Source organism: Ruegeria sp. HKCCD7255 (genome assembly GCF_013031565.1).
GTDB lineage: Bacteria > Pseudomonadota > Alphaproteobacteria > Rhodobacterales > Rhodobacteraceae > Ruegeria.
Genome location: NZ_WQAG01000003.1, coordinates 55108 through 112778, shown reverse-complemented (window position 1 = coordinate 112778; position 57671 = coordinate 55108). Strand labels below are relative to the sequence as shown.

The 57671-nt window shown below is 59.5% G+C and carries 50 protein-coding genes and 1 tRNA gene (1 of these 51 running past the window's edge); 27 read left to right on the top strand and 24 right to left on the bottom strand.

From position 1 onward, the window contains the following. On the bottom strand, positions 1 to 988 hold the 5' portion of the coding sequence (locus tag GOX45_RS07215) for a bifunctional 2-C-methyl-D-erythritol 4-phosphate cytidylyltransferase/2-C-methyl-D-erythritol 2,4-cyclodiphosphate synthase (protein WP_171099441.1). It extends 143 nt beyond the left edge of the window; only the first 988 of its 1131 coding nucleotides appear in the window; the start codon lies at positions 986 to 988; its stop codon lies off the left edge, out of view. Between the two features lie 181 nt (positions 989 to 1169). On the opposite strand from GOX45_RS07215, the gene dusB reads away from it, so the two are divergent. The 7 genes from dusB to GOX45_RS07180 all read left to right on the top strand — a co-directional run bounded on the left by dusB (position 1170) and on the right by GOX45_RS07180 (position 10141). Beyond that, a complete protein-coding gene (gene dusB, locus GOX45_RS07210; protein WP_171099439.1) occupies positions 1170 to 2153 on the top strand; it encodes a tRNA dihydrouridine synthase DusB in 984 nt (327 codons plus the stop codon). Further along, entirely contained in the window at positions 2150 to 3229 is a 1080-nt protein-coding gene (locus GOX45_RS07205; protein WP_171099438.1) for a nitrogen regulation protein NR(II), read from the top strand. The genes dusB and GOX45_RS07205 overlap by 4 nt, the downstream gene beginning before the upstream one ends. After that, on the top strand, positions 3229 to 4596 hold the full coding sequence (locus tag GOX45_RS07200; protein ID WP_171099436.1) for a response regulator: 1368 nt from the start codon (positions 3229 to 3231) through the stop codon (positions 4594 to 4596). Before GOX45_RS07205 ends, GOX45_RS07200 begins: the two co-directional genes overlap by 1 nt. A gap of 192 nt (positions 4597 to 4788) precedes the next feature. Continuing rightward, positions 4789 to 6984, top strand: a complete 2196-nt coding sequence (locus GOX45_RS07195) for a PAS domain-containing sensor histidine kinase (RefSeq protein WP_254445953.1) — start codon at positions 4789 to 4791, stop codon at positions 6982 to 6984. Further along, complete coding sequence (locus GOX45_RS07190; RefSeq protein WP_171099434.1) at positions 6981 to 8390, top strand: sigma-54 dependent transcriptional regulator; 1410 nt, start codon at positions 6981 to 6983, stop codon at positions 8388 to 8390. The genes GOX45_RS07195 and GOX45_RS07190 overlap by 4 nt, the downstream gene beginning before the upstream one ends. Continuing rightward, complete coding sequence (locus GOX45_RS07185) at positions 8368 to 8937, top strand: helix-turn-helix domain-containing protein (protein ID WP_171099433.1); 570 nt, start codon at positions 8368 to 8370, stop codon at positions 8935 to 8937. The genes GOX45_RS07190 and GOX45_RS07185 overlap by 23 nt, the downstream gene beginning before the upstream one ends. A gap of 43 nt (positions 8938 to 8980) precedes the next feature. Continuing rightward, the gene (locus GOX45_RS07180; protein ID WP_171099432.1) at positions 8981 to 10141 is read left to right on the top strand and encodes an MFS transporter; all 1161 of its coding nucleotides are present in this window, start codon (positions 8981 to 8983) and stop codon (positions 10139 to 10141) included. On the opposite strand, the gene GOX45_RS07175 is transcribed toward GOX45_RS07180, so the two are convergent. After that, the gene (locus GOX45_RS07175) at positions 10119 to 10598 is read right to left on the bottom strand and encodes a hypothetical protein (protein WP_171099431.1); all 480 of its coding nucleotides are present in this window, start codon (positions 10596 to 10598) and stop codon (positions 10119 to 10121) included. The genes GOX45_RS07180 and GOX45_RS07175 overlap by 23 nt on opposite strands. Before the next feature lie 96 nt (positions 10599 to 10694). Here GOX45_RS07175 and trkA point away from each other — a divergent pair, with 96 nt between their 5' ends. The 5 genes from trkA (at position 10695) to GOX45_RS07150 (ending at position 15546) form a co-directional block, all read left to right on the top strand. After that, the gene (gene trkA / locus GOX45_RS07170; protein WP_171099430.1) at positions 10695 to 12071 is read left to right on the top strand and encodes a Trk system potassium transporter TrkA; all 1377 of its coding nucleotides are present in this window, start codon (positions 10695 to 10697) and stop codon (positions 12069 to 12071) included. Then, on the top strand, positions 12071 to 13609 hold the full coding sequence (locus GOX45_RS07165; protein WP_171099429.1) for a potassium transporter TrkG: 1539 nt from the start codon (positions 12071 to 12073) through the stop codon (positions 13607 to 13609). The genes trkA and GOX45_RS07165 overlap by 1 nt, the downstream gene beginning before the upstream one ends. A gap of 131 nt (positions 13610 to 13740) precedes the next feature. After that, positions 13741 to 13980: an RNA chaperone Hfq gene (gene hfq / locus GOX45_RS07160; protein ID WP_010440340.1), complete on the top strand. Its 240-nt coding sequence runs from the start codon at positions 13741 to 13743 to the stop codon at positions 13978 to 13980. Further along, positions 13980 to 15251 (top strand): GTPase HflX, encoded by a 1272-nt coding sequence (gene hflX, locus GOX45_RS07155; RefSeq protein ID WP_171099428.1) that lies wholly within the window; start codon positions 13980 to 13982, stop codon positions 15249 to 15251. Before hfq ends, hflX begins: the two co-directional genes overlap by 1 nt. A gap of 10 nt (positions 15252 to 15261) precedes the next feature. Next, a complete protein-coding gene (locus GOX45_RS07150) occupies positions 15262 to 15546 on the top strand; it encodes a putative quinol monooxygenase (protein WP_171099426.1) in 285 nt (94 codons plus the stop codon). Between the two features lie 2 nt (positions 15547 to 15548). On the opposite strand, the gene GOX45_RS07145 is transcribed toward GOX45_RS07150, so the two are convergent. From GOX45_RS07145 to hemB, 4 genes are all read right to left on the bottom strand, one after another. Then, a complete protein-coding gene (locus GOX45_RS07145; protein WP_171099425.1) occupies positions 15549 to 15944 on the bottom strand; it encodes an ester cyclase in 396 nt (131 codons plus the stop codon). Positions 15945 to 16054: 110 nt separating this feature from the next. After that, positions 16055 to 18520: a penicillin acylase family protein gene (locus tag GOX45_RS07140; protein ID WP_171099423.1), complete on the bottom strand. Its 2466-nt coding sequence runs from the start codon at positions 18518 to 18520 to the stop codon at positions 16055 to 16057. A 149-nt stretch (positions 18521 to 18669) separates the two neighbouring features. Continuing rightward, a complete protein-coding gene (locus GOX45_RS07135; protein ID WP_171099421.1) occupies positions 18670 to 19242 on the bottom strand; it encodes a YSC84-related protein in 573 nt (190 codons plus the stop codon). A gap of 143 nt (positions 19243 to 19385) precedes the next feature. Continuing rightward, positions 19386 to 20384, bottom strand: a complete 999-nt coding sequence (gene hemB / locus GOX45_RS07130) for a porphobilinogen synthase (RefSeq protein ID WP_171099418.1) — start codon at positions 20382 to 20384, stop codon at positions 19386 to 19388. A 119-nt stretch (positions 20385 to 20503) separates the two neighbouring features. Between hemB and GOX45_RS07125 the strand changes: the two genes are divergently transcribed. Together GOX45_RS07125 and mfd are read left to right on the top strand one after the other, a co-directional pair. Then, the gene (locus tag GOX45_RS07125; RefSeq protein WP_171099416.1) at positions 20504 to 21028 is read left to right on the top strand and encodes a component of SufBCD complex; all 525 of its coding nucleotides are present in this window, start codon (positions 20504 to 20506) and stop codon (positions 21026 to 21028) included. Between the two features lie 24 nt (positions 21029 to 21052). Next, the gene (mfd, locus tag GOX45_RS07120) at positions 21053 to 24508 is read left to right on the top strand and encodes a transcription-repair coupling factor (protein ID WP_171099414.1); all 3456 of its coding nucleotides are present in this window, start codon (positions 21053 to 21055) and stop codon (positions 24506 to 24508) included. Here the strand turns inward: mfd and GOX45_RS07115 are convergent. The 5 genes from GOX45_RS07115 to GOX45_RS07095 form a co-directional block, all read right to left on the bottom strand. After that, complete coding sequence (locus tag GOX45_RS07115) at positions 24505 to 25149, bottom strand: SH3 domain-containing protein (RefSeq protein ID WP_171099412.1); 645 nt, start codon at positions 25147 to 25149, stop codon at positions 24505 to 24507. The genes mfd and GOX45_RS07115 overlap by 4 nt on opposite strands. Then, positions 25146 to 26810, bottom strand: a complete 1665-nt coding sequence (locus GOX45_RS07110; RefSeq protein WP_171099410.1) for a hypothetical protein — start codon at positions 26808 to 26810, stop codon at positions 25146 to 25148. The genes GOX45_RS07115 and GOX45_RS07110 overlap by 4 nt, the downstream gene beginning before the upstream one ends. A 51-nt stretch (positions 26811 to 26861) precedes the next feature. Further along, the gene (locus GOX45_RS07105) at positions 26862 to 28070 is read right to left on the bottom strand and encodes a multidrug effflux MFS transporter (protein ID WP_171099409.1); all 1209 of its coding nucleotides are present in this window, start codon (positions 28068 to 28070) and stop codon (positions 26862 to 26864) included. A gap of 74 nt (positions 28071 to 28144) precedes the next feature. Then, a complete protein-coding gene (locus GOX45_RS07100) occupies positions 28145 to 28804 on the bottom strand; it encodes a DsbA family oxidoreductase (RefSeq protein WP_171099408.1) in 660 nt (219 codons plus the stop codon). Further along, on the bottom strand, positions 28801 to 30318 hold the full coding sequence (locus GOX45_RS07095) for a class I adenylate-forming enzyme family protein (RefSeq protein WP_171099407.1): 1518 nt from the start codon (positions 30316 to 30318) through the stop codon (positions 28801 to 28803). The genes GOX45_RS07100 and GOX45_RS07095 overlap by 4 nt, the downstream gene beginning before the upstream one ends. 65 nt (positions 30319 to 30383) lie before the next feature. On the opposite strand from GOX45_RS07095, the gene GOX45_RS07090 reads away from it, so the two are divergent. Then, entirely contained in the window at positions 30384 to 31007 is a 624-nt protein-coding gene (locus GOX45_RS07090; RefSeq protein WP_171099406.1) for a helix-turn-helix domain-containing protein, read from the top strand. Here GOX45_RS07090 and GOX45_RS07085 read toward each other — a convergent pair. From GOX45_RS07085 to GOX45_RS07070, 4 genes are all read right to left on the bottom strand, one after another. After that, positions 30999 to 31229, bottom strand: a complete 231-nt coding sequence (locus GOX45_RS07085; RefSeq protein ID WP_174838429.1) for a hypothetical protein — start codon at positions 31227 to 31229, stop codon at positions 30999 to 31001. The two genes, GOX45_RS07090 and GOX45_RS07085, sit on opposite strands and share 9 nt — an antisense overlap. 179 nt (positions 31230 to 31408) lie before the next feature. Continuing rightward, complete coding sequence (locus GOX45_RS07080; protein WP_171099405.1) at positions 31409 to 32080, bottom strand: MIP/aquaporin family protein; 672 nt, start codon at positions 32078 to 32080, stop codon at positions 31409 to 31411. Then, on the bottom strand, positions 32077 to 32409 hold the full coding sequence (locus GOX45_RS22300) for a helix-turn-helix domain-containing protein (protein ID WP_171099404.1): 333 nt from the start codon (positions 32407 to 32409) through the stop codon (positions 32077 to 32079). Before GOX45_RS22300 ends, GOX45_RS07080 begins: the two co-directional genes overlap by 4 nt. A 32-nt stretch (positions 32410 to 32441) precedes the next feature. Next, on the bottom strand, positions 32442 to 34256 hold the full coding sequence (locus tag GOX45_RS07070) for an extracellular solute-binding protein (protein ID WP_171099403.1): 1815 nt from the start codon (positions 34254 to 34256) through the stop codon (positions 32442 to 32444). Between the two features lie 289 nt (positions 34257 to 34545). On the opposite strand from GOX45_RS07070, the gene GOX45_RS07065 reads away from it, so the two are divergent. Together GOX45_RS07065 and GOX45_RS07060 are read left to right on the top strand one after the other, a co-directional pair. Beyond that, positions 34546 to 35319 (top strand): 3-hydroxybutyrate dehydrogenase, encoded by a 774-nt coding sequence (locus GOX45_RS07065; RefSeq protein ID WP_171099402.1) that lies wholly within the window; start codon positions 34546 to 34548, stop codon positions 35317 to 35319. 89 nt (positions 35320 to 35408) lie between these two features. Further along, positions 35409 to 36434: a patatin-like phospholipase family protein gene (locus GOX45_RS07060; protein WP_171099401.1), complete on the top strand. Its 1026-nt coding sequence runs from the start codon at positions 35409 to 35411 to the stop codon at positions 36432 to 36434. Here the strand turns inward: GOX45_RS07060 and GOX45_RS07055 are convergent, their stop codons facing one another. From GOX45_RS07055 to GOX45_RS07040, 4 genes are all read right to left on the bottom strand, one after another. Further along, positions 36435 to 37112 (bottom strand): DUF502 domain-containing protein, encoded by a 678-nt coding sequence (locus GOX45_RS07055; protein ID WP_171099400.1) that lies wholly within the window; start codon positions 37110 to 37112, stop codon positions 36435 to 36437. A gap of 65 nt (positions 37113 to 37177) precedes the next feature. Then, complete coding sequence (locus GOX45_RS07050) at positions 37178 to 38089, bottom strand: pseudouridine-5'-phosphate glycosidase (protein ID WP_171099399.1); 912 nt, start codon at positions 38087 to 38089, stop codon at positions 37178 to 37180. After that, complete coding sequence (locus GOX45_RS07045) at positions 38086 to 38979, bottom strand: PfkB family carbohydrate kinase (protein WP_171099398.1); 894 nt, start codon at positions 38977 to 38979, stop codon at positions 38086 to 38088. The genes GOX45_RS07050 and GOX45_RS07045 overlap by 4 nt, the downstream gene beginning before the upstream one ends. Before the next feature lie 54 nt (positions 38980 to 39033). Then, positions 39034 to 39654, bottom strand: a complete 621-nt coding sequence (locus GOX45_RS07040) for a thiamine phosphate synthase (RefSeq protein ID WP_171099397.1) — start codon at positions 39652 to 39654, stop codon at positions 39034 to 39036. A 164-nt stretch (positions 39655 to 39818) separates the two neighbouring features. Here GOX45_RS07040 and GOX45_RS07035 point away from each other — a divergent pair, with 164 nt between their 5' ends. The 4 genes from GOX45_RS07035 to yghX all read left to right on the top strand — a co-directional run bounded on the left by GOX45_RS07035 (position 39819) and on the right by yghX (position 44207). Then, positions 39819 to 40562: an RNA methyltransferase gene (locus GOX45_RS07035; RefSeq protein WP_171099395.1), complete on the top strand. Its 744-nt coding sequence runs from the start codon at positions 39819 to 39821 to the stop codon at positions 40560 to 40562. Positions 40563 to 40621: 59 nt separating this feature from the next. Then, entirely contained in the window at positions 40622 to 41767 is a 1146-nt protein-coding gene (gene ctaA / locus GOX45_RS07030; RefSeq protein ID WP_171099394.1) for a heme A synthase, read from the top strand. Between the two features lie 4 nt (positions 41768 to 41771). After that, positions 41772 to 43247, top strand: a complete 1476-nt coding sequence (locus tag GOX45_RS07025) for a carboxypeptidase M32 (RefSeq protein ID WP_171099393.1) — start codon at positions 41772 to 41774, stop codon at positions 43245 to 43247. A gap of 63 nt (positions 43248 to 43310) precedes the next feature. After that, complete coding sequence (gene yghX / locus GOX45_RS07020) at positions 43311 to 44207, top strand: YghX family hydrolase (RefSeq protein ID WP_171099392.1); 897 nt, start codon at positions 43311 to 43313, stop codon at positions 44205 to 44207. A gap of 30 nt (positions 44208 to 44237) precedes the next feature. Here yghX and GOX45_RS07015 read toward each other — a convergent pair whose 3' ends face one another. Both GOX45_RS07015 and gyrA read right to left on the bottom strand, forming a co-directional pair. Then, positions 44238 to 45002, bottom strand: coding sequence for a caspase family protein (locus tag GOX45_RS07015; protein WP_171099391.1), 765 nt, complete (start codon positions 45000 to 45002; stop codon positions 44238 to 44240). 219 nt (positions 45003 to 45221) lie between these two features. Next, the gene (gene gyrA / locus GOX45_RS07010; protein ID WP_171099390.1) at positions 45222 to 47945 is read right to left on the bottom strand and encodes a DNA gyrase subunit A; all 2724 of its coding nucleotides are present in this window, start codon (positions 47943 to 47945) and stop codon (positions 45222 to 45224) included. Between the two features lie 193 nt (positions 47946 to 48138). On the opposite strand from gyrA, the gene GOX45_RS07005 reads away from it, so the two are divergent. Next, on the top strand, positions 48139 to 48408 hold the full coding sequence (locus GOX45_RS07005) for an usg protein (RefSeq protein WP_171099389.1): 270 nt from the start codon (positions 48139 to 48141) through the stop codon (positions 48406 to 48408). Here the strand turns inward: GOX45_RS07005 and GOX45_RS07000 are convergent. Further along, positions 48405 to 49958 (bottom strand): caspase family protein, encoded by a 1554-nt coding sequence (locus tag GOX45_RS07000; RefSeq protein ID WP_171099388.1) that lies wholly within the window; start codon positions 49956 to 49958, stop codon positions 48405 to 48407. The genes GOX45_RS07005 and GOX45_RS07000 overlap by 4 nt on opposite strands. Positions 49959 to 50146: 188 nt before the next feature. Between GOX45_RS07000 and GOX45_RS06995 the strand changes: the two genes are divergently transcribed. Beyond that, positions 50147 to 50845, top strand: a complete 699-nt coding sequence (locus GOX45_RS06995) for a hypothetical protein (protein ID WP_171099387.1) — start codon at positions 50147 to 50149, stop codon at positions 50843 to 50845. Here GOX45_RS06995 and GOX45_RS06990 read toward each other — a convergent pair whose 3' ends face one another. Beyond that, complete coding sequence (locus GOX45_RS06990) at positions 50846 to 51799, bottom strand: radical SAM protein (RefSeq protein ID WP_171099386.1); 954 nt, start codon at positions 51797 to 51799, stop codon at positions 50846 to 50848. 186 nt (positions 51800 to 51985) lie between these two features. Between GOX45_RS06990 and zwf the strand changes: the two genes are divergently transcribed. The 4 genes from zwf to GOX45_RS06970 all read left to right on the top strand — a co-directional run bounded on the left by zwf (position 51986) and on the right by GOX45_RS06970 (position 57470). Further along, positions 51986 to 53440: a glucose-6-phosphate dehydrogenase gene (gene zwf / locus GOX45_RS06985; RefSeq protein ID WP_171099385.1), complete on the top strand. Its 1455-nt coding sequence runs from the start codon at positions 51986 to 51988 to the stop codon at positions 53438 to 53440. Next, the gene (gene pgl / locus GOX45_RS06980; RefSeq protein ID WP_171099384.1) at positions 53437 to 54108 is read left to right on the top strand and encodes a 6-phosphogluconolactonase; all 672 of its coding nucleotides are present in this window, start codon (positions 53437 to 53439) and stop codon (positions 54106 to 54108) included. Before zwf ends, pgl begins: the two co-directional genes overlap by 4 nt. Before the next feature lie 5 nt (positions 54109 to 54113). Beyond that, entirely contained in the window at positions 54114 to 55727 is a 1614-nt protein-coding gene (pgi, locus tag GOX45_RS06975; protein WP_171099383.1) for a glucose-6-phosphate isomerase, read from the top strand. Between the two features lie 120 nt (positions 55728 to 55847). Continuing rightward, positions 55848 to 57470 (top strand): long-chain-fatty-acid--CoA ligase, encoded by a 1623-nt coding sequence (locus GOX45_RS06970; RefSeq protein ID WP_171099382.1) that lies wholly within the window; start codon positions 55848 to 55850, stop codon positions 57468 to 57470. Between the two features lie 12 nt (positions 57471 to 57482). Here GOX45_RS06970 and GOX45_RS06965 read toward each other — a convergent pair. Then, positions 57483 to 57557: transfer RNA gene (locus GOX45_RS06965), tRNA-Asn, on the bottom strand. Positions 57558 to 57671: the final 114 nt, after the last annotated feature.

The following is a 57671-nucleotide window of genomic DNA, read 5'->3' as shown; positions in this document are numbered from 1 at the left end:
TCAGGGCATGGGGACCGATTTTTGGAAACTCACACACCAAGGTGCAATCGACGTTCGAGATGGCATAGCCCATGTCACTGGCCAGCGCGACGGCGTGGCGCAGAAAGATCTCGCTGGCCGCGCCTTTCCATTGCGGGTCAGAGGGCGGAAAATGCTGGCCGATATCGCCCTGCGCCAATGCGCCATAGATCGCATCGGTGACCGCGTGCATCCCGACATCCGCATCCGAATGCCCCTGCAATCCGCGACTGTGGGGTATTTTGATACCACACAGGATCACGTGATCTCCGTCGCCAAAGCGGTGCACGTCATATCCGTTGCCCAGCCTTACATCCATTTCCGTTCCCAATATCCGTTCCGCCCGGGCAAAATCCTCGGGTCGGGTGATTTTCAGATTATCCGCATCGCCCGGCACGATATGCACATCCAGCCCTGCGGCGCGGGCGACTTCGACATCATCTGCGGCCCCGCCGGAATGTGCCGCATGGGCGGCGACAATGGCGTCATAGTGAAACCCTTGCGGGGTCTGCGCGGCAAACAGGCTGCTGCGATCCTGCACCCCTTTGACGGTGTCCTCTGATCCCACCCACAACGCGTCAGTTACTGCTAGGCCCGGCGCTGCGGCTTGGTGGGTGTTCAGGGCCTCGATCACGTCCTTTATGATGCGCGCAGACACGCATGGGCGCGCTACATCGTGGATCAGCACCTTTTCCACACCCAGACCTGTCAAAGCCTGCAATCCATTGCGGACCGAGCCCGCGCGATCCGCGCCCCCAGGCGCCAGGATCAGGTCGCTTTTGCGGAACTCGTCCCAGGGCGCCCGGTCGTCTTCTGACAGGACCAAAACAACGTGATCAACCGCCCCGCGTAACCGGTCCAGCGTCCAGTCCGCGACGCGTCGCCCGGCCAGGCTGCGCCACTGCTTTGGAACACCGCCACCGGCGCGTATTCCGCGTCCTGCGGCGACGATGATGGCGGCTGTGGTCATGGTCAAATTGGCTCCTGTCTTGGGGTTTGTTTAGGGGGCGGTGAATGCAGTGGCAATCACCTCTGATCGAGTGATTAAAAATTAGGCAGGTGATGATTTTGCAGGCTTATTGCCTTGCGATTCATTGTTCACCCCCTCAAGACCCGGTATCAAAGCGGTAATTGCCTAAGGATTAAGCACATTGACACTTCGCCTCGCTGACAAAGACGTGTCACCACCTGTTTTGCTGGCCCCCATGGCCGGAATCACCGATCGCCCGTTCCGCGACCTGGTGATGCGCTTTGGCGCCGGGTTGGTGGTGAGCGAAATGGTCGCCAGTCAAGAGATGGTGCAGGCCAAGCCCGGTGTCCGGGAGCGGGCCGAACTGTCGGCGGATGTGGAAAACACCGCTGTGCAACTGGCCGGGCGCGAGGCGCATTGGATGGCCGAAGCTGCGCGACAAGTGGCCGATCGCGGCGCGCGGGTAATCGATATCAATATGGGCTGCCCCGCCAAGAAGGTGACCAATGGCTATTCAGGTTCAGCCTTGTTGAAGACCCCAGATCACGCGCTGACGCTGATTGAGGCTGTGGTTGCCGCCGTGGACGTGCCTGTGACGTTGAAAACCCGGCTGGGTTGGGATGACGCATTGCTGAACGCGCCCGTGGTCGCGCGCCGGGCGCAGGATGCCGGGGTTCAGATGGTCACGATCCATGGGCGCACGCGCTGTCAGTTTTACAAGGGCCATGCCGACTGGCGGGCTATTCGGGAAGTGTCTGAGGCCGTTTCGATCCCTGTCATTGCCAATGGTGATATCGTGGACAGCGCCGCCGCGCGCGGCGCGTTAGACCAATCCGGTGCAGATGGCGTGATGATCGGGCGCGGTGCGCAGGGCAAGCCCTGGCTGTTGGCGCAGGTGTGCCACGATCTTTTTGGACAGACCGCACCCGAGGTTCCCGAAGGTGACGATCTGATTGACATGGTGCGTGCGCATTATCAGGCGATGTTGAGCTTCTATGGCCGCGATCTGGGCCTGCGCGTCGCCCGCAAACATCTGGGATGGTACATGGATGAGGCCGGAACACCACCGCAGCTGCGTCGTGCGGTTCTGACGTCGCGAGATCCCGAAGAAGTCATGCGCCTGCTTGCAGATGCTTTAACTCCGGTTGAGCAGGTGGCGGCATGAACTCGGACAAAAGCATATGGGCCTCGCTGCCCGTTCCGGCCTTTATCATTGACCCCGAAGACCGGATTGCTGACGTGAATTCTTCGGGCGAAGGTTTCTTGAACGCATCGCGCAAGGCCGTAATCGGCACGCCCGTCTGGGACATGATCGCCGTTGACGCGCCCTTGGAAGAGGCGTTCCTGCGAGCCCGCGCTCAAAGCACGCCGCTCTTTGTCAATGATGTTGATGTCGGGTCCGGCAACCGGGCACCGCTACAATGCGCGCTTCAGATCGCGCCGCTGGTCGGGCATGAGGGCTCGATGATCATGACCATCTCGCCACGCGAGCTGGCCGGGCGCATGACACGAGGCAATACGGTGAAATCGGCCGCGCAATCGGCCATTGGCATGGCCGAGATGCTGGCGCATGAAATCAAGAACCCGCTGGCCGGGATCACCGGCGCGGCGCAACTGCTGAGCATGAATATACCGGCGGAAGATCTTGAACTTACTGATCTTATCGTGGCTGAAACCCGCAGGATCGTTAAGCTGTTGGAGCAGGTCGAGCAGTTCGGGAACCTGTCCGTGCCTGATTTCAAGCCAGTCAATATTCACGACGTGCTGGACCGTGCGCGTCGGTCGGCTTTGCTGGGTTTTGGTGCCCACATGACCATTATCGAGGATTATGATCCCTCCTTGCCTCTGGCCTATGGTGACCCGGATCAGTTCCTGCAAGTGGTTCTGAACCTTCTCAAGAACGCCTCGGAAGCTGCTGACCCCAAGGGCGGAACCATTCGCCTGCGCACCTATTTCGAACACTCGTTCCGCCTGCGCCGCAGTGACGGGTCGGGCCATTCGCTGCCCTTACAGATCGAGATTATCGATGATGGCCCTGGCCTGCCCGAGAAAATTCGCAGCGATATTTTTGACCCGTTCGTGTCGGGCAAGGAAAACGGCACCGGGCTTGGTCTGGCGCTGGTTAGCAAAATCGTCTCGGACCATGACGGCTGGATATCGGCTGACTCGGTCCCCGGACGCACCGTATTTCGCCTGTCCCTGCGGCGGGCGCCCAAAGAAAGCAAAAAGGAGAGCAGCTGATGGATGGCACTATTCTGGTTGCCGACGACGACCGAACCATTCGTACGGTTCTGACACAGGCTCTGACCCGCGCCGGGTGCAAGGTGCACGCGACCTCGTCGCTGACAACGCTGATGCGCTGGGTGGCCGAAGGCAAGGGGGACGTCGTGATCTCGGATGTGGTCATGCCTGATGGCAACGGGCTTGAGATGCTGCCCAAGATTGCGCAGGACCGGCCCGGTTTACCGGTGATTGTCATCTCGGCGCAGAACACGATCATGACGGCGATTCAGGCCGCTGAAGCGGATGCCTATGACTATTTGCCGAAACCCTTTGATCTGCCGGACCTGATGAAGCGCACCGCGCGCGCGCTTGAGCAGAAGCAACGCAACATTCCCGACGCACAGGAGGCAGCAGAAGACCGTCCCGATGAGTTGCCTCTGGTTGGACGCACACCGCTGATGCAGGCACTTTATCGGCTTGTCGCGCGGGTGATGAACACCGATTTGCCGGTGATGATTTCTGGTGAAAGTGGGTCAGGTAAGTCTCTGATTGCACGTGCTATTCACGATTTTTCGGATCGGAGAACCCTGCCTTTTGTAACGGCCACGGCGGCTGACCTGAGTGATCTGGAAGGCCCGGCACGGGTGATGGCACGCGTGCGTGGGGGCACGCTGCTGATCGACGAGATTACCGATATCGAAGACGAGATTCAGGCGCGCATCGTGCGCATGATGGATACCCCGGGCGATCATGTGCCACGGTTCATGGCCACCAGTCAGGGTGATCTGACCGAAGCGATGGAGACCGGGCGTCTGCGGCAGGATCTGTATTATCGCCTGTGCGGAGCAACCATTCACGTGCCAGCGCTACGTGAGCGGGTGGATGACATCACTTTGCTGGCTGAACATTTCCTGACGCGGGAAGAGCGCGAGACAGGTATCAAACGCTGGCTAAGCCCCGAAGCGGTAGAGCTGGTGCGCCGCTATTCCTGGCCCGGCAATGTGCGGCAGTTGGAAAATGCGATCCGCAGGCTGAGCCTGACCAGCCGGGCGAAAGAGATTTCCAAGGCCGAGGTCGAACTGGTTCTGGGCAGCCAGCCCGAGGCCGAACCGGTTCTGGGGGATGGCGAGCGCGAAAAACTGTCGACTTCGGTCGCGCGTCATTTGCGCCGATATTTCGACCTACACGGCAATATCTTGCCACCGCCGGGCCTGTATCAGCGCATTCTGCGCGAGGTCGAGGCGCCTTTGATCGATATTGCCCTGGACGCAACCGGCGGAAATCAGGCGAAATGTGCCGATTTATTGGGAATCAACAGGAATACGCTGCGGAAAAAGATAACTGACCTCGATATTCAGGTGACACGCCGTCGCAAACTGATGTAATATCGCCACACAAACTGTGGCGTCCAGGTTCAAAGCTGGGAAAGACCACGAGATATGGCGGTAAGCCGCGCAAGCGGCACATCAGGATGAGGGCAGACGGTGGCAACGCGGGCACAGAGCGGGCCTATTCCAGCGATTAACCGGTGGCGAAAGTCCCGGAAACTGCGCAATTTCAGCACCTTGGGCCTGGTTATGCTGGGCCCGGTTTTGGCGTTTGCAACCTATCTGGTTATTGGTCCCTTTGATCTGGGTGCTGCGGCGCCGACCCTGCGTCTGATTCTTCTTGCCGATCTGGTTTACGTGCTGGTTGTGGCCGCTCTGGTGCTGGGCCAGCTTGGCAGTCTGATTGCGGCACGCCGTGCGAAATCCGCCGGCTCGCGTCTGCATTTGCGCTTGATCGGCGCGTTTACGCTGCTGGCGCTGGTCCCCACGGTGACCGTGGCGATTTTTGCCGGGCTAACGGTGAATATCGGGCTTGAAGGCTGGTTTTCGGATCGGGTGCGCGGGGTGGTTGGATCCTCGCTCAGCGCCGCCGAAGCCTATGAACAAGAACACCGGCAGGGCCTGACTCAGGATGCGGTGGTCCTGGCGCGGTTTCTCGACAACGCTCGGTCGCTGGATTTCTATATCTCGGATGCCGAACTGCGCGAGGTATTGGCGCAAGGGCAAGGCCAGATCCAACGTGGCCTGCGCGAGGCTTATGTGATCGACGGCAGCGGGGAGATCCGCGCACGCGGCGACAGATCCTACCTGTTCGACTATGAACAGCCGACCCCCGAACAGATGATCGAAGCGCAGGATGCGCGCGTTGCGATCATTGCCGACTGGGCCAATAGCGAGTTTCGGGCCCTCGTGCCGCTCAGGGCCTACACGGATCGCTATCTTTATGTCAGTCGCGAAGTCGATGGCGAGTTGCTCACGCTGTTGGATGAAACCAAGGAAACGGCCCAGTTCTACAGCCAGCTTGAAAGCGACCGTGGGCGGGTTCTGTTTCAATTCGGCCTGCTCTATCTGGGATTTGCGGTTATTTTGATCCTGGCGGCCATGTCTTTGGGCATGTGGTTTGCCGAACGCCTGTCGCGCCCGGTCGGGCGGTTGACGACTGCGGCGCAGCGCGTCGGGGCCGGGGATCTGAGCGTGCAGGTGATCGAAGAGAAAAGCGACGACGAGATCGCGATGCTGGGGCGGTATTTCAACCAGATGACCCGCCAGCTCAAAGGACAGCGTGACACGCTGCTGGAAAACACCCGTCAGATCGAACGCCGCCGCAGATTGTTCGATTCCGTGCTCAGTTCGGTCACATCAGGCGTTGTGGGGGTGGATTCGGACGGGTATGTCACCTTCGTGAACCGGTCGGCCCAACGCTTGCTGGACTGGTCGCGGGGCGAAGAACATCTGGCGATTGGTATCGCTGTGCCCGAATTCATGCCTCTGTTCGAAAGTCTCAAGGAAAGCGGGCAGGAGGCCGTACAGGAAGAGATCAAGGTCACCCGTAAAGGAAGGTTGGAAAACCTGCTGGTGCGGATGGCGACCCGGCGTGGTGAGGATGGTGGCTTGGAGGGCTATGTGGTGGCCTTTGACGACGTCACCGATCTGGTCAGCGCCCAGCGTATGGCGGCCTGGGGCGATGTTGCCCGCCGCATTGCGCACGAGATCAAGAACCCTCTGACGCCCATTCAGCTGAGCGCGGAGCGGATCAAACGCAAGTTCTCTCCCAAACTGGAAGAAGATGACTGCGATACGATGGTGTCGATGACCGATGTGATCGTGCGGCAGACCAATGATTTGCGGCGCATTGTCGATGAGTTCTCGAAATTCGCCCGGATGCCCGAGCCGGATCGCCATGAGGCGGATGTGGTGAATCTGGTGCGTGAGGCCGTGTTGCTGCAGCAGGCCGGTCAGCCCGAAGTGGAGATCACAGCCGATCTGCCGGATCAGCCGATCATGGGCGATATTGATGCCACCATGCTAAGCCAGGCGCTGACGAACCTGATCAAGAACGCGGGCGAAGCGATTGAAACCCTGAAACAAAAAGGTGCGCCCGAAAATCTGGCGCCGCAGATCAAGGTGGTCGTGTCCAGTGACGACGCGGGCACCCAGATCACCATTGCTGACAACGGCATTGGCCTGCCCGAAGATCGGGCGCGGCTGTTTGAACCCTATGTGACGACGCGGGACGAGGGCACGGGCCTTGGGTTACCGATCGTCAAGAAAATCATCGAAGAACATGGCGGAGCGCTGAGCTTGGAAGATGCGCCCGTCTTTGACGGACAGGACCATTTTGGCGCAATGGCTGTGATCCGACTGCCGGGGGTCAACGATGCCCCAATCTCTGCGCCATCAAAACAGGCGATTAAAACCAACATAATGAAAGCAGGCCAAAGATGAGCGATATTCTGATCGTAGACGACGAACGCGACATCCGCGAGCTGGTGTCCGATATTCTTGAGGACGAAGGCTTTTCGACGCGGCTCGCAGGGAATTCCGATGACTGCATGGCGGCCATCAATGCCGAGCCTCCGGGGCTGTTGATCCTTGATATCTGGCTGAAAGACAGCCGGATGGACGGGATCGACATTCTGAAGGCGGTGAAACGGGACAATCCGGATGTGCCGGTGGTCATCATTTCGGGTCACGGCAATATCGAGATCGCGGTCGCTGCGATCAAACAGGGGGCTTATGACTTTATCGAAAAGCCCTTCAACATCGATCAGTTGATGGTGGTGATCCGCCGCGCCATGGAAACCTCGCGCCTGCGTCGCGAGAATGCCTCGCTCAAGCGCAAAGAGGTCAGCAGTTCGGACATGATCGGTAAGTCAGCGGCCTTCCGGGGTATGCTGGGACATCTGGACAAGGTGACCAAATCGAACGGTCGTGTGATGCTGAGCGGGCCAGCCGGGTCCGGCAAAGAGATTGCTGCGCGGTATATCCACGCCCATTCCAATCGCGCCAATGCGCCGTTTGTGACCGTCAACTGCGCCGGGATCGAGCCTGAACGCGTCGAAGAGGTTCTGTTTGGGCGCGAGTCGGCCGAACGCGGTGTTGAATCGGGCCTGTTGGAGGAGGCGCATGGCGGTGTCATCTATTTCGATGAGGTGGCCGATATGCCTTTGGGCACGCAGTCCAAGATCCTGCGGGTGCTGGTGGATCAGCAGTTCCAGCGGGTAGGTGGCAGCGACAAGGTGCGCGTCGATCTGCGGGTGATCTCATCAACCAACCGCGATCTTGAGGCCGAAATCGCAGCCGAGCGGTTCCGCGAGGAACTTTATCACCGTCTGAACGTTGTGCCGATTGCCGTACCTTCGCTGGAAGAACGGCGCGAGGATATCCCGGTTCTGGCGCAGCATTTCATCGAAATGTGCAACGAGACTCAGGGCCTGCCAGTGCGGGAATTGTCGGATGAGGCCGTCGCCTTGTTGCAGACAATGACTTGGCCGGGCAATGTGCGACAGCTCAAGAACTTGATCGAACGGGTGCTGATCTTGGGTGATGGCACAGATCCGATCGAAGCGCGCGAGCTGCCCAGCGAAGAAGAAAAATCCGACGAATCCGGTCGCGTCGTTCTGTCGGGCGCTCTGGCGACCTTGCCGCTGCGCGAAGCCCGCGAAGCGTTCGAGCGCGAGTATTTGTTGACCCAAATCAACCGCTTTGGGGGCAATATCAGCCGCACCGCAAGCTTTGTCGGCATGGAGCGCAGCGCGCTGCATCGCAAACTGAAATCGCTGGGTGTTGTGACCTCGAACAAATCCGGCGCACGAGTGGCCCAGATCGATGAACCTGAACCGGCAGAGTGATCTGCCGGGCTATCCCGCCTTTGGCAAACGCCTGAAGCGGGTGCGGCGGTCGGTCGGGCTGAAACAATCGGCATTGGCGCAGGCGATGGGGGTCAACCAAACAACGATTTCGCGTTGGGAAAGCGGCGACCTGACCCCTTCGGCCTCGGTGCAGCGCGCCGTCTTTCGCGCCTGCGGCGGCACGCAGATGGAGGATGCCGCGTTGAAGCGTCTGGTGATGCATTCGTCGCAATGTCTGCATCTGGTTGAAGAGGCCAGCCACAGGTGTCTGGCGTATTCGACAGGGCGCGCGCGCGATTGGAAGACCAGTCAAAGCGCCTTGCTGGGCGTACCACTTTGGCAATTTGCCACAGAAGAGATCCAAAAGGCCGAAGCCGAGCTGGAAGAGGAAGGCTGGTGGGACCTTCAGATGCCCAAACCCAAAGCATTCCAGACATCCGAGGCCGTGCATGACCGCATCCGCATCAGCGCGGGTCGGATCCTGTGGGAACGTTTGTATCTGTCAGATGGAACGCCGGTTCGATTGGTGAGCCCCGGCCACGCATAATTTATGCGTTTCAGCCCGTGCCAGACCCGGCTAGAACCGGGCCATGGTACAGATTTTCAAAGTTCTTTTGCTCTGGATGGCAGGATTGGGGGCGGCAACCCAATTCGCAAAGATCGCCGTCCCTTTTTCCGACGTAGCGGTGCTTTATCCCGATCACACCGGGTGGTTGTTGTCGATCATCAGTTTGGTCGGAGCGGTCTTGGGTGCGCTATCCGGCGCCATCGCAGGCCGGGTCGGGCCAACGCGTCTGCTGATCTTTGGTCTGGTTCTGGGCGGTGCGATTTCTGCGTTTCAGGCCAGCCTGCCGGGCTTTGCTGCGATGATGGCCAGCCGTGTGGTCGAGGGCGTTTCGCATCTCGCCATCGTGGTCGCCGCGCCAACCTTGATCGCTCAGATCACCACCGGACGGGCGCGCAACGTCGCAATGGTCTTGTGGAGCGCGTTTTTCGGTGTGGCCTTTGCCCTGAACGCCTGGATTGGCTTGCCCTTTGTCTCACAATTCGGACTTCCCGTTTATTTCATGACCCACGCGGTTTTGATGCTCTTGGCGGCTGTATTGATCCTTGCGTGCCGGATTAAGGTTGATCTTGGGCCGTATGAGGGCTCCGGCTTTGGCGTGACCGCGATTGCCCGGGTTCATCTGAACATCTATCGCTCGCCCTTCATATCGGCTCCTGCGGCGGGATGGTTCTTTTACACGCTGACCTTCGTGTCATTACTGGCCATCTTGCCCTCGCGTCTGCCCGAGGGGCAGGCCGCAATCGTTGCGGGGCTGATGCCTTTGGCTGGCATCGCCTTTTCCTTTGCGCTGGTTCCGGCCTTGTCCTCGGTAATCTCATGCGTGGCGGTGACGATGCTGGGGTTCTCGCTGGCCATCGCTGTTCTGGTTGCATCCCTTATGGGTGCGCCGCTGGCGGTGATCTGCGTCGCCTTGTTCGCTGTGCTGGGCCTGGTGCAGGGGGGCAGTTTTGCTGCCGTGCCTGAATTGAACTCAGTTGCTGCAGATCAGGCGGCCAGCTATGGGGCTCTGGCGCAGATGGGCAATGCGGGCAACCTGCTGGGCACTCCGATCCTGCTGGCGGTTCTGGGCGTGGGCGGAGAGTCTGCGATGGTGCGGGCGATCATCCTGTCTTATGGTCTGGCCATTACCGCGCATGGTTTTATGGCGCGTCGCCGCGCAATCAGCCTGACTGACCCGGTGTGATGATCTGAAGCGACCCGTCATCGAATTTGACAAAACACGATTGCGGGCTGAGCGGTGGCAGGGTTGTTGTTCGGCCTGGAGGCACGCTTGATTTTACCCCGGACTTGCAGGGTGGTAAACTGACCGGACGAAAGCCTTTTTCGGCCATGCACTGCGCCTCGACCGTGTTGCGCAGGCCTTTGTTGACATCGACGGTATAGATGCGTCCCGGCTCCCACCAGCCCGCGGTGCGATGACAGCGACCATTGCCGTCGCAATAGGTCCGGCCCGGCCAATAGGTCGGTGGAGTCTGCCTGATCTGGTTGGCTACTGGCGCGTCCTTGAGTGCCGCAACCTGACACGCCGTCGTTTCGGCCTGAAGCCGCGATACGCTTTCACCTTCGCGATAATAGAGCGACATCGGTCCGCAGGACATGAGCGTCAGGATCGGGATCAACAAGGCCAGCTGTGTTTTCATATGCTTATCTTGCCTCAGCCTGCGGGATATGACAATTCAATTGACCGCTTTGGGGGCATCTGTCATTCAAAGCTTTCAGGCAGAAGGGCCAGATACATGAAGGTCATCATTTGCGGCGCCGGACAGGTAGGCTGGCAGATTGCACGGCATTTGTCGGGTGAACTTAATGATGTGACAGTTGTCGACAACAATCCCGACCTTGTGCGCCGAGCCACCGAAACGCTGGATGTGCAGGGGATTGCTGGCTTTGCCAGCTATCCTGATGTGCTGGAGCGGGCAGGCGCGCGCGACGCCGATATGATCATTGCCGCGACCCATTCGGATGAGGTCAACATGGTCACCTGCCAGATGGCGCATTCGATCTTTTCGATCCAGCGGAAGATTGCGCGCCTGCGCTCGAAATCCTATTTGCAGGCGATCCATTCAGACTTGTTCCGTCGCGATCACCTGCCGATTGATGTTGTCATCAGCCCCGAACGCGAAGTGGCCGCAGCGGCCATGCGCCGCCTGTCTGCACCTGCGGCCTTTGACACCGAACTTTTCATGGACGGTAAGGCGCAATTGCTTGGTATTCGCGTCGATGAAGACTGCCCCATCGTCAACACACCCCTGCGACAACTGACCGACCTGTTCTCGACTCTCAGTTCGATTGTGGTCGGGGTGCGGCGCGAGGGGTCCTTGTTTGCCCCGGAATCCGAAGATCAGCTGTTTGTGGGTGATGAATGCTATGTGTTCACCAGCGTCAAGGATGTCGACCGCACGATGGAGGTGTTCGGGAAGACGCAGAAACAACAGGACCGCGTGGTTATCGTCGGCGGCGGTAACGTGGGGCTGGAGGTCGCGCGCACGCTGGAAGAGCGCGAAAGCCGGGTGCGGGCCAAGATCATCGAACGGGATCGTCAATGTGCAGAAGCGGCGGCTGAAGCGCTGGAGCGGACCATCGTGCTGCATGGCGACGGGTTGGATGCCGCATTGCTGAGCGAGGCAGGCATTGAGCGCGCAGACGCGATGCTGGCCGTTACCGACGACGACCGCACCAACATGCTGGCCGCCGTGCGCGCGAAAGAAGCGGGCAGTGCCTTGGCCATCGCTCTGATCAATGACCCAAGCATGGTGGCCTTGATGGGGCCGCTGGGAATTGATGCCTATATCAATCCGCGCGCCACCACCGTCAGTTCGATCCTGCGCCATATCCGCCACGGCCGTGTACGGCAGGTCTATTCCATTGGCGATGCCGAGGCCGAAGTCATCGAGGCCGAGGTCATGTCGACCTCGCCCATGGCCGGTCAGAAATTGCGCGATATCGATTTCCCCGAAGGTGTTTTGGTGGGCGCTGTGCGCAAAGGTGACGAGGTATTGCGCCCAACCGGCAGTCTGCGGATCGAGGAGAAGGACGTGGTGGCCATTTTTGCCATGGCCAAGGATGTGCCCGAGGTTGAGCGGCTTATGCAGGTCTCGATCGACTTTTTCTGATGGCAAGGGCGCGCGCACAACAGATCGGAGTATTGCGGCGCCTGCCGCTGCTGCTTTTGATCTGGGGGGCGGCGTCGCTGTCGATGTGGATCCCTGCGATCTATGCGCTTGTGCTGGACGATCACGAGACCTCGCGTGCGTTTTTCTATTCCAGTCTGATTGGGCTTTTTGCCGTATCGCTGATCGCCCTGGCGGTTCTGAACCGAGTGCCAAAACACGGGACATTGGGGCAATTGGCTGTTTTGCTGGCCTCGTTCACGGTTCTGCCCCTGTTTCTGGCGCTGCCTTTGTTCGAAGCTTTGGGCAATACCAGCTATCTGAACGCCTATTTCGATATGATCAGCGCTGTGACAACCACCGGCGCCGATCTGTTTCCCGATCCCGAACGGCTGACGGCACCTTTGCACCTTTGGCGGGCCCTTGTGGGGTGGATGGGTGGTCTGCTGATGTGGATCGCAGCGGCGGCGATTCTGGCGCCACTGTCTTTAGGGGGCTTTGAGGTGACGGCGCGGGGGCAGCCTGGTCGCCCGGTCTCGGGTGTGGCGCAGAGCGAAAAGGTTGATCCGCGTGGTCGTTTGTTGCGGGTCACGCGTACCCTTGCGCCGGTTTATGCAGGGCTGACTGCGGTGATCTGCATTCTGCTTTTGATCGCCGGCGAACAAGGCCTGACCGCTGTGTGCCATGCGATGTCGGTCATGGCGACCTCGGGCATATCGCCGGTCGGCGGTTTGGAAGGGTCGACAGCAGGCATAACCGGAGAGATGATCCTGTTCCTGTTCCTTCTGTTTGCTTTGTCGCGGCTGACCTTTTCAGCCGACACCGCAACCACCGGGTATGGCCGGCTGGACAAAGACCCCGAGTTTCGCATCGGTCTGGCGATTGTCTTGGCGGTGGCTTGTCTGCTGTTTTTCCGTGTTGCCGCCGGCGTCGCCGAGCTGGGATTGCAGATGACTTTCGGTCAGGCGGTTCAGGTGATCTGGGGTATGTTGTTTACCGTTCTGGCCTTCCTCACCACTGCCGGGTTCGAAAGCGCAAACTGGAATGATGCACAACAATTGTCAGGTCTTGGTACACCCGGCCTGATCCTGCTGGGGCTAGCTCTGATTGGCGGTGGTGTGGCGACCACGGCCGGAGGGGTCAAGCTGCTGCGGGTCTATGCGCTCTATCTGAATGGCAAGCGCGAGATTGATCGGCTGATCTTTCCGTCTTCGATCAGCGGTGAAGGCGGCGGCAATCGCCGTATCCAGAGCGATGGAGCCTTTATCGCCTGGATCTTCCTGATGATGTTTGCACTTTCGCTGGCGGTGTTTGACCTTATGCTGGCCGCTGCTGGGGTTGGGTTCGAGCAGGCTATGGTTCTCAGCGTTGCAGCGCTCAGCACAACGGGGCCGTTGATCGAGCTGGCCACAGATGTCCCGATCCGGCTGATCGACCTGTCCCCTTGGGCCAAATTGACGCTCTGCGCCGCGATGGTCATCGGTCGGCTCGAGACGCTGGCAATCATTGCATTGATCACACCGGCGTTGTGGCGTGATTGACAAGACATCAGGCTATTGGGCTAACGCCTGATTTTTCATCTGGAATATCTGCGCGCACCGCTCCATACTCTGCCGAAGGGAGCGCGTTGGCCCGCAGCGCGTAGCAAGAACAATGGCGAGATAATAAAAATATGGCTTCGGACAGACAGAATCTTCAGGATGCCTTCCTGAACAATGTACGGAAAGCTAAGGTTCCGGTCACGATTTTCCTGATCAACGGTGTGAAATTGCAAGGTGTGATCACCTGGTTCGACAATTTCTGCGTGCTGCTTCGGCGCGACGGACAGTCGCAGCTGGTGTATAAGCACGCGATATCGACCATCATGCCGTCACAGCCGATCAGCCTGTATGAGGGCGAAGACGCCTCTTGATGGATCATGACAGGACGCGCACCCGGGCCTGGGTGCTGCATCCCGAAATCAAATCAGATGAACAGCGCCGTGTCCCCGAACCGGCGCTGGATGAGGCGGTTGCGCTGGCAGCCGCTTTGCCCGATCTGGACGTGGTCGGTTCCGAGATCGTGCGCCTTCCGCGTGCTCAGGCGGGCCTGCTGTTTGGCAGCGGCAAGATCGAAGAGCTGGGCGAGCGGTTTCACGACAACGATATCGAACTGGTCCTGATCGACGGCCCGGTCACCCCGGTTCAGCAGCGTAATCTTGAAGAAGCGTGGAAGGTCAAGATCCTGGACCGTACTGGTCTGATCCTTGAAATCTTCAGTGACCGCGCGCGTACCCGCGAAGGGGTATTGCAGGTCGAGATGGCAGCGCTCAGCTATCAGCGCACGCGGCTGGTGCGGGCCTGGACCCACCTTGAACGTCAGCGTGGGGGCTTGGGATTTGTCGGCGGTCCCGGCGAAACCCAGATCGAGGCTGACCGCCGTGCGATTGACGAACAATTGGTGCGTTTGCGGCGACAATTGCAAAAGGTCGTCAAGACCCGCACGCTACACCGCGCGGCGCGCGCCAAGGTTCCCTATCCGATTGTGGCGCTTGTCGGCTATACAAACGCCGGAAAATCCACGCTGTTCAACCGGTTGACCGGGGCCGAGGTGATGGCCAAGGACATGTTATTCGCCACGCTTGACCCGACCATGCGGCGCGTTGTGCTGCCCGATGGCCCCGAGGTTATCCTGTCAGACACAGTGGGCTTTATCTCGAACCTGCCGACCGAACTGGTCGCTGCCTTCCGCGCCACGCTCGAAGAGGTTTTGGGGGCCGATCTGGTCGTGCATGTGCGCGACATCAGCCACGAAGAAACCGAAGCGCAGGCGCAGGACGTCGAAACCATCCTGACCTCGCTGGGCGTCGATGAAGACCGCCCACGGCTGGAGGTTTGGAACAAGATTGATCTGCTTGAGGCCGAAGAACGCGACGCGACACTGGCCCGCGCCGACCGCGATCCGGCGATCTTTGCGATTTCTGCGGTGACCGGCGAGGGGCTTGACCCGCTGCTGGCCGAGATCGCAACCAAGCTGCAAGGCGTGCGGCATGAGGCGACACTGACCCTTGCATTCTCGGAAGGCGACAAGCGCGCCTGGCTTTTCCGCCAAGACGTGGTCCGCGCGGAAGAGCAGACCGAGGACAGCTTTGTTCTGAACGTCCTTTGGACGGACAAACAAGCCGCGCAATTTGCGAAACTCTAGGGAGGGTGCGATGTCAGAGGGCAAAGTCTATCTAACTGGGCATATTTTGGTACCCGCTGACCGGGTTGAGGCCGTAAGGGCGGCTTTGCCTGAACATATTGAATTGACACGGGCAGAGCCCGGCTGCCTCTCGTTTGAAGTAGTGGAAGACGCAGACAATCCCGGCCAGTTCAATGTCAGCGAAGTGTTTGAAAACCAGGCCGCTTTCGAAGCGCATCAGAGGCGTGCGCAGGCCTCTCCTTGGTTCAAGGTGACCGAAGGCATCCCGCGCGACTTCAAGATTACGTCCGGCTAGCCTCAACCACCGTCAATCTGCCGCTGATAGTCTTCCGCGTCGAACCAGCCCAATGAGGATTGCACCTTGCCATCCTCGGTCAGGTCCCATTCTTCCCAGCCGCGCGTAACCACGTGATTGCCGGTCTGGGCGTGGTGGCCCTCTAATGTCCAGACAAAGATGGCGTGGTTACCGGCCCATCGCATCATGTCGCATCGGACTTCCAGATCGGGGAACTCGGCATAGAAACCACTGGCCATTTCGACGATGGCCGCGCGGCCTTTCAGCACGTCGCCCCGGTTGATGATGATTTGACCGTCTTCGGCAAAGAAAGCCGCAACCGCGTCCGGGTCGCCCGAGCTCCATGCGACGGCATAATCCCGCGCCAGATTGTTCAGCCGGTCTGTCACGCTGCCCATGGCTATTCCCCCATTTGCCGTTCCTTACCGTTTGGATGCTAGCTTGCCACCCCGCACCCGTCCACCGCGCGCAGTCAAAGCCAGGCGGATCGGCGAAAAACCGGGCGTGGTCAGCGACGAGGGGTCAGATGGGTGACACCAACAGCCGCCGCACGGGCCAGATCAATGTCCAGCGACATGGGGATATATTCACCCCGGCGCCACAGCTGCGCCTGATCGTCATAATAGCGCGACAAGAAGTGGCCCGATTGCCCGGTTGCGGTGATAAAGACCGAACTGTCAGGATCGGCAAAGTCATAGACTCCACGATAGCCAGCGCCATGCACGTTCTGGAACGGATCGGGCCCTTCGCCCGAGGTGCGACCGCGCAGCAGGGTGTTATCACCGCCACTGGTCGATTGGCGGATATTGACGAAATAGCGCAGCACCGGAACCTCACCCAGAACCGGGTGATCATGGGTGGCCTGATGCGCATCGCCCCAGCGCAGGGCCTCAAGCGCGCCACCATAGCGTTCGGTGATCCAGATCAACGCATCATCCAGCGCCAGACGGGCCATGTCGGTGCACGTCTCAACCGGGGCGCTTTGAAGGACGTCGCACCAGACGGACGCGCCGTCGATGTCGCGATAAACGCGTTCGATGAACAATGGTTCAACATGTTTGAACTCGGCCGCCAGCGGGCCCAGCTCATCCGCGATCAGGCGGTTCTGCAAGGCCCGGACCCAGGCGGCATAGATCAGCGGTTCGGGCAGATGTTCGTTCATCTCGCCGTTCCAGTCCGCCAGAAGGTTCAGGGCTGTTTGTCGTTGACGTTCAATCGTGCCTTCGGGGGCGGATTCGCCGGTGAACCACAGATCCGCACCGATCAGAGGCAGCAGCGAGCGCGCGGTAAAGCTGACGGTGTCCAGTTGCGCCTCGATAAAGCTGTCGCGCGTGTGCACCTCGCGCGATTGCATCAGGCGTTCCCAGCGATAGACCCGCTGCGTGTCGCCCCATTCATAAGAGACATGGTTGGGGAAGGGCCGGTCGACGATCTTGTTGTTGGTGTTGCCCAGAATACCTCCAACAGGGGCCACAAATTCGGGGTTATCCGCATAAGGCAGCCGCCCGTCCCAGCGATTGCGGGTCAGCCAGCCCGGCGTGGGGATGCGACCACGGCTTTGATTGTTCAGATCGCGCTTGGGCATGGCGCCGATCAGCTTCATGCCGATCATGTTCCTGTCGACCAGCGACAGGTTTTGCGAGGGCGCGATGAACCCTTCGGCAATCTCGATGGCCTCGCGCACCGTATCGGCATTCATCAGCGCCATGGAGGCGGTCATTGAGGTATCGCGCGCGCTGAGCGCCGTCCAGGACAGCGAGGCGACATGACCCGGTGGCGTGATGGTTTCCAGATCGTAATCCGTACCCGGCAGCACCGGGCCGTTCTCCGTCCATCGCAGGGTCAAGGTGATCGGAGCCTCATCCTTGATGTCGATGATCGACGGACGGGTCTGGAACCGTTTATAGCCCTCGGGTGTCAGATATTCCTCGGGGTCTTCAGGGTTCAGCTTTTCGATATGGAGGTCTTGGTCATCCAGATAGGATGAGGTCAGCCCCCATCCCAGCCGGTCGCTGCGGCCCGTCATGATCGCTGGCACTCCGGGGATGGACGCGCCGATCACACCACCTTTTTCCAGCTCGAGCCGCGCCAGATACCAGATGCCGGGCGCGGTGAAACCCAGATGCGGGTCATTGGCCAACAGCGTGCCACCGCTGGCTGATCGCGCAGGTGCTGCTGTCCAGGCATTTGACGCGCCAGCCAGGCCCCGTTCCGGAACAGGAGACAAAGGATGGCGCGGGGTCGGCTGGCTTTCGGCAAAGCGGGGCAGGGTTGGGAACAGCGCGGCATATTCGGGCAGCGCGGCAATGCCCTGACCCGGTATATCGGGCAAGATGTCAGCAAGCCGCGCCGGGTCGTTCAGCATCAATGAGGCGCGTGCGCGCAGCACCTCGTCTTGCAGATGGCCTGAAAGCTGGAGCCCCATCAGCTTGATAATCGCGAGGCTGTCACCGGGTTGCCAGGGTGAGACAGGCGCGTTGAACAGGAACATCTCGGGCGCACCACGCCCCAGCGCCATCTCATTGATTTCATCCAGACGCGCATTCACACCTGCGGCATAGGCCCGAAGGGCTGCTTTGGTATAGTCGTCCTGCACCTCGACCGAACGATGGGCCAGGCCATAGAGATCGAAGCGGCGCAAAAGCTTGTCAATGCCGACCGTTCGTGCGCCAAAGACTTCGGACAGACGACCTTGTGCCGTCCGGCGCAACACCGTCATCTGCCACAGGCGATCCTGCGCATGGGCATAGCCCAGCCCAAAGAACACATCCGGGTCGGTTTGGCCCAGAACATGCGGCACATTTGCAGTGTCGCGCACGATCTCGACCGGGGCGGAAAGGCCTGAGACCTCAAGGCTTTGATCATAATCGGGAAGGGATTGGCTGGCCAGGAAATAGACCAGCCCGATGGCCGCCAACGCCAGCAGGATCACCCCTGTTGCAATCCGTATCAACCAGCGAAATACGTGAACCATCAAAGCACCATTACAGACCCGTTGTCCGGGCCAGTTCTACAGGTCTCATTGAGGAATCGAAAGTGGATTGGCTGCTGCAAGCTCAATACCGTAACGTCGCTGTATGCGCCCCACCTGCGCAGAGGGGCGGTCACTTGCGTTTGTTCGGATCAGGGGATGATCCGGGTGTATTTCGTACCCTCAACGGTAGCGCCAAACAGCAGACCTGCCTGACCGAAGATTGCGGCCAAAACCGGTGACAGCAGTGTTGTGGTGTTGGTCGACAGGGTGCTGCCGGTGGAATCCACCACATAACCAATGTCTGCGCCTGCAGTCCAACCGCTGGAGCGGCGGAAATCGTTCAGCGCGTCTTCGGTCATGAAGAACAGCACATGGGCGTATTGCTGTGCACCGATCTGAAGACCCGCGCTTCCTTTGACGGCCGAGTAATAGTCGACGGTTGCGCCGTTGATGCGCAGGGCACCCTGGCCGAAACCACCGCCAAAGATAAAGCCCGCCTCGGATATCAGCGGCATCACAAGCATACCGTTGGCCTTGTTGGCGATCTCGATCGTGTTTGGATATTTGTCGTACATTTCCGTCAGCGTGGCATCGACGCGCGCATCGATCTGGGCGGCGTTGGTGTTGCCGACCCCATTGCCGCAGGCTGCGGTGAGGGTCATGCCAGCCATGCCAAAGGCAAAGCCGCGACGGCTCAGTCGGGGGGATTTGGAACTGCTCATGTTTTCTATGTCTCTGTAAATGTGCCTGAAAGTCGGGTTCACCCGATCTTATGTGCAAGAATACGCCGATTGCGCCGCCCTGTCACGGGAAAGCTGCGCCCAACTGCGCCAAGATAGGCGAAAAGTCGCGACAGAGTTGGGTTTTACCCCTGAAGTATCTTCGCAACCTCCGGGGCGAAATAGGTTAATACCCCGTCACAGCCCGCGCGTTTGAAGGCCATCAGGCTTTCCAGCATCACCTTCTGGCCATCGATCCAGCCATTCTGGGCTACAGCCTGGATCATCGCGTATTCGCCAGAGACCTGATAGGCATAGGTGGGCGCCCCAAAGCTGTCTTTGACCCGACGGCAGATGTCCAGATAGGGCAGCCCGGGTTTGATCATGACCATATCGGCACCCTCAGTGAGATCCCGCTCGATCAGACGCAGGGCCTCATCCGAGTTTGCCGGATCCATCTGATAGGTGTTCTTGTCACCGGTCAGAGCCCCGGATGCACCCACCGCATCGCGGAACGGGCCGTAAAAGGCGCTGGCATATTTCGCGGCATAGCTGAGGATCATTACATTCTGATGCCCAGCAGATTCCAATGCGTCACGCATCGCACCGATCCGGCCATCCATCATGTCGGACGGGCCGATGATATCCGCACCCGCCTCGGCCTGGGCCAGCGTCATCTTGACCAGAGCTTCGACGGTCTGGTCATTGACGATCTCGCCCTCGACCACATAGCCGTCATGGCCGTTGATATTGTAGGGGTCCAGCGCCACGTCGGTCATCACCGCGATATCGGGTGCGACCTGTTTGATCGCGCGAATGGCGCGGTTCGACAGGTTGTCAGGGTTCCAGGCTTCGGCACAGTCTTCGGTCTTCAGCGACGCGTCGGTGTAGGGAAAAAGGCAAATCGCGGGGATACCAAGCGCCTGCGCCTCAACCGCAGCCTTGGCAATCAGATCAACCGAACGCCGCATCACGCCGGGCATCGAGGGCACGGGCTCTTCTATGCCCTCACCATCGCGTACGAAGACGGGCCAGATCAGATCATCCGGTGTCAGAGTGTTTTCACGTACAAGACCACGGATAGCCGCCGACTGCCGGGCGCGGCGAAACCGGGTTTTCGGGAAGGGGGCAATGGTAGGTTTCATGGCGCGCGCTCCTTGAACAATCCGACATTGGGTGGCATGAATTCCCGGTAGTCTCAAGAGTGCCAATAGACGCGCCAAGCAATAGCACGTCTAAAGGTAAATGAATAAAGGGTTGGCGCTTGGATTTTTTCTCTTCGATCTTCGAACTGATCGATATGCGCAGTTTTTCGAACCTGTGGTACTGGATTTCGCTGGCGGTCCTGTGGTCGACCGCAAGCCATTGGGCGATGGGCGTTCCATATGACCTTGTCGTGCGCGCCAGACGGGTCGGCGGGCAGTCTGAACAGGATTTGCTGGACATCGTGCGGATCAACAGAAACCGGCTGCTTTATATTTCCGAGGTCTCGGGGCTGGCGATCATTGCCATCGCCTGCTTTTTCCTGACCGGGTTGGCGACAGCCGGGTTTTACTATGATCTGGAATTTGCCCAGGCCGTGTTTTTGTTGCTGTTTCCGATGAGTTTCGTGGGGCTGGTGAACCTGTGGACAGCGCGGAAGCTGAAACAAAACGATATAAATCTTCAGATTGTTTCCAAATTTCTGACTCGCTGCCGGATAATTACGCAGGTCATCGGGATGATTTCGATCTTGATCACCGCTTTGTGGGGCATGTATCAGAACCTTTCGATCGGCGTTCTGGGCTGACGGATTAGGAAAAGGGACACAGCGATGCAGGCTCCGAACCACGTGACGGTTGGCGGCGCCCCCGAGGGGTATGACGCGCAGCTTGTCCTGAAGGAAATCGCTCGCTCGGGCGGGCCGGTCTGCCATATCTCACGCGATGACAAGCGGATGGAGGCGATGCGCGCCGCGCTGGCCTTTTTCGCGCCCGACATGCCGGTTTTTGTGTTCCCAGGCTGGGATTGTCTGCCCTATGACCGGGTCTCGCCCAATGCCGATATCGCAGCGGCGCGTGTGGCGACGCTGGCGGCTTTGGTGCATCAAATGCCGTCGCAATTTGTGCTGTTGACCACACTGAATGCTGCCACCCAACGCGTGCCTGCGCGCGAGGTGCTGCGCGAGGCGGCTTTTACCGCGCGGGTTGACCAACGGGTGAACGAGGAAGCGCTGCGCAAGTTTCTGGTGCGCATGGGCTTTACTCAAAGCCCCACCGTGATGGAGCCCGGCGATTACGCCATCCGCGGCGGCATCATCGACATCTTCCCTCCGGGTGAATCCGGCCCCGTTCGGCTGGACTTGTTCGGCGATGTACTGGACGGCGCGCGCCGCTTTGATCCGGTGTCGCAGCGCACCACCGAAAAGCTGGAAGTGGTGGAACTGGCACCAGTCTCCGAAGTCATCCTGGATGAGGCGGCCATCACTCGGTTCCGGCAAAACTATCGCATCGAGTTTGGCGCGGCGGGCACCGATGATCCGCTTTATGAGGCGGTCAGCGCAGGGCGCAAACATCAAGGAATCGAGCATTGGCTGCCGTTTTTCCATGAAAAGCTGGAAACGCTGTTCGACTATCTGCCCGATGCCACGATCACGGTGGATGATCAGGTCACCCCGGCGCGGCTGGCGCGGTGGGACACGATTGCCGATCAATACGAAACGCGGCGTCTTGCGTTGGAAAACCGCTCACGTATGGACACGGTATACAAGCCGACACCGCCTGCGCTGCTCTATCTGGACGACGCGGCGTGGGAGGCTGCAACGGGTGACCGCCGCGTGATGCAGTTCAGCCCTCTGCCGCAGTCCTCGGGGCCCGGGGTCATTGACGCAGGTGGTCGGATAGGGCGGAACTTTGCGCCCGAACGACAGCAGGAAAGCGTCAGCCTGTTTGGGGCTTTGGCCAGCCATATCAGTGATAAGCTGACCCAGGGCCCGGTTCTGATCGCGTCTTATTCTGAAGGCGCGCGCGAACGGCTCAGCGGGTTGATCGAAGACGAAGGGCTGGCCGAGGCCATCCCGGTCGCCGACGGCACCCGGATCGGCAAGCGTGGTCTGCATCTGGCGGTGCTGGCGCTGGAACACGGGTTTGAGGCGCCAGACCTTACGGTGATCGCCGAACAGGACGTTTTGGGCGACCGGCTGATCCGGCAACCCAAGAAGCGCCGCAAGGCCGAGAATTTCCTGACCGAGGCACAATCGCTGTCCCCCGGCGATCTGGTGGTGCATGTGGATCATGGGATCGGGCGTTATCTTGGGATGGAGGTCGTGACTGCTGCGGGTGCGGCGCATGAATGCTTGCTGCTGGAATATGCGGAAAAGGCCAAGCTGTATCTGCCGGTCGAAAACATCGAACTGCTCTCGAAATACGGCCATGACGAAGGTCTGCTGGACAGGCTGGGTGGCGGCGCGTGGCAGGCGAAAAAGGCCAAGCTGAAAGAGCGCATCCGCGAGATGGCCGATCGGCTCATCCGCATCGCCGCCGAGCGTGCCTTGCGCAAAGCGCCGGTCATGGACCCGCCACCGCACGCGTGGGAGGAGTTCAGCGCGCGGTTCCCCTATCAGGAAACCGATGATCAGCTGCGCGCCATATCCGACGTGATGGAAGACATGCAATCCGGCGCGCCGATGGATCGTTTGATCTGCGGTGATGTGGGCTTTGGCAAGACCGAAGTCGCCATGCGCGCGGCCTTTGTGGCGGCCATGTCCGGCGTGCAAGTGGCAGTCATTGCGCCCACGACGCTTTTGGCGCGTCAGCACGCGGCCAGTTTCAAGGACCGGTTCAGGGGCTTTCCGCTGGAGGTGCGGCAGCTTTCACGCTTTGTCTCTGCCAAAGAGGCGCAGCAAACCCGCGACGGGTTGGCCCGCGGCACGGTGGATATTGTGGTCGGCACCCACGCGCTCTTGGCCAAGGGCATCCGGTTCAACAATCTGGGCCTGCTGATCATCGACGAGGAACAGCATTTCGGCGTTGGCCACAAAGAACGCCTGAAACAGCTGCGCAGCGATATCCACGTGCTGACTCTGACCGCCACGCCGATCCCGCGCACGCTGCAACTGTCCCTGACCGGGGTGCGCGACCTGTCGATCATCGGCACGCCACCCATCGATCGGCTGGCGATCCGCACCTATGTCAGCGAGTTCGATGCAGTCACCATCCGCGAAGCGCTGCTGCGTGAGCACTATCGCGGCGGGCAGAGTTTCTATGTGGTCCCGCGTATCTCGGACCTGCCTGAGATCGAGGAATTCCTGAAAGAACAACTGCCTGAACTGACCTATGTGGTCGCCCATGGGCAGATGGCGGCGGGGGAACTCGACGACCGGATGAACGCCTTTTATGACGGCAAATATGACGTGCTGCTGGCCACCACGATTGTGGAAAGCGGGCTGGATATCCCGACGGCCAACACGATGGTGGTGCACCGGGCCGATATGTTCGGGCTGGCGCAGCTCTATCAGATCCGGGGCCGGGTGGGGCGCTCGAAAACCCGCGCCTATGCCTATCTGACCACCAAGCCGCGCGCGCGTCTGACCGCGACAGCCGAGAAACGTCTGCGCGTTCTGGGCTCACTCGACACGCTTGGGGCAGGGTTCACGCTGGCTTCGCAGGATCTGGACATACGCGGTGCGGGCAACCTGTTGGGCGAGGAACAATCGGGCCAGATGCGCGACGTGGGCTATGAGCTTTACCAGTCGATGCTGGAAGAGGCGATTGCCAAGATCAAAGCTGGTGAGATGGAAGGCCTGTCGGATGCTGACGACCAGTGGGCCCCGCAGATCAACCTGGGTGTGCCGGTACTGATCCCTGAAGATTACGTGCCCGATCTGGACGTGCGCCTGGGCCTTTACCGCCGCCTGTCGTCGCTATCGACCAAGGTCGAGCTAGAGGGTTTTGCAGCTGAGTTGATAGACCGGTTCGGTACCCTGCCGAAAGAGGTCAACACCCTGATGCTGGTCGTGCGCATCAAGGCGATGTGCAAGCGGGCCGGGATTGCCAAGCTGGATGGCGGGCCCAAGGGTGCGACGATCCAGTTCCACAATGACAAATACGCCTCACCGCAGGGATTGGTCGACTTCATCCAGAACCAGCGCGGGCTGGCCAAGGTCAAGGACAACAAGATCGTTGTGCGCCGTGACTGGAAGAAAGACAGCGACAAGATCAAGGGCGCTTTTGCCATCGCCCGCGATCTTGCGGAAAAGCTGATGGCCGAGAAGAAGAAGGCAAAGGCCTAATCCCCGGTCACGAAGGTGCACAACTGCCACTCGCCGCCGGCGGATTTCACAAATGCGGCGCGGTAGCCGACCATGGACCACAGGAAATCGCTGTGCATGAAACCATTGCCGCCATCGGTCAGCACAACTTGTTGGTATTCGGCGCCCGGGGTATAGTTTGGCACGATCACAACCTCATGGCTGATCGCCGCCAGGCGCGTATCGTCGCGCGACGGGCCAGCCCGGAGTGAGACATTCTCACCGGTGACGAAATAGGCGGTGAACGGATCCAGCGCAGCGGGCAGGGTGATCTGCCAGGGATGCGGCATCCAGAACTCACCCTGATCGTCGAAATAGCCGGGCTGCGACAGGGTATCTTGCAAGGCTGCCCAAAAGGCGTCGCGTTCCAGCTGCGAGGAGGCTGTCAGGTTTTCCCGCAATTCGTCAGGGCCACCCAAAGTGCTGTGGCTCAGATAGATGTCCGGGCAGGCCGCAGCTACGACGCCGTCCACATCGCGCGCATCAACCAGGGCACGCAAACTGTCGCGAAAGGCGGCCAAATCGGGGTCATTCGCTGCTTCGTCCACGGGGGGGAAGCTTTGACGCTGGGCCAGGGCCGGGGTGCAGATCAACATGGCCAGCAGCCAGATCAGTGGCTTCATTCAGCTGCCCTCATCGCAGCTTGAGCGCAGAAGCACGAGGCACCCACCGCCCGGTCGGCGCGGGCCAGAGCCAGATCCAGACGCTGTTTGATCTGTTTGATTTCAATGCCTTCTTCGCGCGCATTCAAGCAATCGTAGAGGCCCTTGAGGCTCCAGACGTTATCCGGGTGGATCGACGCGCGGCTCAGCGTGCCACCAAGGCCCAGATCCTCACGATAAACAGCTTCGGCCTCGGCCAGATGGTCCTGTTCAAACAGCAAGGCCCCCAAAGCATGGCGTGTCGGCTGCATCCAGCCCCAAGGTTCATCATAGGGTAACGTGTCGTCCAGCTCGACTGAACGGCGCAGATGGGCAAAGGCCGCATCGTAGTTGCCTTTGCGATACTCGATCTCACCGCGCAGCATTTCCGTCGCGATTTCAAGCAGATCGATGACGCGGTTATTGTGCAGCCGGCGCGTTTCCGGCACCCGGGCCTTGGCGGCCAGGAACAACTGTTCCTCGGCCTCGGCTGCTGTCACATCGCCGGTCGCAGCCAAGGCAACACCCCGCGCATAGTGGGTCGTTGCGGTCAAGGTTCGATAGAGGTCAGCATCGGAGGGCAGTTCCAGCGCCATCGCCTCTTCCCATCGACCAAAGCGCACCAGAATATGAGGTCCCATGGACATGTAGCTTTCGAAATAGTCGGCCATGGGCGGGCTTTCGACGCGCAACATGTCTTCGGGTGTGGTCTCCCACATGCCTTGGTTGGCCTGCAAAGCCGGTTCGATCTGACCCAGAAACATGGCGCCATAGATGGCGAAATGATAATTGTGCTGGCGATAGCCCGTATAGATGTTGAACGCGCCTTCGCGGTGGTAATACTTCAAGTCGGCCTCTGAGGCTTTGGCGTTCCAGAACGCGACGTTCTGATAGTGGCCGCACAGCACGTCGATATGGGTCGGCATATGCACAAGATGCCCGGCATCGGGCACCAAGGTCCGCAGGATATCTCCGGCCTTCAGCGCTTTTTCGGGCGTGGGCGACATCTCCATCAAATGCACATAAAGATGCAAGAGGCCGGGATGGGACATCGCCATGGGATCTTCGGCCATGGCGTCTTCCAGAACCTGCTGCGCCTCAAGCGTCGCAGCACCTTCAGCGGGTTGCCCAGTCTTAAGGTCCCACATTTTCCAGGGGGTCAGGTTCATCAGCGCCTCGACATAGATCGTGCGCAAATCCAGATGATTTGGTTGTTCGGCAAAGGCCGCGCGCATGGCATCTGCGAAATGATAGTCCCAACGGTGCATGTCGGGCTCTGGTTCGCGTTGCGGATAACGAGCGGGCAGGGCACGAATCAGTGCTTTTTCAACTGGTGTGCACCCGTCCAACAGTGCCATCGCGTTTTGCGTTGCGTCATAGGCAATGGCCAGGGATGTGGTCTGCCCGTTTTCGTCACGCAATTCCCACGGCAGGTTATAGTTGGGGCCAGCCGCATAGGCGACACCCCAATGGGCCATGGCGCAATTCGGATCAGCTTCGACGGCTTTTTGGAAACAGGCCACGGCCTCGTCATGGTTATAGCCATAGGTCCAGACCAGTCCGCGATCGAACCACAGCTGCGCCTCATGTGATGACGTTGTTACAAGGCAGCTATGGGTGCCCAAGTCATAATCGTAGCTCATCGCATCCTCCCCCCACTGATTGCGGGGGCAGGATAGCGTGATTCACATGATCTAGGCCAGCAGGCGGTTTTCGATCCGGCCCATATGCAGCATCAAGCCAAAACCCAGCGCGCACATGGTCAGGATGCCGATCGTCAGTGGGGCAATCGAACCGTCGAAGAGCTGGCCAACAAACGCTGCAATTGCGGCGGCCAGTACGGTCGCGATGGACCCGATGACCGAGGCCGCCATGCCTGCGATATGGCCCATCGGCTCCATGGCGATGGTGTTGAGGTTGCCCATTGTCACTCCCGCCATGAAGAAGACGGTGGTTTGCCAGACGACAAAGACGGCAAATGAAGCGTCCAACGACAGGTTCGCGCGATTGAGCAGGATCACAATTGTGGTGATGATGATCTGAGCAGCAAGTGCCCATGTTACGATACGGCGCATACCAAAGCGCACCACAACAACAGCATTCAGCAGGCTGGCAGAGCCTGACATAAGCGCGACGAATCCGAACCAGAACGGAAAGCTCTCGGCCCGGTCATAGACCACGTCAAAAATGGGTTGAACCATGGTCAACATGGTGAACAGCAATCCCATGCACAACGCCTGCACCAGGATCGACAAACGCACGGTCGGATGGGCAAACATCTCTTGCACGGCGCTGATCATCAGCGGCAGGCGGAACGGTCGGCGGTTTTCCGGTGCGAGGGATTCCGGCAAGCGCCAGGCCATCCACAGTACGATGATGGCGGCAAACAGGATGAACGAAACAAAAATGCCCTGCCATCCGAACAAAGCGATCACGCCCGCACCCATCATGGGGGCGATGGCGGGAACAAGGGTAAAGATCATCATGGCGATGGACACGATCCGAGCCATCTCGCGTCCTGAAAATAGATCCCGGATCACGGCCATGGCCACCACGCGTGGCCCGGCAGCCCCAAGGCCTTGCACGATCCGAGCGGCCAGCAGCACTTCCAGTGAGGTGCTGGCCCAAGCCACAGCCGAGGCCAGAATATAAAGCGCCGCGCCGCCATAGATCACAGGTTTCCGCCCAACCGCGTCCGAGATTGGGCCGGTGAAGAACGTACCTATCCCCATGCCCAACACAAACGACGTCAATATCAGCTGCGCCTTGTTCGGGTCACCGGGGCTGAGTTCAGCGCCGATTTCGGGCAAGGCTGGCAGCATCGAGTCGATTGAAAATGCAATCGTCGCGAACATCATCGCGATCAGGGCGATAAATTCACCCCGGTTAACGCGGTCGGTCATTGGAAACTCCTTCCCAACCGCGCTATCACGATGGAGCGTCTTGGGATAGGGTTATGGGCGCACAGAGGCCTGTGCTATTCTGTCGGAGACGCCTCGAGCTGAGACATAAGCTCGGTGATGACTTTCGCCCAAAGCTCTGGAGGTTGCGCGCCGGGAACGGCATGCTGGTTGGCCACGATGAAGGTCGGGACCGAGCTGATGCCCATCTGCCGGGAATGGCTGTCGCGGTTGCTGATATCCTCGCGATCCGCGTCCGAGCTGAGCAGTTTCAACACCACAGCCGCGTCCATCCCGACGCTATCGGCGATATCGGCCAGAACCTCGTGATCGCCAATGTCGCGCGCATCGACGAAATAGGCTTTGAACAGCGCATCGATCACCGCCGTTTGCTTGCCTTCGATCCCCGCCCAATGGATCAATCGGTGCGCATCCAGAGTGTTCGGCGTGCGCTTCATCCCTTCGAAGTCAATTGTCAGACCGGCTTTCTCGGCATGCTCTACAACCGGCGCATAGGCGCGCACCGCACCGTCTTTGCCGCCAAACTTGCGTTCCAGATACTCCCGACGATCCATACCTCCTTGTGGCATGTCCGGGTTCAATTGGAACGGATGCCACTCGATCACAAAGGGATGGTTGGGGATTTCGGCCAGCGCCTTGTCCAGATGTGTCTTGCCGATATAGCACCACGGGCAGATCGGGTCGGACATGATGTCGAGTTTCACAGTCTGGGTCATTTGGGCGTCGCCTTGAAATAGGCCGGCAATGCGCGGCGCAGGAGTTTGCCGTTGCCACCAGTGGGCAGGGCCGGCAGATGAACATAGGCGCGCGGCTGTTTGTACCGCGCAAGCCTTTGCGACACATAGGTGTCCAACGCATCCGCGTCCAGTTCTTCGGGGCCGGTATAGAAGGCTGCTATCACAAATGTGTCCGGTCTGACCTCGACCGCCGCTGCGCCGACCTGAGTGATGCCTGGATGCTGAGACAGCGCGCTTTCGACCTCAACAGGTGAGACGCGATAGCCGCCCGCATTCATCATGTCATCGTCGCGGCCCAGATAGGTGATTTGACCGTCGATAGCCATGGCGCCCTGATCGCCGGTCAGAAACCAGTCACCCATAAGGCGCGCCTCGGCCTCGTCCGGGGCGTTCAGATAGGTCAGCATCAGACCCGGATCGTCGCGGTGGATGGCAATTGTCCCTTCCTGGCCCTGTGGCACTGGTCCATCTTCGCCTAGAATGGCGATGCGTCGCCCGGGTTGCGGTTGGCCAAGGGCGTCACCGCGCGCAGGGTGCGCGGGGCTGAACGAGATGAAGGTGGAACATTCCGACATGCCATAGGCTTCATAAATCGCGGTGCCGGTGGTGTCGTGCCACGCCGCGCGCAGGCTATGCGCCAGCTTTTCACCGGCGCTGAGCCCATGCCGCAGTTCCGGCAGGTCAGGGAAATCACTCCGCTGCAACATCTTGCGATAAACACCCGGCGCGGCGGCAAAGATCGTGGCGCGATGCGCGCGCAGCAGGTCTGGCAGGGTGGTGATCTCTGTGCCCGGTGCGGGGATCAGGGCGGTGGCGCCGATGGTCCAGGGGTCCATCAATCCGGTGCCCAGCGTGTAGGTCCAGTTGAACGCACCCGCATGGCACAGCCGGTCCTCAGGGCGCAGGGCGTACCACCCGTCGACCATCATCTGCCGCGCCCAGATGGCCCGATGGGCATGGGCCACCGCACGGGGTTTTCCCGAAGTACCCGAGGTATAGACCACATAGGCCATCCGATCCGGGTCACCCAAATCGAAAGCCGCGGGGGGCAGATCACGCATGGCCTGCAACGCTGGCACGCTGATTTCGTTCGGATGCGGTGCGCAGGCCACCAGCGGATCGCGCAGGATCGCCGCTGGCGCAAGATCACTGATCATCTGGGCCGTTTCGGCCTCGGTCAGTTGCGACGAGGTTGGCACCGGCACAATCCCGACGGCGATGGCCCCCAGATAGGCGATGGGAAAATCCACCGTATTTCCCAGCCGCATCAGCACGATATCACCCGGGTTCAGACCGGCGCGCAGCAAACCTGTTCCAGTGCCCAGGATGGCGGCTTTTAGCTGCGCATAGTTCCAATCCTCGGACGCTGCGGGCCCCAAGACGGACAGGGCGGTTTTGCCTGCATTCTGATCGGCCCGACGCAACACATGCGCCGCCAAATTGAACGGTGCAGGGCAGGGATCTGCAGGGCCATGATCGAATACCGATAGCATAGGGTTTGGCTAGCGTGATGGCAGCCGCGTTGCAAGCAGGGGCCACCGGTCCTATAGAGAACCCCATGACACAACGTGACCCAAAATCTCTGATCCGTCTTGCCCGCGACAATGGCGAGGATTCGCATGTTGAACCGCTGGACCTGGGCGCGCGCGTGCGTGAGTTGCGCAAAGCGCGGAACTGGACGCTTGAGCAGGCCGCGTCACAAGCCGGGCTGGCACGTTCGACGCTTAGCAAGATCGAAAACGGTCAGATGTCGCCGACCTATGATGCGCTCAAGAAACTGGCCACAGGGCTTGAGATTTCGGTGCCACAGCTTTTCACCCCGCCTCAGCGCGATCAGGTCGTGGGCCGGATGACCGTGACCAAACAGGGCGAGGGGACGGCGCACGCCACCGCAACTTATGAGCACGAGCTTCTGGGCGAAGCACTGACCAAAAAGCAGATGCTACCCTATCGCGCGCGGGTTCGGGCCCGGTCGATGGAGGAGTTTGACGGCTGGGTGCGTCATGACGGCGAAGAGTTTCTGTATGTGCTTACAGGGATCGTGCGGCTTTATACCGAGTTTTATGAGCCGGTCGAAATGCGCCGCGGCGACAGCGCCTATTACGATGGCAGCATGGGCCATAACGTTGTTTCGGTCAGTGACGAGGATGCGACAATATTGTGGGTGACGTCGTTAACTTAAACCGGCCTCACGGTTCAGCGCTTCGGTATACAGAAAATCCTCAAGCTCTTCGTGGGCTTCGGTGATCGTCAACTGGTGACGCTCGGCCAGATAGGCCTCGAACTTGCTGCGGTCTTTCGGCGCGCGCGCCATGTCCTTGTCACATAGATTCGGGAACCTGCGCTTTGCGCGCGCGAAAGACGCATCCCAATCCTGCGTCAAATCGGTCCAATTCATCACCATCGAGCTTTCCCATCACATTTCGTGGCCTTGGACTGCTCTGCCCCCAGTAACAGGTTAGTGACAGTTCGATGACGCTGCGGACATGACAAAATGTCGCAGGTAAAAAACTTGGCGTTAGAACAATAACCCCGCAGCGGATGAGGCGCTGCGGGGTGTGCTGGGGTGATGGGTCTTCTGTTTCAGACCGAGCTTTGGGTCTCGGGTTTGAACAGCCAGTTCAAGACAAAATGTCCGATAAAGACTGCAATTGTCTGCATTGCGATAAACATCACGATATGGCCTGGATAGATGCCTGCAAAGGTATCCGTGAACCCCCTTGCGATGGTCACCGCGGGGTTCGCAAAACTTGTGGAGGACGTGTACCAATAGGCGCCAGTGATATAGAGCCCCACAAGCGCTGGTACCGTATCGGGCTTGTGCCGAATTCCGCCGAAAATCACAAACAGCAGGCCCAGCGTGGCGATGATCTCGGAAAACCATTGATGCGACCCAGTGCGGTGCAGCGTCTGCGAGGTTTGCATAATGGGAAGGTCAAACATGTAATGCGCGGCCCAAACCCCGATAATGCCACCTGCGACCTGAACAAGGATATAAGGTGCCACGGCGCTCCAAGGGTGTTCGCCGCGCAGCGCAAAGGCCAGCGTGACAGCGGGGTTGAAATGCGCGCCGGAAACCGGACCCAAGGTGGTGATGATGGCATAGAGCATGCAGCCGGTTGCAATCGCGTTGGCCAATAGGGCCAGTGCGATGTTCCCGTCGGACAGGGTTTGCGCCATGATGCCCGACCCAACCACGCCGATCAGAAGAAAGGCGGTGCCCAGGAACTCTGCAAAATACTGGCGCGCGGTCATTGGATGTCTCCGAAACGCTTGAGTTTTGGGAATACCGCTGTTCTGTCCATGGTCTCAAAGGGTGATGCCAGCAAGCCATCAAACACACCCCGGACAGAGGGCAGGTAGACCGGATCGTGCAGCAAGGTGCCCGTGCGGGTTTGCGCGATCAACCCCGCCGCTTTCAGCGCGTTCAGATAGGTCGACGTGGTGTTGGGCTTGAGTGCCAACGCCTCAGCGATCTCACCGGCAGGGACGGCATCGGGATATCGGCGCATCAACAGCTGAAACAGGTTCAGCCGTTTTGGATGCGCCAATACATTGAGCTTGTCGTAAATCTCTATTTCCATATTTCACGAATTATGGAAATAGAGGGGCTGCGTCAATCCTGATACCACCAGACCTGCGGCATATATTCTGGACCGTCGCCATAGATCGGCAAAGTCTCGGGAAAGCGTAGCTCTTTGGCATGGGCAATCCGACCGACATCAAAGCTCCAGATCGGGATGACATAGCGACCAGCGGTCAGCACACGATCCAGCGCGCGGGTGGCGGCGACAAAATCCTCACGACTTTCCGAGGTCAGCATCGCATCGATCAACCCGTCGACGGCAGGAGAGGCCACGCCCATCAGGTTGCGTGTGCCCGGAGCGTCTGCCAGTTTACTGCCCCAATAAAGCCGCTGCTCATTCCCCGGTGACAAGGACAAGGCGCGTCGGAAAATCGTCATGTCGAAATCCAGTTCGGACGTGCGCTCGGTGAATTGCGCGGGATCGACCACGTCGGTCGTGACCTGAATGCCCAGACGCTCCAGCGCACGGGAATAGATGTCGATGGCGGTTTGATTGTCGCTGTCGCCTTGGGGCAGCAATACGGTGATCGCAAAAGCCTCGCCCTGTTCATTGCGCAACACGCCGTCCTGAATGGTCCACCCGGCTTCGGCCAGCAGGTCGGTTGCCGCGCGAATATTGGCGCGGTTGCGGGCCGATCCATCGCCTGTCGGAGGGCTATAACCTTCCAGCGTGCCCGGCAGCAGATCATCCGTGTAGGCTTGCAGCAGCTCGTCCACGCGCCCGGTCGCTGGGCCGGGTTGCATTGCCAGATCCGAGCCAGAGAAATACGAGGTGATCCGCGGTTGCGCACCACCAGTGATCGTGTCGTTGATAAACTCGAAATTGAACGCCAGCGTCAGCGCCTCGCGCACGCGCCAATCGGCGAATTTGGGCTTGCGGGTGTTCATCACATAACCGGTCATGCCTGAGGGTTTGCCATGGGGGATCTCGGTCTTGACCACATCACCGCGCTGAACGGCAGGAAAGCCAAACTGCGTGTCCCATTTATCGGCGTTGAACTCACGAATGGCGGACAGCTCACCGGCTTTGAACGCCTCGAACAGAACGGTTCCGTCGCCGTAGAATTCGATGCGCATGTCATCGAGGTTCATGGTGCCGCGCCGGAAGGGGATATCGGCGCCCCAATAGTCCGGGTTGCGCTTGAAGTTCACAAAGCGCCCGGCCTCGTAATCATCGATCACATATGGGCCGCTGCCGACGGGGATGTCATGAAGCTGTGCGTCCGCAAAGTCTTTCCCGTCCCATTGTGCCTTTTGCAGGATCGGGCGCATACCAGCAAGCAGGGCCAGTTCGCGGTCCGCCTCGTTAAAGGTGATCCGCACGCTGCGCGCGCCGGTTTGTTCGATGCTGTCAATCTTGCCCCACAAGCCGCGATACCGTAGATGCCCTTGCGTGCCCAACGTCTCATAGGACCAGATCACATCCTCGACCGTGACCGGGCTGCCATCAGAGAATCGGGCCTCGGGGCGCAGGGTAAACTCGACCCAGGTTCGGTCGTCATCCGTCTCAATCGATTCGGCCAAAAGCCCGTAAAGCGAGAATGGTTCGTCCCAGGATCGCCCCATCAGGCTCTCATGGGTCCAGAATCTGAGCTGCCAGGGCACCGTGCCTTTCTGCACAAACGGGTTCAGACTGTCATAGCCACCGGTATTGCCGAAGGTCACTTTGCCGCCTTTGGGAGCGTCCGGGTTGACATAGGGCAGTGACACAAAATCCGGTGGCAAAGCAGGCTCGCCATACATAGCTATGCCATGGGCTGATTCTGCTTGCGCTACCATCGCGGAAAAAACATATGCGATTCCCGCCATAAGTGGACGAACGTAGCTCAGTCGATTGGGGCTCATTTTGGAAACAATCCTGCTCTGGCCTTATTTTATTGGGGTTCATCGTAGCGATGATTTTTCATATTTTCAAACTTTTAGCTTGGATGGTGGCGTAGAATTGCTTATAAAGGATGCACTGCTCGATAGGTTTCTTGCCTGTATGAAACCTGCCTCAATAACTTAACGCCCGCTTCGTGCGGGCGTTTTTTTTGGCTGAATTTCGGGCGCAGGACAGCCCGATATTCCCCGTTTTCTTTGCAGGTGCAGCATGGCAAGGTGGCTTTGAAAAAGACACATGAGGAGACCGGCCATGAGCCTTTCGGGAAAAACCGCCATTATCACCGGATCGAATTCAGGGATCGGTTTGGGTGTCGCACGCGAATTGGCGAAGGCGGGGGCCAATGTGGTTTTGAACTCGTTCACCGATCGCGATGAGGATCACGCGCTGGCCGAAGAGATCAGCAAAGAGACGGACACCAAGGCGCGCTATATCAAGGCGGATATGTCCAAAGGTGACGAATGCCGCGCGCTGGTCGAGCAGGCAGGCGCTTGCGATATTCTGGTCAACAACGCGGGCATTCAGCATGTCTCGCCCATCGATCAGTTCCCGGTCGAAAAATGGGACGCGATCATCGCGATCAACATGAACTCGGCCTTTCACACCACGGCCGCCGCGTTGCCGATGATGCGGAGCGCAGGCTGGGGTCGGGTGATCAACATCGCTTCGGCCCATGGGCTGACCGCTTCGCCCTACAAGGCAGCTTATGTGGCGGCCAAACATGGCGTGGTGGGCATGACCAAGACGGTTGCTTTGGAAACCGCACAGGAGCCGATCACCTGCAATGCGATCTGCCCGGGCTATGTGCTGACGCCGCTGGTCGAGGCACAGATCCCCGATACGATGAAAGAGTACAATATGAGCCGCGAGGATGTGGTGAAGAACATCCTTCTGGAACGTCAGCCATCGAAAGAGTTTGCCACCGTCGAACAATTGGGCGGCACAGCGATTTTCCTGTGTTCGGACGCTGCGGCGCAGATCACCGGGACGACGATTTCGGTCGATGGTGGCTGGACCGCGTTGTGAGTTTTGAGGAGCACTTTCGCTAGCCTAATGAGCGGGGGCTCTGCCCCCGCACCCCCGAGGTATTTGCAAACAGAAGAAGAGGCAGGGTCGTGAAACGCATCAATCTGGCATTGCAAGGCGGCGGGGCGCACGGAGCGTTTACCTGGGGTGTGCTGGATCGGTTGCTGGATGAAGAGGATGTCGAGGTTGCCGCGATCACGGGAACTTCGGCGGGGGCGCTGAATGGCGCGGCCTTTAAATCGGGGATGGTGCATGCCGGCCGGCAGGGCGCGCGCGACAGTCTCAACAGGCTGTGGAAGCGTATGGGGGCTGTTGAGGACACGCGAATAGCCGGTTGGATGCGGGGGATAGAACCCGCACATATTGCCCGCACCCTTGAGTACTCGGTTCCGGTGATGATGGCGGACGCCTGGTCGCGGCTGGTGTCGCCCTATGCCTATGGGCCGTTTTATCGCAACCCGTTGGAACCGGTGGTCGACAAGTTCAACTTTGCCGAAATCTGCGCCGAGGATGGGCCGGGCCTCTTCATCTGCGCCACTTGCGTGCGCAGCGGCAAGATCCGGGTGTTCTCAGGTGATGAGATTTCGACCAGTGCCATTCTCGCCTCGGCCTGTTTGCCGAACCTGTTTCAGGCTGTGGAAATTCATGATCCCAAGACGGGCCGGACCGAGGCCTATTGGGATGGCGGCTATACGGGCAACCCGGCGCTCTATCCGCTGTTTCACGGGGATTTACCGGACGATGTGGTGATCGTGAATATCAACCCGCTGGAGCGCGATGAGGTGCCCAAGACGCCACAGCAGATCCAGAACCGGATCAATGAGATCAGTTTCAATTCGTCGCTGTTTCGCGAGTTGAGGGCGATCAGTTTTGTGCAGCGGTTGCTGAAAGAGGGGAAGCTGAAGGCAGGCGAGATGAACCGGGTGCTGGTACATATGATCGCTGACGATGCATTGATGAATGATCTGTCCGCCACCACCAAGATCCTTCCCAATCCGGTGGTCTTGAACCGGTTGAAAGAGGCCGGGCAGACGGCGGCGCATTCATTCCTGCGGGCCCACAAATCTGATCTGGGTACGCGCAGCACGGTCGATCTGCCTGCGATGTTTGGCTGACTATTCAGTTGGTTGCGAGGGGTCTTTGTCGTTGGGATAAACCAGCCCGGCCGAGATCACCAGTTTCGCAGCATCCTCGATGGACATGTCCAGCATGATCACATCCTCCTGCGGGAAGAACAGCAGGAACCCGGATGTTGGGTTGGGGGTGGTTGGCACAAAGACACTCAGCAACTCACCACCTGTTTCGGCGCGTTCGGCAACCTCGCCTTTGGCGGTGGTCGAGACAAAGCCGATGGCCCAGATACCGCGGCGCGGGTATTGGATCAGGCAGGCTTTTTCAAACGAGCGTTCGGTTTGGGCAAAGACCGTCTCGGAGATCTGTTTGATCCCCGAATAGACCGAGCGGACAACCGGCATCCGATCGACCACGCTTTCGCCGAAATGGATCAGCGACCGGCCCAGAATGCCTTTGGCGATCCATCCGACCAGAACGGTGAAGATCAGGAAGATGATAACGCCCACACCGCGCAGGTTGATGCCCACGTATTGTTCCGGCTGAAAGCGCTGCGGCACCAAAGGCAGTACCGCGCTGTCGATCCAGCCGACCACGGACCAGATCAACCAGATGGTCAACCAAACCGGGGCGATGACGACGATGCCCGTCAGGAAAGACGCGCGCAACCGGGACAATAGGCCGGGGCGGCGGTGGGGCTCTTCGTCAAAGGGTGTGTTCATTGCGGTTCCGAGTGGGTTTCGTGGTTTAGGTAGTCAATCGGGGGCGTTGGTACAATAGGCTTGCGTCAGGTGCGAGATTTCAGTGCCCGGGCAATACCCGCCGCCAGCCGCGCATTGTTGCGAACCAGCGCGATATTGGCAGTCAGTGAGCGCCCCTCGGTCAGCTCGAATATCCGTTGCAGCAGGTAGGGCGTAACATCCTTGCCGGTGATCCGGTGGGTGTCGGCATCGGCCTGCGCGGCGGCAATGATCGGGGCCAGTTTTTCTGCCGGAATCTGCGCATCGTTCGGAATCGGGTTGGCCACCAGTTGACCACCGGGCAGACCCAAGGCGCGGCGGGTTGCGTGGGCTTTGGCGATGGCCTCAGCACTGTCCATGCGCAAAGGGGCGGTAAAGGGGGATTGCGCCGACCAGAAGGCGGGAAAGGCATCCTGTCCGTAAGCGATGACCGGCACGCCCAGCGTTTCCAGAACCTCAAGCGTTTTGGCCAGATCGAGGATGGCTTTAGCACCGGCAGCGACCACAGTCACAGGGGTCTGGGCCAGTTCGTGCAGATCTGCTGAGATATCAAAAGAGGTCTCGGCCCCCTGATGCACCCCGCCAATGCCACCTGTGGCAAACACTTCGATCCCGGCATATTGCGCGGCGATCATCGTGGCGGCAACCGTGGTGGCTCCGGTGCCGCCGGTCGAGATACAGGCGGCCATATCTGCGCGCGAGATTTTGGCAACGCCCTGCGCCTGTCCCAGTGCCCTGAGCTGATCCGGCTCCAAACCCACATGCAGGACCCCTTCGATCACCGCCATGGTTGCAGGGACTGCACCCGCATCGCGGACATCCTGCTCAACCTGTGCCGCGACCTCGATGTTTTGAGGGTAGGGCATACCGTGGGTGATGATGGTGCTTTCCAGCGCAACGATGGGGTGGCCTGCATCTTTGGCGGCGCGCACCTCGGCGGAATAGTGGATGTCGATCACAGTGGGGTTTCTCCCGAGACGTAAGTGGCGGCGGCGCGCAGGGCGCGGGACAGAGCCTCGTCATTGGACGCGCCGGTGGATTCCGAGGCGATATGGGCCGCCATGAAAGTGTCGCCAGCGCCGGTCACGCGGGTGACCAGAACAGACGGGGGTGTTTGGGTCAGAATGCTGTCGGCGCTGCCTACGGTGGCCGAATTGCCGCCATCGGTGACCAGCACCCGCAGCGCGCCGCGGTCCAGCAGGCCTTTGGCTGCAGACTCGGAATCGGTGAATTCGCGCTGGCAGAGCAGCCCGGCCTCTTCGAGGTTCACATAAAGCGTTGCGCGGGCGTGTTTGAGGAAAGGCAGCAAGCGCTCGGCCTTGCCTGGTGAGGCAGGCGCGACGCGCAGATCGGCCCGGGCAAAGTTGGGGCTTTGGGCAATTTCTTCCAGCAGGTCGACTGTCAGATTGCCGTCCAGGGCAATTGGGCCGGTATAGGGCGCGGTCTCTGACCCCAAAGGGCCATGCGCCAGCGGATGCAGTATCTTGGCGCCAGCAGCTTCCAGAGAATGCGCGTCGGCAATGGCGGCGATCAGCCCATTGGCCCCCTCGACAGCCATATAGCGGTCGGTTGCCAGATCTGGTGAGCGGTAGATGTGGTCCGTCACCATACCCAGCCGGGTGCAGGCATTGATCAGCTCGTCGCCTTCGGGGTCACGGCCAATGGCGGTCAGCAAGGTGGGGGTCATGCCAAAGCGCACCAGGGTCATGGCGATGTTCATCGCCACGCCGCCGGGCAGGCGGGTGATCCGACCGGGCACGTCCGATCCCTGTCGCATGGCACTGGCAGAGCGCCCGATCACGTCCCAAAGGACCGAGCCGATACACAATATGTCGCTATGTGTGTTCATGGCTTTGTCATGCCGCAGCGCTCAGGCCCGTGCAAGTCGGAAAGGGCCGCACGATCAACCCATTGCGGCGATAAGCTGTTGCAATGCCGCCAATGGGTCATCCTGTGACCAGATTTCCTCGCCGATGCCAAAGAAATCGGTGCAGGGCGCAAGCTGGCTGATCAATTCAGGGGTCAAGCCCGCTTCGGCCACAACCGGCACTTCGATCATTTCCGACCACCACTGAAACAAGTCCTTTCCAGCCCGGGTCCCATCGCCAAGCGAAGCGGCACCCACCGGGCCAAAAGCTACGTAATCCGCACCGTTTTCACCGGCGGTCATGCCATCATGACTGGAGGCCCCGCAAAAACTGCCAACGATGGCATCGGCGCCCAACTCTTTGCGGGCGGCGCGGACCGAGCGGGCCCCGTCATCCAGATGCACCCCGTCCAATCCCAGCCGTTGTGCCAGCAACACGTGCTTTGACAGCACAATCGCTACATCCCGTGCGTGGGCAACTTCGCGGCAGGCATCCGCAGCGCGGGCGATGGTATCCTCGTCATGGCCTGCAAGCGCCAGGCGCAGACAGGCGATCTCGGCCCCGTCCAGAACGCGGGCCAACTGGTCGGGAAAGCGGCTCAATTCGATCGTGGGCGGTGTGATCAGATAGATCTGCGGCTGCTCGGGGCTGTCCATGGCGCTTCCTTCGGCATTGACTTCTTCCGGGCGGTTTAGCGGATTGCACGTGGGACGCAATCTTTTATGCCTCCGGCGGAGGTATTTGGGAACAGAAGAAGCGCGGGTGGCTTGCCCTTGCCCGGCGTCGCGATTAGAGCAGGCAGAGTTTTTCGGAGTAAACTATGCCCAGCGAGAATTCCCAGCCGTCTTTTGTGCTTGTACGCCCGCAGATGGGTGAAAACATCGGGGCCGCCGCGCGGGCGATGTGGAATTTCGGGTTGGACCGGATGCGGATCGTGGCGCCTCGGGACGGGTGGCCGAACCCCAAGGCGGTGGCGATGTCGAGCGGTGCCGGACGGTTGCTGGATGAGGCGCAGCTGTTTGACGATCTGGCGGGATCCCTGTCAGACACCACCTTTGTCTTTGCCACCACGGCGCGCCAGCGTGGCTTGACCAAGCCGGTCTATAGCCCAGAACGCGCGATGCAGATCGCGGCCCAGAAGGTTGCTGCGGGTGAAAACGTGGCTGTTCTGTTCGGGCCCGAGCGGGCGGGGCTCGAGAACGAGGATATCGCCAAGGCCAACGCCATCATCTCGGTCCCGGTAAACCCGGATTATGCATCGCTGAACCTGGGGCAATGCGTATTGCTGACCGCTTACGAGTGGATGCGCCAAACCGGTGAGGTCACCCACGAAGCCACTGACCTAGGCAAGGGCGACTGGGCGACGGGAATAGAGGTTGAAAAGCTGGTTGAACACTATGAGGACCGGTTGGATGCGGCGGGGTTCTTTTATCCGCCCGAAAAGGCCGATGGTATGAAGACCAATCTGCGCAATCTCTGGTCACGGATGCGGATGACACGCGCGGATGTGCAGATGCTGCACGGGATCATGCGGCAGATGGTCCGCTGGAAGGAGCGGGGCTGAGGCTGGACCTTGGCCCGCCTTGGCCCTAGCTTGCGACGAAATCACCACATGAGGACAGCATGAGCGGTAAGCGCAGCATCTTCGAAGAGGTCTCGGACACAGAAAAACAGCAGGCGGTGCAGCCTGGCATGATCGACAGGGGCCGCAGCGACGCACGGGGCGCGATCCGCGTCTGGTTGATGATCCTGTTTGCGCTGGTGGTGGTGATGATCGCCGTGGGCGGGCTGACCCGTCTGACCGATAGCGGCCTATCGATCACTGAGTGGCGGCCCGTAACGGGCGCGATCCCGCCACTGTCCGAGGCCGATTGGCAGGCCGAATTCGACAAATACAAGCAGATCGATCAGTGGCGCATCCAGAATCAGTGGATGGAGCTGAGCGATTTCAAGTTCATCTATTGGTGGGAATGGGGGCATCGCCAGTTGGGCCGCGTCATTGGGCTGGTCTGGGCTGTTGGGTTCTTTGGCTTTCTGGCGTCGCGCAAAATTCCGACCGGCTGGACCGGCAAGCTGCTGATCCCCGGTGTTCTGGGCGGCATCCAGGGCGCTGTCGGCTGGTGGATGGTCGCCTCGGGCGTCACGCAGGGCGAAGGCATGACGGCTGTGGTCAGTTATCGCTTGGCCACTCATCTGGGTCTGGCCTTTGTCATTCTGGGGTTCCTTGCCTGGTATATCTTTGAACTGGGCCGCAGTGAGCGTGATCTGATGCAGGCCCGGCGGGCAAAAGAGGCAAAGCTCTTCTCGCTTTCGACCGGATTGCTGCATTTCACCTTTTTGCAGATACTCATTGGGGCGCTTGTGGCAGGGATCGACGCTGGGCGGTCTTATACCGATTGGCCTTTGATCGGCGGTCAGCTGTTGCCGCCCGATGCGACGATGCTTGAGCCGCTTTGGCGGAACTTCTTTGAAAGCCCAGGGCTGGTGCAGTTTATCCACCGCTGTGTCGGCTACCTGCTGCTGATCTTTGCCTTCATTGTCTGGCGGCGGGGCGGCACCAGCGCGCATCCACAGACCCGATTTGCCTTTAACGCAGCCTTTGCGGCGCTGTCGCTTCAGGTTGTGGTGGGCATTGTCACAGTGGTCTATGGCGCCCCTTGGCAGATCGCGATTTTCCACCAGTTTATGGCCGTTATCGTGTGGACGCTGATCCTGCGGGCGCGGTTCCTAACGGCCTATCCCATTGCAACCTCACTGCGCGGAGCTTGATTTCATGACTGCATTTGATGACCTGATGGCGTTTCAGCGGGAAACCTCGGCTTTGGGCCAGATTGCCGGGCGGCTGGGCTGGGATCAGGAAACCATGATGCCACGCGGCGCAGCGCCGCAACGGGCCGAGGAAATGGCCGCGATTGAGGCTGTTCTGCACGCCCGCCGCTCGGACCCGCGCGTAGCCGAATGGTTGGACCAGGCGGCACCGCAGGACGCGGTCGGCAAAGCGCAGCTTCGTGACATCCGCCGGGGCTATGACCGTGCTGTCAAAGTGCCCTCCGATCTGGCCACCGCTATTGCCCGTGTGACATCAGCCGCGCAAGGCACCTGGGCGCAGGCCCGCGCAGACGAGGATGTGGCCGCCTTCCAACCGGTGCTGGAAGAGGTTGTCGCGCTGAAACGTCAGGAAGGCGAAGCGCTGGCGCAGGGTGGTAACGTCTATGACGCGATGGTCGAGGATTACGAGCCCTATACGACCGGCGCGCAGATTGCTGCCATTTTCGACCAGATGCGCCCGCGTCTGGTGGCGTTGCGCGCCGCTGTGCTGGACAGGCCGGAACCTGCTGCGCTGTCGGGGCAGTTTGATGAACGGATCCAGATGCGGCTGTCGCAGAAACTGGCCACCACCTTTGGCTATGACCTCAACAACGGGCGGGTCGACAAGGCGGTGCACCCGTTCAGTTCGGGCAGCGGGCTGGATGTGCGTATCACCACACGGACCAGCGAGACCGACCCGTTCAACTGTTTCTATTCCACCATTCACGAGGTCGGCCACGCCGCTTATGAGCAAGGCGTCGATAAGGCCTATCTTCTGACACCGCTGGGCAGCGGCGTGTCGATGGGGGTTCATGAAAGCCAAAGCCGGATTTACGAAAACCAGCTGGGCCGCTCGCGCGCCTTTACCGGGTGGCTGTTTGAGCAGATGAAAGACGCCTTCGGCGACTTCGGGATCGCCGACGCCGACGCCGACGCGTTTTATGCCACCGTCAACCGGGTGCATAACGGCTATATCCGAACCGAGGCGGATGAGGTCCAATATAACCTGCACATCATGCTGCGCTTTGATCTGGAACGTGCCCTGATGGCCGGCGATCTGCAGGTCAGCGATCTGGAAGCTGCGTGGAATGACCGGTTCAAGGCTGATTTCGGATATGCGGTCGACAAGCCCTCGAACGGGTGCTTGCAGGACGTGCATTGGTCGGTGGGCCTGTTTGGCTATTTCCCGACCTATTCGCTGGGCAATGTCTATGCTGGATGCCTGTATCAGGCCCTGCGTGCCGCAGTGCCCGATCTGGATGCGCAGCTTGCCCAAGGCGACACCAGCAATGCAACAGAATGGCTGCGTGAAAACGTGCAGCAACATGGTGGCCTTTTTGCCCCGCGTGAGATCATCGCCCGCGCGAGTGGGGTAGAGCCGGGGCCAGAACCGCTGCTGGCGTATCTGGAGGCGAAATTCGGCGCGCTTTACGATCTTTGATTTCCCGGATCGCCGATCACAGGCTAGGGTGGGTGCAGTGATAGCATTGCTTGGGAGGCAAGGATGACTGGCAACGCCCGCAAGAAAGCAAGTGATTTCGATCCCCGGATACTTGAGATCTTTGATGGATATGTCCACGGCACGATGTCGAAGCGCGAGTTCATCTCGCGCGCCGGGAAATATGCGGCTGCGGGCGTCACCGGAGCCATGATCCTGGACCAGCTACAGCCCAATTACGCATGGGCGCAGCAGGTTGCACCAGACGACCCCGATATCGAAACCATGGTGGTCGCGTTCGACAGCCCCGATGGGCACACTGAAACCAGCGGTTTGATGGCGATGCCTGCAAATGCCACAGGCAAGTTGCCTGCGGTGCTGGTGGTGCATGAAAACCGGGGGCTCAACCCCTATATCGAGGACGTGGTTCGGCGCACGGCCAAGGCTGGATTTCTGGCCTTTGGCCCGGATGGTTTGTCGCCGCTTGGAGGGTATCCCGGCACCGATGAAGAAGGGCGTGAGATGCAACGCTCGATGGACCGGGAAAAACTGATGGCGGATTTCTTTGCCGCATATGAGTTTTTGCGGGACCATGATCTTTCGTCCGGCAAAGTCGGCGCTGTTGGTTTCTGCTATGGCGGCGGTGTCTGTAACGCGTTGGCGGTGGCTTATCCCGACCTTGGCGCCTCTGTTCCGTTCTACGGGCGCCAACCTGCAGCCGAAGATGTGCCATCGATTGAGGCGCCTTTGATGATCCATTACGCGGGTCTGGATGAAAGGATCAATGCCGGCTGGCCGGCTTATTCAAAGGCGCTGGAGGACAATCAGAAAAAGTTCAGCGTCCATTTCTATCCAGACGTCAATCACGGGTTCCACAACGACACGACACCGCGATATGACGAAACTGCGGCCAATCTGGCCTGGAAACGGACAATCGCCTTTTTCAACAATTATCTTTCGTAAGGCCCGGGTCGCGCTCAAAGCTGCGCCCGGTTAACTCGCGTTTGGATCCTTCAACCCGATCCTGATATTCAACGACGACCGCGCCCAAGGCGATTGCAGACCTTCGGTTTCGCTGACCACATCCGAGCGGACTTGTTCGAACATCTGCTCCAAACCCAGATCAGTGGTCCTGATGGCGCGCGCAATCGCTGCGGTGTAGGGGCTGTTTGTTCCTGTCCCATCCAACGCGACGTCGCCGGGACCCGTGGCATAGGCGATCAGGTTGTTCGTACGGGCCGTCATTCGCGCCAGCCCGTCGCCTACATCCCCAAACACGTCGGCTTGACTTCCAAAGGGATTGTCGCGACAGGCGTCCAGGATCATCACGCTGACAGCTTTGGGTGTGTGAATGCGATCCAAAATCCACTCGGCAGGAACGGCTTCACCGGCAATGTCGGCTTCAGTCTGGATGTTCACGTTCAGCGGAAGAAGATAGTTAAAGCCATCGCTGCGAACACCATGCCCGGCGAAGTAAAACACGGCCAGCGCCTCGGACCCCGCCGCACGCACCTTGCTGGCAAAAGCGTCGACCTCCTGCATCATGTCTGCGCGACCCACATCTGTCAGCGTGGTTACCGAGAATCCGGCGGCTTGAAGCTCGTCGCTCATCAGTCGCGCATCATTTACAGGGTTATCGAGCGCAGGGACATTCGTGTATCCGGCGTTTCCGATTACCAATGCAAATCGTTCATGGGCTGAGGAAGGCCCGGCAAACAGGACGGTGACCATGAAAAAAACCATAAGGATACGCGTCAATTTGACCTCCAATCTTTCGAACCAGAAAATGAGGATCCGTACCTGTCATTGACCGTCTGGCAGAAATCCGTCGTGCGTGTTTCAAACGAGACACGCATCAATCTAACACTCAACTATGAAACTTTATTCAGCGCCATTGAGCAAAACCAGCACGCTTACTATTCGGAGCTTAGATCAAAAAAGACCGAGTTCAATTTACCCGGTCTTTTTGGCGTCCAATTACTCTTCGCCGTCTTCGTCGCCCTGATCGGCGATCCAGGCGACACTGACGACTTCCTCGCCCTTGCCGGTGTTGAACACTTTCACTCCACCAGCCGAGCGGGAGCGGAATGAGATGCCGTCGACCGGAACCCGGATCGACTGACCCTTGGAGGTGGCCAGCATGATCTGGTCATCAAGATCTACCGGGAATGATGCTACAAGCTCGCCGCCGCGCATGGCTTTGTCCATCGCCGCCACACCCATACCGCCGCGTCCGCGGACCGGATAATCGTGGCTAGAGCTGAGCTTGCCTGCGCCGCCCGAAGTGATGGTCAGGATCAGGTTTTCGGCCGCCGACATCTCGGCATAGCGCTCCTGCGTGATTGAACCCGGCGCGGCCTCGTCCTCATCGCTTTCACCGTCATCGGCAATACCGGCCACGGCGCGGCGCATCTTGAGGTAGGCGGAGCGTTCGTCCGGGTCTGCCTCGAAATGGCGGATAACAGACATCGAGACCACGCGGTCACCGTTGGTCAGTTTAATGCCACGCACACCAGTGGATTCGCGCGAGTTGAAGACGCGCACATCGGTGGTGCGGAAGCGGATCGCGCGGCCCGAATTGGTGACCAGCATCACGTCTTCATCTTCCGAGCAGATGCGGGCGTTCACCAGTTCCACATCCTCGGGCAGCTTCATCGCGATCTTGCCGTTACGGCGCACATTGGTGAAATCCGATAGCCGGTTGCGGCGCACGTCGCCTGCGCTGGTGGCAAAGACGATCTGAAGGTTCTCCCATTCCTCATCCGGCACATCCACCGGCATGATCGCCGCGATGGAAACACCCGTTGGGATCGGCAGGATATTGACGATCGCCTTGCCCTTGCCGGTGCGGCTGGACTGCGGCAAGCGCCAGGTCTTGAGCTTGTAGACCATGCCTTCGGTGGTGAAGAACAGCAGCTGCGTATGGGTGTTGGCCACAAAGAGGGTGGTGACCACGTCCTCTTCCTTGGTCTGCATCCCCGACAGCCCCTTGCCGCCACGTTTCTGCGCGCGGAAATCGGCCAGCGCGGTACGTTTGATATAGCCGCCCGAAGTGACGGTAACGACCATATCCTCACGCTCGATCAGGTCCTCGTCTTCCATGTCGCCCGACCAGTCGACGATCTCGGTGCGGCGCGGCACGGCGAACTGTTCACGCACGTCGCGCAGCTCATCCGCGATGATGCCCATGATGCGTTCGCGCGAGGACAGAATATCCAGGTATTCCTTGATCTTACCGGCCAGTTCTTCCAGCTCGTCCGTGACCTCTTTGACCCCGATCTGGGTCAGGCGTTGCAGGCGCAGGTCGAGTATGGCGCGGGCCTGCACTTCGGTCAGGTTATAGGTGCCATCGTCGTTCATCTTGGACAAAGGGTCGTCGATCAGACGCAGATAGCCTTCGATCTCGGCCGCAGGCCAGCGGCGGGTCATCAGCTTTTCGCGCGCCTCGGCAGCGTCCGCCGATGAGCGGATGGTGGCAACCACCTCATCCACGTTTGAAACGGCAACGGCCAGACCACACAGGATATGGCTGCGTTCCCGCGCCTTGCGCAGGTCATAGGCACTGCGGCGGGCGACCACGTCTTCGCGGAAATCGATGAACGAGGTCAGGAAACGGCGCAGTGTCAGCTGTTCGGGCCGTCCACCGTTCAACGCCAGCATGTTGCAACCGAACGAGGTCTGCATCGGCGAAAAGCGATAGAGCTGGTTCAGCACCACCTCGGGCGTGGCATCGCGTTTCAGTTCGACCACCACGCGCACACCGTTGCGATCGGATTCGTCCTGAACGTGGCTCACGCCTTCGATGCGCTTCTCGCGCACGGCTTCGGCGATCTTTTCGATCATCGAGGCCTTGTTAACTTGATAGGGGATCTCATCGACGATGATCGCGTAACGATCCTTGCGGATCTCTTCCACGCGGGTTTTGGCACGGATGATGACGCTGCCGCGCCCCTCAAGATAGGCCTTGCGCGCACCAGACCGGCCCAGCATTACGCCTCCGGTCGGGAAATCGGGGCCGGGCACGTATTCGATAAGCTGTTCCGAAGTCAGATCCGGGTCGTCGATCAGCGCCAGCGTGGCATCCACCACTTCGCCCAGATTGTGCGGTGGAATGTTAGTGGCCATCCCCACGGCGATACCACCGGCGCCATTAACCAGCATGTTCGGGAAGCGCGCGGGCAAGACCGTCGGTTCCTGATCCTTGCCGTCATAGTTGTCCTGAAAATCGACCGTCTCTTTTTCGATATCGGCCAGCAGGGCGGCGGCGGGCTTGTCCATCCGCACTTCGGTATAGCGCATGGCCGCCGGGTTATCGCCATCCATCGAACCAAAGTTGCCCTGACCATCCAAGAGCGGCAGTGACATCGAGAAATCCTGCGCCATCCGCACCAGCGCATCATAGATCGCGCTGTCGCCATGCGGGTGGTATTTACCCATCACATCACCCACCGGGCGGGCCGATTTGCGGTACGCCTTGTCATGGGTATTGCCGGTTTCGTGCATCGCATAAAGGATGCGCCGGTGCACCGGTTTCAATCCATCACGCAGATCGGGGATCGCGCGACTGACGATGACCGACATGGCGTAGTCCAGATAGGACGTGCGCATCTCGGATTCGATGGACACCGTCGGGCCGTCGTATGCGGGGCGCTCAGGCGGGGTTTCGTCCATGTTTTCAGGTGTTTCTGGCGTATCGCTCACGTAAGCTGCCCGTGTCTTGTTTTTGATCTATATCTTGTGGATGCACCTTATCAGACCCGGCACATAAGGTGCAAGCAAGCAAAGAAAGTGTTGCCAAAAACTCCGGTAACCTAGTGGTAACATATTGTTATCCAAGTATTAGAGGGTTTCGGTGTTACTCTGAGTAGACCTTGCAAGAAAATCGGAGGTCTGAATGGAGCAAAGCGAAACAGAACTGATGCTCAAAGGATATGGGCTGACGACGGCGGAATTCTTCTATCGCATGCCGGATTATATCCACGTGTTGAACACCTTTATCTGGCAGGATTACGATCTGGCGCCGGATCACCCCAAACTGTTCGAATTCATAGATTTCTGGAAGCGCGAGATTGAAGGCCCGCTGCACTCCGTGCGCTTTACCCATCGCAAGATGATCGCGCCGGGGGAATGGCGCAATATGGTGGGTGAGTTTCGGGTTAATTAGGCCCGCCAGGCATAGACGGAACAACCGGTCGAACCGCTTGCGGTAAAGCTCTGGCCATCTGCGGCAAGCCGCCCGCGCCATTTCACGGTAATGGCCGGGAAATAGTCGGTGCCCGAGATCTGCTGTTCGTTCACGAAAATCTCGGTATTGGCTGTCTGGCCCAGCGAGTCTTTCAATTGACCGAAATATTTATTTCCACCTGCCGACGTGTAACGCACCGAACCGGTGACGTTCAGAACAAGTGCGCAGGTGGCTTTGAATTGCCACGTGCCTGCCATCGAAAACCCGGTTGTGGGTGCGGGCGCGGGGGTCGAGACCTGACAGATTGTCCCGCTGACACTTTGCAATTCTTCCAAAGCATGACGCGTGCCCAGATCATCCGCGCCGAGGGTCGACCCGCTGACATCGCGATATTCGGCAAAGGCGCGTCTGGTGCGCGGGCCTGCCAATCCGTCGGCCACGCCCACATTGCAGCCTATGGCATTCAGCGCCTGTTGCGTGGCACGCATCACCTCACGCGAATCCGGAACCAGCGGAGCGGGTGTCGGCGCTGATACGGGGTGTTGCGGTGCCGGATCTTCTTCAGGCGCAGGCGGGTTGCTAAGCGCCAGGGCGTCGCGCAATTGCAGAGCTACCTCATAGGTATAGTTTTCAGATTGCTCCTGATATTTCTCAAGAAATGTATCCAGCGCTGAAACCGTTCCAACCGAGCGCGCCAGTTCAAGATCGGCGCGCATGACTTGTACCGGCAAATCTTCCGTCGCCTGATCCCGTGCGACGGCGGGAGAGAAGTAAAACTCTCCAAGCATTTCATCATAATAGGCGGGAATTTGAGTGTGCTGAACCGTTCGCGAAAGATCGCGAACGTCGCGGCGCAAGTCGGCGACCATGCTGCGCAGTTCCAAACCGGGCTCGGACAGACGCGGCAACAGCGCGCGGGTGAAGACGGAATTGGGCTCGGCCTCATCATCGCTGAGCCGGTCCAGCGCCATCTGACCGGCGCCGGCTGAAAAGATCACAAACATGCCCTGCGGCGCGTTGATCCGACCCAGTCCGCGCGTGCGCCCTATGGATCGCCCGGCACGGCTTTCAAACGGGTTGTCCCGGCAGGCATCAATGATGGCGATAGACGTGCGCGCTCCGGTCGCGCGCACGCGGTCCAACAGATTTGACAGCGCGATGGACTCGGATTTGACGAAGTCTGTTTCGCCAGTGGAAGGGGTCACGATATCCGTGGGCAGCAGGTAATTCTCGCCGTCGATTTCGACACCATGGCCCGCAAAGAACACAAAAGCCGTATCCCCGGCATCAAGCCGGGCGGTGAAATCGGCGATGTGCTGGTTCATGCCGCGCCGGTCCAGATTGAGCCCTTCGATGGTTTCAAACCCCAAGGATTGCAGTTTGGCCGAGACGGCCTCGGCATCCGCTACGGCCTTTTGCAGATCAATGACCGAATCGTAGTCATTATTGCCGATGACCAAAGCCAACCGTTCCTGCGCCCATACCGGGCAGGCGCTGATCAGCAAGCAAAGCGTCCAAAACCATTTCATTGCCACGTCTCACAAAAACTCAAAGACATTGGCACTCATATCATTGATTTTGGGCGTGATCAGTGAATTTGGTTACGTTAAGCTTTTGTTCGGCCTTTTCTGTTCTTTGGTGCATTTCTTCATAGGTGGGTTTTCGGCCCCGTCGGCCTCGGCTAATAAAACACTGCGCAACCCGGAGGAGTTTTCTTATGTCCAAAGCAATCAGTTTCGCTTTCATCGGGTTGTTGATTGGCACCCCCCTCATGGCTGAAGGCGTTTTGGACAAGATCAAGAAAGGTGCCGAGAATACGGTCGACGCCATTGGTCAAGGTGCGGAAGTCGTTGGAACCACTGTGCAAAAAGGCGCAGCAGCCGTGGACAACACGATAGATTCCACCACAGAGCTTTTGTCGAATGAGGCTACGCCAGAGGAAACGCGGGCCAAATTGGACGGGATGGCGAGTGACATCCTGGATCAATTGCTTGCGGAAAACCCCGAGGCAGGTGCGCTGTATGACGTCAGTGCAGGCTATGCCGTTTTTGATTCACGAAAGGTCACGGTGTTTCCGGTGTCAGGCGGCTACGGGCGCGGGGTGGCCGTGTCGAAAGAAACCGGCCAACACACCTATATGAATATGGGCACCGGGGGCGTCGGGGCTGCGGTCGGGATCGGCGGCTTTGAAGCCAAGTTCGTGATATTGTTTGAAACACAAGCCGATTTGGACAGCTTCATTGCGCATGGCTATGACGCTACGGCTGAGACCGGAGCGATGTACGGAGAGGAACGCAGCGGCGAGGCTGTGCATTTCACAGATGGCCGCTCGTTCTTTGTGCTGGGCAAAAAAGGCTGGCGGGTGTCTGCCGCTGCGACAGGCACGAAGTTCTGGAAATCACCAGAGCTGAACTGATCAGCCAGAACAGCTGGCCCCACCCAAGACGCAAAACTTGGCGCAGTGGGGGTGGTTCAGATGCACGTCAGCCTCGGCCTCGGCCAGTGTGTGACCCATTTCAAACTCAGGTGCATAGGGCAGCAAGGTACATGCCAAAACAGCGGGCTTCTCCGCCCCTTTGCGTTTGACCACCATACGGGCACTGGCGCACATGACGGCGTCGGGTGATTTGTCCAGTATGCCCCAGCAGGCGGAGGTGATTTCGGGCACTTCGATGCTTTCGTCCATTTCGGGAAACAGCACGGTCTGGCCTGGATCATGGGGATCAATGTCAAACCCGTGTTCGGCAAAGAACGTCGCATAGCCCTGGCGGCTGTCCGCGTCAGTGTCGCCCCAAAGCGTGCGCCCGGCGATGGTCATGTTGAACCCATGATCGCGCAGCCAATGCATACCGGTCAGGGTCTTGTCGAAACTGCCTCTGCCGCGCTCTTCATCATGCAGTTCGGGGCGGAAATGATCGACCGACACGCGCAAGGTCAGCCTGTCGTTGTGGTCTTTCTGCAGATCCAAAAGCCCGTCGCGCATCTTCCGGCGCATCATCGGGGCCATGGCATTGGTGAGAATCAAAACCTCGTATCCGCGCTCCAGCGCGGCGCGGGTCATTTCGATCATATCGGGGTTCATGAACGGCTCACCACCGGTAAAACCAATCTCACGGATGGGCCAGCCGCGCTCTTCGATCTGGTCGAGGTAGTCGCGCACTTCCGCAGCGGTGATGTAGACCAGCGCGTCATTGGTGGGGCTGCTTTCGATATAGCAGTTGACGCATTCGATATTGCACAGCGTTCCCGTGTTGAACCACAAGGTCTGCGGGTTGCTGAGTTTGACCGAGGCGCGGGTCTCTCCCAGAGCTGTCACCAATTTGTCTTCGAACTTGCCAATATTGGCGATCTGAGAGGCGCTGTCTTTCATTCCGGCATCCGGTTTCCTGTATTTCTTCGATCGATCTAGGCTGTTCTTATGTGCAGGGAAAGCCGTAGGGCGGGAAACTGACAGAGATTTGATGACGATCAGTGCAGGCGGATGATGCGCGAGAAAAGACCGAGCATGATTGCGCTAACATTGGACATGAACCAGAGGGCAAGGTAAGGGAAAGTCATGGTTTCTCGTGTAATCCCCGTTGATCCGTTCGACCTGGTGATTTTTGGCGCGACGGGCGATTTGGCCCAGCGCAAGATCTTGCCTGCGCTGTTCCGCCGTTTTTGCGCCGGGCAATGGCCCGAAGGCACGCAGATCATCGGCGTGGCGCGGCGCGCGCAGGATGACGCAGGTTTTCGAGACGTCGTACGGGCGGCGTTGCACGAGCACGACCCCACCGCGCGGTCCAATGCGCAGTCTGTTGCAGAGTTTTTGCGGCGCGTTCGTTACCTTCCGCTAGATGCGACCCAGGATCAGGGGTGGGGCGACCTCGCGTCTTTGCTGCATGCGGATCGCATTCGGGCCTTTTATTTCTCGGTCGGTCCGTCGCTTTTTGGCCCCTTGGCCGAGCGGATCAAGGCACATGGTTTGACGAATGCTCAAACCCGCGTGGTAGTTGAAAAGCCCTTTGGTCATGATCTGGCCAGCGCGCAAGCCTTGAACGCGACGTTGGCGCGGTATTTCCACGAAAGCCAGATTTATCGCATTGATCATTATCTGGGCAAAGAAACCGTTCAGAACCTGATGGCCGTGCGCTTTGGCAATATGTTGTTCGAGCCGCTCTGGAACAGCCAGTACGTCGATCACATCCAGATCACGGTGGCCGAAACCGTAGGGATCGACGGGCGCGAGGACTATTATGAGCGCGCAGGCGCGATGCGGGATATGGTGCAGAACCATCTGATGCAGTTGCTTTGTCTGATCGCCATGGAGCCTCCGGCCAAGTTCGATCCCGATGCGGTGCGCGACGAAAAGCTCAAGGTGATCCGGGCACTGGATACGGTCGAGCCACACCACATCGTGCGCGGGCAGTTCGAGGGCGGCCAGGATGGCGCAGGGTACCGCGCGGTGGTGGGCAACCCGCGATCCACGACCGAAAGCTATGTTGCGCTGCGGGCGCATGTCAGCAATTGGCGATGGGCGGGCACACCCTTTTATTTGCGCACCGGCAAGCGATTGGTGGCGCGGTCTTCAGTGATCAACGTGATGTTCAAGGACGCGCCGCATTCGATCTTTGGCGCAGCAGCGGGGCGGCATGCCAATATGCTCTCGATCCGTCTGCAACCCAATGAGGGGATCACACTGAAGGTGACGATCAAGGAACCGGGGCAGGGTGGTATGCGTCTGATCGACGTGCCGCTGGATATGAGCTTTGCAGAGGCATTGGGCCCGGAAAACCAGAACCCGCCCGGCGCCTATGAGCGTCTGATCATGGATGTCATCCGCGGCAACCAGACGCTCTTTATGCGCGGTGATGAGGTTGAGGCCGCCTGGGCCTGGACAGATCCGATTATCGCAGGTTGGCACGCGCGTGGCGACGTGCCCAAACCCTATGACAGTGGCAGCACCGGTCCCGGCGACGCCGAGCTGCTGATGAAACGTGATGGTCGCCACTGGCAGGGAATAAACCCATGAATTTTCAGGATTATGCTGACCGTGACATGCTGGCCATTGATGTGGCCAATGTGCTGGCCGGCGATATCGAAGCCGCGCTTTTGCACCATGACATGATCTCGCTTGCGGTGCCGGGGGGCACCACGCCGGGGCCGATCTTTGATGGTCTCTGCGCGGCTGACCTGGAATGGGATAGGGTGCGTGTTCTGCCCACGGACGAACGCTGCGTGCCCAGTGATGACGCCCGTTCGAACGAAAAGCTGATCCGTGAACGGCTGCTCACCAACCGGGCGTCTGCGGCGCAATATGTGCCGCTTTACGTGCCCGGGCGTGAACCCGAGGCGGCTTTGGCCGAGGTTGAGACCCTGCTGGCGCCCGTGCTGCCTCTGTCGGTGCTGGTCTTGGGCATGGGCGAAGACATGCACACCGCGTCGCTGTTTCCCGGCATGGCCGGATTGCTGGACGCGCTGGACAGTCACGCGCCAACCCTGGCCGTGGCCCGCACCGATGCGCAGCCCGAGCCGCGTATCACCCTGACCGGGCCCGTGCTGGACGGGGCTTTGTCAAAGCATCTGGTGATCTTTGGTGCCTCTAAACGCGAGGCGCTGGAACGCGCGATGACACTGCCACCGGAAGAGGCCCCAATCTCGGCGGTGCTACGCGGTATGACAGTCCATTGGGCGGAGTAGGCGATATGCAACTGGACACACTCAAATCTCTGGCCGCCGCGCGCGCTGAAACATCAATCCTCGATCTGTTCAAAGCAGACAAAGACCGTGCCTCAGGTTTTGCGGCCTCGACTCAGGATCTGCTGTTTGACTATTCCAAAACGCTAATCGATGCAGAGGTCCGCGACGCGCTGATCCAGCTCTGTGATGCAGCAGATCTGGCCGGGCGCCGGGCGGCGATGTTTGGCGGTGAAAAGATCAACGAAACCGAAGGCCGTGCGGTCTTGCACACCGCCCTGCGCAATCTGGATGGCGGTGCGGTCCATGTGGACGGACAGGATGTCATGCCTGCAGTTTTGGATACGCTGCACCGCATGCGCGTCTTTGCCGAAGAGGTGCGCGGCGGAGCGATACAGGGCGTCGGCGGCAGTTTCACCGATGTGGTCAATATCGGGATCGGTGGCTCTGATCTGGGTCCGGTGATGGCGACGCATGCGCTGGCCCCTTATCACGATGGCCCACGCGTGCACTACGTCTCGAATGTGGACGGGGCGCATATCGCCGACACGTTGCGTGCGCTCGATCCCAAAACCACCTTGGTGATCGTCGCCTCGAAAACCTTTACCACGATCGAAACCATGACCAACGCGCGCACCGCGCGGGCGTGGATGACCGAAGGTGGTGGCGATCCGTCCCGGCAATTTGCAGCCGTGTCCAGTGCGCTGGACAAGACCGAAAGCTTTGGCATCCCTGCGGACCGGGTATTTGGCTTTGCCGACTGGGTGGGCGGGCGATATTCGGTCTGGGGACCTGTGGGCCTGCCTGTGATGATCGCCGTAGGCTCAAACGCGTTTGACGGGTTCTTGCGCGGTGGGCAGGCGATGGACCTGCATTTCCAAGCCGCAGAATGGCACGAGAACATGCCGGTGATGCTGGCGCTGGTCGGCATCTGGCATCGTCAGGTTCTGGGCTATGCCAGCCGAGCGGTTCTGCCTTACGACCAACGCCTGCTGCGCCTTCCGGCCTATTTCCAGCAGCTGGAAATGGAATCGAACGGCAAATCGGTTGCTATGGACGGCACGGCGTTGACCCTGCCTTCGGGGCCTGTGGTCTGGGGAGAGCCGGGCACAAACGGGCAGCACGCCTTCTACCAGCTGATCCATCAGGGCACCGATGTGATCCCCTGTGACTTCATGGTCGCCGCAGAGGGACACGAGCCCGAACTGGCCCATCACCACCGGCTGCTGCTGGCCAATTGCCTGGCCCAGTCCGAAGCTTTGATGCGCGGTCGGTCTTTGGACGAGGCGCGCGCGCTCATGGCGGCCAAAGGGCTGGAGGGGGCTGAACAAGACCGTCAGGCGCGCCACCGTGTGTTCCCGGGCAACCGACCTTCGACCACGTTGATCTATCCCAAGCTCACGCCGTTTGTGCTGGGTCAGATCATTGCGCTTTATGAACACCGTGTCTTTGTCGAAGGGGTGCTGTTGGGCATCAACTCTTTTGATCAATGGGGCGTCGAGTTGGGCAAGGAGTTGGCCACCTCGCTTGGCCCGGTTGTCGATGGCGAGGTTGGAACCGAAGGCAAGGACGGCTCGACTGCGGCTTTGGTCGATTACGCGCTGCGCCACCGTCAAGAATAGGCACCGGTCAAGCCTTGCCTTTAGGGCAGGGCGTATTCTTTTATTGTCAGACAATTGAAACCTTGGCAGGCTGCCAAGGCAAGACCGCTCTTTGGCGGCGCTGACTATGGGAGGATGTCCATGCTGGGACAGATGATGACGCAGCCTTTGCTGATTTCGTCACTGATCGATCACGCCGAACGCTATCACGGGGGCACCGAGATTATCTCGGTCGAAACCGATGGCACCGTGACGCAAACCAACTGGGCCGAGATTGCGCGAAACGCGCGTCGTTTGGCCTCGGCGCTTGGGGCGTTGGGCCTGGAACCACAGGACAGGATCGGAACCCTGGCCTGGAACAATCGTCGTCATCTTGAAATCTACTATGCGGTGTCGGGGGCAGGTTATGTCTGCCACACCGTCAATCCGCGACTGTTCCCCGAACAGCTAACCTATATCATCAACCACGCTCAGGATCGGGTGCTGTTCTTTGACGCAACCTTCCTGCCGCTTGTCGCCGCGTTGCAAGAGCATCTGACCGAGGTTCGGCACTTTGTTTTGATGGGGCCGCGCAGTGAAGAGGCCACCGCGCAGGTCAAGGACCTCAAGTTCTATGACGAGTTGATCGAGACCGGCAGCAATGATTTCCAATGGCCCAGCTTTGACGAAAACACCGCATCCAGCCTCTGTTACACCTCGGGCACGACCGGCAACCCCAAGGGCGTGCTCTATTCGCATCGTTCAACCGTGCTGCACAGTTTCGCGTCGAATACCAAGGATGTGATCGGTTATTCCGCCCGCGACGTGGTCATGCCCGTTGTGCCGATGTTCCACGTCAATGCCTGGGGGTCGCCCTATGCCTGCGCCATGTCGGGCTCGCGCATGGTGCTGCCGGGGCCGGGGCTGCAAGGCGATGCGCTGGTCAATCTGATCGACACTTATGGTGTAACGCTGGCCATGGGGGTGCCGACGATCTGGCAGGGGCTTCTGGCCTCGGCGGCCAGGTCGGGCTCGAAACTCGAAAGCTTGCAAAGCACCGTGATCGGTGGCGCTGCATGCCCGCCATCAATGATCGAAACCTTCCGAGAGACCTATGGGGTCGATACCGTCCACGCCTGGGGCATGAGCGAAATGAGCCCATTGGGCAGCGCCAATACGCCTCTGGCCAAACACCTCAACCTGCCTTTGGACGAGCAGCACCGACTGCGGGAAAACCAGGGTCGCCCGCCGTTCGGGGTTGAGCTGAAAATCGTCGATGATGATGGCAATGATCTGCCGCATGATGGCGAAACCCAAGGCGATCTGATGGTGCGCGGGCATTGGGTTCTGGACAGCTATTTCCTGATGCAGGATCAGGATCTGCTGCAGGACGGTTGGTTTGCCACCGGTGATGTGGCGACGCTTGACCCAGATGGCTATATGACGATCCGCGACCGGTCGAAGGACATCATCAAATCGGGGGGAGAATGGATCAGCTCGGTCGAGTTGGAAAACATCGCTGTCGCGCACCCGAAACTGGCCACTGCTGCTGTGGTCGGCGTGCCCCATCCGAAATGGGATGAGCGCCCGTTGCTGGTGGCCGTGAAGGCCGACGGTGAGGACCCGTCCGAACAGGAATTGCTCGGCTTTTTTGACGGCAAGATCGCCAAATGGCAGGTGCCCGACAAAGTGGTCTTTGTGGATGCGTTGCCCCTGAACGCAACCGGCAAGGTCCTCAAACGCAACCTGCGCGACGACTTCAAAGATGCCCTTTTGGGGTCGTGAAACTAAGGAAATTGGCTCCGGCGGTAGGGATCGAACCTACGACCAATTGATTAACAGTCAACTGCTCTACCGCTGAGCTACGCCGGAACGGTTCGCGCCGTATAGCAACCTGTTTTCACGCCGTCCAGAGGGGGATTTCAGTTTTTTCACCACCTGGCAAACGGCGCAATCCGACAGCAGGTTTGACGGAGTTTGGTGACA

Coding starts and splice junctions, on each gene's coding strand:
- GOX45_RS07180 (WP_171099432.1), top strand. CDS start 8,981: ATGGTACAGATTTTCAAAGTTCTTTTGCTCTGGATGGCAGGATTGGGG.
- GOX45_RS07065 (WP_171099402.1), top strand. CDS start 34,546: ATGAGCCTTTCGGGAAAAACCGCCATTATCACCGGATCGAATTCAGGG.
- pgi (WP_171099383.1), top strand. CDS start 54,114: ATGCAACTGGACACACTCAAATCTCTGGCCGCCGCGCGCGCTGAAACA.
- GOX45_RS22300 (WP_171099404.1), bottom strand. CDS start 32,409: ATGGAAATAGAGATTTACGACAAGCTCAATGTATTGGCGCATCCAAAA.
- pgl (WP_171099384.1), top strand. CDS start 53,437: ATGAATTTTCAGGATTATGCTGACCGTGACATGCTGGCCATTGATGTG.
- GOX45_RS07110 (WP_171099410.1), bottom strand. CDS start 26,810: ATGAGCTACGATTATGACTTGGGCACCCATAGCTGCCTTGTAACAACG.
- GOX45_RS07005 (WP_171099389.1), top strand. CDS start 48,139: ATGGAGCAAAGCGAAACAGAACTGATGCTCAAAGGATATGGGCTGACG.
- GOX45_RS07080 (WP_171099405.1), bottom strand. CDS start 32,080: ATGACCGCGCGCCAGTATTTTGCAGAGTTCCTGGGCACCGCCTTTCTT.
- GOX45_RS07115 (WP_171099412.1), bottom strand. CDS start 25,149: ATGAAGCCACTGATCTGGCTGCTGGCCATGTTGATCTGCACCCCGGCC.
- trkA (WP_171099430.1), top strand. CDS start 10,695: ATGAAGGTCATCATTTGCGGCGCCGGACAGGTAGGCTGGCAGATTGCA.
- GOX45_RS07150 (WP_171099426.1), top strand. CDS start 15,262: ATGTCAGAGGGCAAAGTCTATCTAACTGGGCATATTTTGGTACCCGCT.
- GOX45_RS07045 (WP_171099398.1), bottom strand. CDS start 38,979: ATGAACACACATAGCGACATATTGTGTATCGGCTCGGTCCTTTGGGAC.
- hfq (WP_010440340.1), top strand. CDS start 13,741: ATGGCTTCGGACAGACAGAATCTTCAGGATGCCTTCCTGAACAATGTA.
- GOX45_RS07135 (WP_171099421.1), bottom strand. CDS start 19,242: ATGAGCAGTTCCAAATCCCCCCGACTGAGCCGTCGCGGCTTTGCCTTT.
- GOX45_RS07055 (WP_171099400.1), bottom strand. CDS start 37,112: ATGAACACACCCTTTGACGAAGAGCCCCACCGCCGCCCCGGCCTATTG.
- GOX45_RS07185 (WP_171099433.1), top strand. CDS start 8,368: ATGAACCTGAACCGGCAGAGTGATCTGCCGGGCTATCCCGCCTTTGGC.
- zwf (WP_171099385.1), top strand. CDS start 51,986: ATGGTTTCTCGTGTAATCCCCGTTGATCCGTTCGACCTGGTGATTTTT.
- GOX45_RS06990 (WP_171099386.1), bottom strand. CDS start 51,799: ATGAAAGACAGCGCCTCTCAGATCGCCAATATTGGCAAGTTCGAAGAC.
- GOX45_RS07200 (WP_171099436.1), top strand. CDS start 3,229: ATGGATGGCACTATTCTGGTTGCCGACGACGACCGAACCATTCGTACG.
- GOX45_RS07095 (WP_171099407.1), bottom strand. CDS start 30,318: ATGCTATCGGTATTCGATCATGGCCCTGCAGATCCCTGCCCTGCACCG.
- GOX45_RS07040 (WP_171099397.1), bottom strand. CDS start 39,654: ATGGACAGCCCCGAGCAGCCGCAGATCTATCTGATCACACCGCCCACG.
- GOX45_RS07090 (WP_171099406.1), top strand. CDS start 30,384: ATGACACAACGTGACCCAAAATCTCTGATCCGTCTTGCCCGCGACAAT.
- GOX45_RS07070 (WP_171099403.1), bottom strand. CDS start 34,256: ATGAGCCCCAATCGACTGAGCTACGTTCGTCCACTTATGGCGGGAATC.
- GOX45_RS07085 (WP_174838429.1), bottom strand. CDS start 31,229: ATGGTGATGAATTGGACCGATTTGACGCAGGATTGGGATGCGTCTTTC.
- GOX45_RS07195 (WP_254445953.1), top strand. CDS start 4,789: ATGCTGGGCCCGGTTTTGGCGTTTGCAACCTATCTGGTTATTGGTCCC.
- GOX45_RS07140 (WP_171099423.1), bottom strand. CDS start 18,520: ATGGTTCACGTATTTCGCTGGTTGATACGGATTGCAACAGGGGTGATC.
- ctaA (WP_171099394.1), top strand. CDS start 40,622: ATGAGCGGTAAGCGCAGCATCTTCGAAGAGGTCTCGGACACAGAAAAA.
- yghX (WP_171099392.1), top strand. CDS start 43,311: ATGACTGGCAACGCCCGCAAGAAAGCAAGTGATTTCGATCCCCGGATA.
- GOX45_RS06970 (WP_171099382.1), top strand. CDS start 55,848: ATGCTGGGACAGATGATGACGCAGCCTTTGCTGATTTCGTCACTGATC.
- hemB (WP_171099418.1), bottom strand. CDS start 20,384: ATGAAACCTACCATTGCCCCCTTCCCGAAAACCCGGTTTCGCCGCGCC.
- GOX45_RS07175 (WP_171099431.1), bottom strand. CDS start 10,598: ATGAAAACACAGCTGGCCTTGTTGATCCCGATCCTGACGCTCATGTCC.
- GOX45_RS07000 (WP_171099388.1), bottom strand. CDS start 49,958: ATGAAATGGTTTTGGACGCTTTGCTTGCTGATCAGCGCCTGCCCGGTA.
- hflX (WP_171099428.1), top strand. CDS start 13,980: ATGGATCATGACAGGACGCGCACCCGGGCCTGGGTGCTGCATCCCGAA.
- mfd (WP_171099414.1), top strand. CDS start 21,053: ATGCAGGCTCCGAACCACGTGACGGTTGGCGGCGCCCCCGAGGGGTAT.
- GOX45_RS07025 (WP_171099393.1), top strand. CDS start 41,772: ATGACTGCATTTGATGACCTGATGGCGTTTCAGCGGGAAACCTCGGCT.
- GOX45_RS07165 (WP_171099429.1), top strand. CDS start 12,071: ATGGCAAGGGCGCGCGCACAACAGATCGGAGTATTGCGGCGCCTGCCG.
- GOX45_RS07205 (WP_171099438.1), top strand. CDS start 2,150: ATGAACTCGGACAAAAGCATATGGGCCTCGCTGCCCGTTCCGGCCTTT.
- GOX45_RS06995 (WP_171099387.1), top strand. CDS start 50,147: ATGTCCAAAGCAATCAGTTTCGCTTTCATCGGGTTGTTGATTGGCACC.
- GOX45_RS07105 (WP_171099409.1), bottom strand. CDS start 28,070: ATGACCGACCGCGTTAACCGGGGTGAATTTATCGCCCTGATCGCGATG.
- GOX45_RS07100 (WP_171099408.1), bottom strand. CDS start 28,804: ATGACCCAGACTGTGAAACTCGACATCATGTCCGACCCGATCTGCCCG.
- GOX45_RS07145 (WP_171099425.1), bottom strand. CDS start 15,944: ATGGGCAGCGTGACAGACCGGCTGAACAATCTGGCGCGGGATTATGCC.
- GOX45_RS07190 (WP_171099434.1), top strand. CDS start 6,981: ATGAGCGATATTCTGATCGTAGACGACGAACGCGACATCCGCGAGCTG.
- GOX45_RS07035 (WP_171099395.1), top strand. CDS start 39,819: ATGCCCAGCGAGAATTCCCAGCCGTCTTTTGTGCTTGTACGCCCGCAG.